Here is a 48,770-nt window from a genome sequence, read left to right as displayed (position 1 = left end):
GCTGGGTTACAAATCGCCTGATCAATACGAAAAGCAGTTCAATCGCCTAGGGTATGTGCCCTAGGTTCCTTGTCCGAGAAACCCGGGGCACTCCACGCTGACCCCAATTTTATTCAACGATCGACTCCTGCCCGTTGACAGCACACTGTCCGGTTGGCGGCGTCTGGGCCGTGACCTCCTCCCCGCGTTAGGCCCGGCCGGAACTGGAAAATTCGGCCTTGGGTTGGGGAATGAAAGTAGCCGCGAATTCTGCCGGCGGGACATCTCCGATCGACGAGTGGGTCCGGAAATGATTGTAATCGACCCTCCAGCTCTCGATCTTCTGGCGAGCGTCGCCCAACGACAGAAACCAGTGGGTGTTGAGGCACTCGTCTCTGAAGCTGCCGTTGAATGATTCGATGAACGGGTTGTCGGTGGGCTTGCCGGGACGGGAGTAGTCCATGGTCACGCCGTGGTCGTAAGCCCAGCGATCCATCACGATCGAGATGAACTCGCTGCCGTTGTCGGTCTGGATGCGCTGCGGCAGGTCACGCTGGTGGCGTAGCCGCTCCATCACTGCCACCACGTCCTCGCCCTTGAGTTGCTGGTCGACCTCGATGGCCAGACTCTCCTTCGTGAAATTGTCCACGACCGTCAGGGCCCGGAAGCGACGCCCGTCGAACAAGGCGTCAGCGACGAAGTCCATGCTCCAGACCTGGTTGGGAGCCGTCAGCACGGTGCGCTCAAGACGATGTGCCGCAGCCTTGCGGCGCCGTGGCCGCTTGCGCCGCAGGTTGAGCCCGGCCTGGCAGTACAACCGGTATACGCGCTTGTGGTTGACCTTCCAGCCTTCCCGACGCAACAGCACGAAGATCCTCCAGAAGCCATAGCGGACCCGCACAGCGGCGATCTCCTCGATCCTGCGAAGCAGCGCGTCATCGTTCTCCCGGGGCTGGTAGTACCACGCCGAACGGCTCTGCTTGACCACCGCGCAAGCTCGGCGCACGCCGATGCGGTAACGGTCGATTAAATGGCCCACGAGCGTCTTGCGCTGCGTGGGCCTTAGAGCTTTTTTGACAAGACGTCCTGCAGCATGACCTTGTCCAGGCTCAGATCCGCGACCAACTGCTTGAGCCTTCGATTCTCTTCCTCGAGCTGACGGAGGCGACGCAATTCGGCTACGCCAAGCCCGCCGAACTTCTTACGCCACGCGTAGAACGTGGCCTGGCTGATGCCCATCTTGCGGCAGATCTCTCTACGGTCGTGCCGCTCTCGGCCTGCTTCAGGGCGAACGCGATCTGCTTTTCGGTGAACTTGGACTTCTTCATGGCGACTGGCCCTCCTTAGGGCGGAGTGTCGCCGAATCCTCTACTTCTGGCTGGTCCGAATTACAGGGAGGAGGTCAAGGAGGAGGTCACCTCCAGTAGAGGCCTTCTTTTTTGCGTAACTGACCCTTCGCTTGTACTCGTAACACCTTCAGCCAGCGCCTCGCGTTCCTCTGACTGACTTTTTTGGGGTTGCGATAGGGTTGCAACGAAAAAGCGGCCTGCAGTGGAAGCTGCAAGCCGCTGATTTCAAACCTTAAATTGGTCGGGGTAGCCGGATTTGAACCGACGACCACTTGTCCCCCAGACAAGTGCGCTACCAGGCTGCGCTATACCCCGGAATCTCGAAATTATACCGTCTGGCGGACGTTTCGCCCATCTATGTTGTGCGGCGCACTCAGCGCTTCAGCAATTGCAGCACGTCCTCGAGCTCCATACGCACTTGGCGCACGATCTGATTGCTGAGCGCCGATTCCTGCTTCGCGCCTTCACCTTCCAGACGCAGACGCGCACCGCCGATGGTGTAGCCCTGTTCGTAGAGCAACCCGCGGATCTGTCGCACCATCAGCACGTCATGGCGCTGGTAGTAGCGCCGATTGCCGCGACGCTTGACCGGCTCGAGGCTCGGGAACTCGGTTTCCCAGTAACGCAGCACATGCGGCTTGACGTCGCACAGCTCGCTGACCTCACCGATGGTGAAGTAACGCTTCGCCGGAATCGGCGGCAGTTCGCGGTTGCTGCCCGGGTCAAGCATGGGCCGCGCCCACCGAGCCGGTATAGGCCTCGACACGTTCCTTGAGCTTCTGTCCCGGGCGGAAGGTCACCACGGTACGCGCGGAGATCGGGATCTCCTCGCCGGTCTTGGGATTGCGACCGGGGCGCTCGTTCTTGCGGCGCAGGTCGAAGTTGCCGAAACCCGACAGCTTGACCTGACGGCCTTGCTGCAAGGCATCGCGCAGCACGTCGAAGAAGGCATCGACGAATTCCTTCGCCTCGCGCTTGTTCAAGCCGACTTCCTCGTAGAGCTTCTCGGCCATGTCCGCCTTCGTCAGTGCCACGCAGCAATCCCCCTGTGAGGCCTCAGCCCCGGATCTTGGCGTCGTGTTCGCGCGCGAGCGCGGCCACAACATCCGCAACGACGGCATCGACATCGCGATCGGTCAGAGTGCGCGAATTTTCCTGCAGAATCAAGCCCATGGCGAGACTCCTGCACCCGGTTTCGACCCCCTGACCGGCATAACGGTCGAACAGGCGCACATCGGCCAGCAGCGGACCTGCGGCTGCCCGCACGGTGGTCTCCAGCGCGGCCCAGTCGACCGACTCCGGCGCGACGATTGCCAGATCGCGACGCACCGACGGGAACTTCGACAAGCCGGTCACGCGCGGCAGCGGACGTGCCTGCAGCGCAGCGGCGTCAAGTTCGAACGCCACCACCGGCACGTCGATGTCGAGCGTGCGCAGCAGCCGCGGATGCAGTTCGCCGATCCAGCCGACGCGCGCGCCGTCACGCAGCACATCGGCCGAGCGGCCGGGATGGCCGTGCGGCGCGGTCGAACGCGCGAACGTCAGCTGCGCGCCAGCGACTGCGGCCAGCGCTTCCAGATCACCTTTGAGATCGAAGTAATCGACCGGGCGCGTTGCATCGCCCCACTGCTCGGCGCCGGCATCGCCGGCAATCGCGGCGGCCAAGCGCAAGGTCTCGACGGGCGCGGCACCGGCGGCGTCCGCCTGCACGAACACCTTGCCGAGTTCGAACAGGCGCACGCGCTCCTGCTGGCGCGCAAGGTTGCGCGCGAGCGTGGACACCAGTCCCGGCAACAGCGCAGTGCGCATGACGCCGAGTTCGGCGCTCAGCGGATTCGCAAGCGGCACGCTACCGGCATCCGCCTGCCAGGTCGCGAGCAGCGACGCATCGATGAAGGCGAAGTTGACCGTCTCCAGGCAATCGCGCGCGACCATCTGCCGGCGCAGCTCGGACTCGGCCACACGGGTTTCACTGGGCGCGGCGATGCGCGTCGCGCCACCGGGCAGCGTGGTCGGCACGCGGTCGTATCCGTGGATGCGCACCACCTCTTCGATCAGATCTTCTTCGATCGCGAGATCGAAGCGGCGCGTCGGCGCGGTGACCTGCCAGCCTTCGCCATCGGCGGCGACCTCCAGTCCAAGCGCGCGCAGGATGCGTTCGATCTCCGCGTCCTCGACCGTCAGGCCGAGCACACGCGTCAGCCGCGCGCGACGCAGCGCGATCGTGCGCGGCTGCGCGAGATGCGCGTCCAGTTCCGCGGCAGTCACCGGACCGGCCGCGCCGCCGGCGACGTCGAGAATCAGACGCGTCGCGTATTCGATCGCGGTGCGCGGCAGCTCCGGATCCACGCCGCGCTCGAATCGGTGCGCGGCATCGGTGTGCAGGCCGAGACGGCGGCTGCGGCCGATGATCGCGTCCGGCGCGAAATGCGCGGACTCGAGGAACACGTTACGGGTGCCGTCGGTCACCCGCGTGTCGAAACCGCCCATCACGCCGGCCAGCGCGACGACGCGGTCCGCATCGGTGATCGCGAGGAACTGCTCATCCAGCGTCACGTCACGCCCGTCGAGCAGCTTGAGCGTCTCACCCTTGCGCGCACGGCGCACGCCGACCGGGCCTTTGAGTAGGTCACGGTCGAAGGCATGCATCGGCTGGCCGAGCTCGAGCATCACGTACTGGGTGACGTCGACGAGGAAGCTGAGCGGCCGGATGCCACTGCGGCGCAGGCGTTCGGCCATCCACGACGGCGTCGGACACGTCGCGTCGATACCTTCGATCACACGGCCGAGATAGCGTGGCGCATCGGCGCCCGCGTCGAGCACGACCTGCAGCGATGCCTCCGATGTCGCCGGCACCGCGGGTGCATCGAGCGAGACGACTTCGCTGCCGCAGGCCGCGGCGACGTCGAACGCGATGCCGCGGATGCCGAAGCAGTCGGCGCGGTTCGGCGTGAGCTTGAGTTCGATGGTGGCGTCGGGCAATCCGAGGTACTCGGCCAGCGGCGCACCGATCGGCGCGTCGTCGGGCAGTTCGAGCAGGCCGGAGGCGTCGGCGTCGATGCCGAGTTCCCTGGCCGAGCACAGCATGCCGTTGGAATCGACGCCGCGCAGCTGCGCGGCCTGGATCGTCAGCGTGCCGACTTTGGTGCCGATCGTCGCCAGTGGTGCGACAAGACCCGGGCGCGCATTCGGCGCACCGCAGACGATCTGCAACGTCTGGCCGCCCGCATCGACCTGGCAGACCTGCAAGCGGTCGGCTTCGGGATGCTTTTCGGCCGAGACGATGCGCGCGACGACGACGCCGTCGAGCGTCTCGCCCAGCGGCGTGATCTCTTCGACCTCGAGTCCGATCGCGGTCAGCGTCGCCGCCAGCTGGTCACGACTGGCATCGGTCTTGACGTGCTGGCGTAGCCAGTTCTCGGAAAATTTCATGGCGATCTCTTCGAATCGTCATCCCGGCGCATGGCGCCGGTCTGTCAGGAATGGGGCGGGCGCGTCGCGGATCAGGCGAACTGGCGCAGGAAGCGCACGTCGTTGTCGAAGAACGCGCGCAGGTCGTCGACGCCGTAGCGCAGCATCGCAAAGCGCTCGACGCCGAGGCCGAAGGCGAAGCCGGTATAGCGCTCGGGATCGATGCCGACGGCCTTCAGCACGTTCGGATGGACCATGCCGCAGCCCAGCACCTCAAGCCAGCGCGTGCTGCCGTCGGCCTGCTGCCAGGCGATGTCGACTTCGGCGCCGGGTTCGACGAACGGGAAATAGCTGGGGCGGAAACGCATTTCGAAATCGCGCTCGAAGAACGCACGCACGAACTCGCTCAGCGTGCCCTTGAGGTCGGCGAACGTCGCGTGCTCGTCGACCAGCAACCCTTCGACCTGGTGGAACATCGGCGAATGGGTCTGGTCGCTGTCGGAGCGGTAGACCTTGCCGGCGGCGATCATGCGCAGCGGCGGCGCGTGCTCGCCCATGTAGCGCACCTGCACACCCGAGGTGTGCGTGCGCAGCAGCCGGCCGTCGCCGAAGTAGAACGTGTCGTGCATCGCCCGCGCAGGATGGTGCGGCGGGAAGTTCAGTGCTTCGAAGTTGTGCCAGTCGTCCTCGATCTCGGGACCGTCGGCGAGCTCGTAACCCAGGCGGCCGAAGATGTCGGCGATGCGCTCGAGCGTGCGGCTGATCGGATGCACGCCGCCGCGCACACCGTCGCGGCCCGGCAGGGTCACGTCGATGGTCTGCGACGACAGCTTCGCATCGAGTGCGATGTCGTCGAGGGCGATCTTGCGTGTCGACAGCGCGGTACCGATGACATCGCGCGCGCGGTTGATCGCCTCGCCGGCGGCCTTGCGCTGGTCGCCCGGCAATGCGCCCAGCGCCTTGAGCTGCGCGGTGATGCTGCCGCTCTTGCCGAGCAGTCCGACACGCAGCGCTTCGAGCGCCTCCGGCGTGGCGGCCGCCTCGATATCGGCAAGCGCCTGGTTCGAAAGGGAGTCGATTTCGCTCATCGCACTGCTGGCCCGTCACTGATAGGGAATGTCACGCCCGGAAAGTCCGGCGCCACAAACAACAATGGGGAAGGACTTGCGCCCTTCCCCACGTGACCGCCGGACGGATCCGGCGGCAGTACCGCTTTACGGTGGAGACGACGGCCTCAGGCCGCCAGCGCGCCCTTCGCCTTCTCGGCGAGCGCAGCAAAGCCGGTTGCATCGTTGACCGCGAGGTCAGCCAGGATCTTGCGATCCAGGGTGATGCCGGCCTTGAGCAGACCGTTCATGAAGCGGCTGTAGCTGATGCCGTTCAGACGTGCGGCCGCGTTGATACGCGTGATCCACAGCGAGCGGAAATCGCGCTTCTTGAGCTTGCGACCGATGTACGCGTACTGGCCGGCCTTGATGACGGCCTGCTTGGCGACGCGGAAGACCTTGCGGCGGGCGTTGTAATAGCCCTTCGCGCGGCCGAGAACCTTCTTGTGACGGCGGCGTGCCTGCACACCACGTTTGACTCGTGCCATTGTTCAGTCCTCAGAGATACGGAAGCATGCGATCGAGACGACCGCTGTCTGACGCGCAGATGATGTTCGTCTGCCGGAGACCGCGTTTCCGCTTGGTCGTCTTCTTCGTGAGGATGTGGCTACGGTTTGCGTGGCCGGCCTTGTACTTGCCGGACGCCGTCTTCCGGAACCGCTTGGCGGCGCCCCGGTGCGTCTTGATCTTGGGCATTGCGAGAGTCCTTGTGGGATACGAGTACTGACTGGGCGGTGGCTGGCGCCACGCTTTCCGTCCTGCCCATGCCGGTTTTAAGCCTTTGATCCCACGAGGGAATCCAGGCGGGTCCTGGATGAATCTGCCACCCCAGTGGACCGGGGAGCCGCGCATTATGCCGCGCGGGGATTGCGCTTGCAAATCATCGGCTTGGCGAAGCAGCGCCGCGCCACCCATCCCCAGCCAGCGATGGAGCACTTCGAGCACCGTCCGACAGCAGAAGGCTGGATTCGCTTGCCGCCAAGACCTGAAACTGAAAGAGGCGCCTTTCGGCGCCCCTTCATCCGCCCTCCCCCATCAGGCGAGAGGAACGGTCTGCCCACGCGCAAAGCGCGTGGTTACTTCTTCTTGGGCGCGATCATCATCACCATCTGCCGGCCTTCAAGGCGCGGACGCGATTCGATGACGATGTCTTCGCCCAGGTCAGCCTCGATGCGCGATGCCATCTCGCGACCCAGCTCCTGATGGCTCATCTCGCGGCCACGGAAACGGATGTTGACCTTGATCTTGTCGCCGTCCTCGAGGAACCCGCGCATCTTGCGCAGCTTGATCTGGTAGTCGCCTTCATCGGTGACCGGCCGGAACTTGAGTTCCTTGATTTCCTGCTGCTTGGTCTTCTTCTTGGCTTCGTTCGCCTTCTTCTGCAGGTCGAACTTGAACTTGCCGAAGTCCATGATCTTGCAGACCGGCGGATCCGCGTTCGGCTGGATTTCCACCAGATCCAGAGCTTCATCCTCAGCCGCCTTCAGCGCTTCTTCGCGCGTCAGGATGCCGAGCATTTCTCCGTCCGAACCAATCACGCGCACCCGCGGTACGCGGATGTCCTGGTTGCGCCGATTCTGCTTGTTGTCAGGGGTGCTAATACTGCGATCTCCGATGTGGAACATACCGCCGGTTCGTCAACCAACGGGGCGACCGGCGTGATCCATGATGGACCCGCGCCGGTGAAGGACTCATGCTGCCGCGTGTTCGGCGCGAAGGCGTGAAACGAAGTCGTCGATCGGCATGGTACCCAGATCTTCCCCGGAGCGCGTCCGAACGGCAATGGCGCCGGTTTCCTTCTCGCGGTCCCCGACCACGATCAGATACGGCACCCGCTGCAGCGTGTGCTCGCGGATCTTATAGCCGATCTTCTCGTTCCGCAAATCGGCCTCGATGCGGACCCCTTGATTTGCAAGGGATTTCCGAACTTCCTCGACAAAATCCGCCTGGGCGTCGGTGATATTCATCACCACCGCCTGCACCGGCGACAGCCAGGCCGGGAATGCACCGGCGTGGTGTTCGATCAGGATGCCGATGAAACGCTCCATCGAACCGACGATCGCGCGGTGCAGCATCACCGGCACCTGCTTCTGGCTGTGCTCGTCCACGTACTCGGCGCCTAGGCGCCCGGGCATCATGAAATCGACCTGCATCGTGCCGAGCTGCCAGGTGCGGCCGATCGCGTCCTTGAGGTGGTACTCGATCTTCGGGCCGTAGAACGCGCCCTCGCCCGGGAGTTCTTCCCACGCGACGCCGCAGGCCGACAGCGCATTGCGCAGCGCGGCTTCGGCCTTGTCCCAGGTCGCGTCATCGCCGAGACGCGACTCGGGACGCAACGCGATCTTGATGTTGATGTCCTCGAAACCGAAGTGCGTATACACCGCCAGCGCCTGCTGATGGAACGCGGTGACTTCGGATTCGATCTGCGATTCGGTGCAGAACACATGGCCGTCGTCCTGGGTGAAGCCGCGCACGCGCAGGATGCCGTGCAGCGCGCCCGAGGGCTCGTTGCGATGGCAGCTGCCGAACTCGCCGTAGCGGATCGGCAGATCGCGGTAGCTGTGCAGGCCCTGATTGAAGATCTGCACGTGGCCCGGGCAGTTCATCGGCTTGACCGCGTACGTGCGCTTCTCCGACTCGGTGAAGAACATGTTGTCCTTGTAGTTGTCCCAGTGGCCGGACTTCTGCCACAGCGACACGTCGAGGATCTGCGGGCAACGCACTTCGCCGTAGCCGCTGTCGCGGTAGACGCCGCGCATGTGCTGCTCGACGACCTGCCACAGCGCCCAGCCCTTCGGGTGCCAGAACACCAGGCCCGGCGCTTCCTCCTGCAGGTGGAAAAGTTCCTGCTGCTTGCCGATGCGGCGGTGGTCGCGCTTCTCGGCTTCCTCGATGCGCTGGATATAGGCCTTGAGCTGCTTGGCATCCGCCCACGCGGTGCCGTAGATGCGCTGCAGCTGTTCGTTCTTGGAATCGCCGCGCCAGTACGCGCCGGAGATGCGCGTGAGCTTGAACGCCTTGAGGAAACGCGTGTTCGGCACGTGCGGGCCCCGGCACATATCGACGTATTCCTGGTGGTGGTACAAGCCCATCTGAGTGATGTCGGCGGACATGTCCTCGATCAGACGCAGCTTGTAGTCCTCGCCGCGGGCCTTGAAGGTTTCGATGACCTCGGCGCGCGGCGTCATCTTCTTGATGACGTCGTACTCGGTATCGATCAACTCGGCCATGCGCGTCTCGATCGCGGCCATGTCCTCGGGCGTGAACGGGCGCTCGCTGTAGATGTCGTAATAGAAGCCGTCGTCGATCACCGGACCGATGACCATCTTCGCGTCCGGGTACAGCTGCTTGACCGCATGGCCGACCAGGTGGGCGCAGGAGTGGCGGATGATCTCGACGCCCTCGGCGTCCTTCGGCGTGAGGATCTGCAGCGTGGCGTCATGGTCGATGACGTCGGACACGTCGACCTGGCGGCCATCGACCTTGCCGGCGACGGTGGCCTTGGCCAGGCCCGGGCCGATCGACTGGGCGACCTCAAGGACGGAAACGGGCTGTTCGAATTCGCGGCGGCTGCCGTCGGGGAGCGTGATCGTGATCATGGCGAGAACCGGGATTGGAAATGAGGGGTTCGGGATCCGGAATGGCGGCAATTCGGTACGTTCAATCCGCACCCCCACTCCAGAAATCCGCATGGCCGCTTGGCGGCCACAAAAAAAGCGCCGCGAGGGCGCCTGGTGGCACGCCTCGGAACGGTCAGCAATGGGCGGTGGTAGTGCTCATGTCGCACGCTCGGCCGGCGGGGTCGCGGGCCACCTGTTCCTGATGGAGCGGAGCGGCCGATTCTAGCCGAGAACCGCGGCCTGCGGGCCCGGCGCGCCGGAGTCGCCCGATGGACGGCCGGATTACGGATCCCGAGGTTACGCGCTGCAGCCGACAGGGGGCCAGCCGCCGCGTGGCATCATCGATCGAGTTCCCGCCGCCCCGCGCAGGCCCGATGACGATCAAAGGCAAACCGACCTCCCTGGATATCGCCCACATCGCCGGGGTGTCCCAGCCCACGGTGTCGCGGGCGCTGCGCGGGCATCCGTCGGTCAATCGCGAAACCCGCGAGCGCATTCTCGCGATCGCCAGCGAGCTCAACTACAAGGTCGACAAAAACGCCTCGAACCTGCGCCGCCAGCAATCGGGCACGCTGGCGCTGCTGCTGTTCGAGGACCCGACCAGCGACCAGTCGCACATCAATCCGTTCTTCCTGCCGATGCTCGGCTCGATCACCCGCGCCTGCGCGCGCCATGGGCAGGATCTGCTCATCTCGTTCCAGCAGCTTTCCAACGACTGGCATGCCGACTACGGCGACAGCCACAAGGCCGACGGCCTGATCCTGCTCGGCTACGGCGACTACCTCGCCTACCAGGGCAAGCTGCGCACGCTGGTCGAACAGGGCACGCAGTTCGTGCGCTGGGGCGCGGTGCTGCCCGACCAGCCCGGCATCTCGATCGGCTGCGACAACGCAGGCGGCGGCGCGCTGGTCGGCGCGCATTTGGCGGATCTGGGCCATCGCCGCATCGCATTTCTCGGCGATGCGTCCAGCCGCTATCCGGAATTTCTCGACCGCTGGCTCGGCTGCGAGTCGGCATTGCAGGCACGCGGACTGCCATTGGAACGTGCGCTGCAGGTCGATGCCGAGAGTGCCGAAGAGTCCGGCCATGCGGCGGCGACCGAACTGCTGCGGCGCGGGCAGCCGTTCGATGCGGTATTCGCGGCCAGCGACCTGATCGCGATCGGCGCGATGCGCGCATTCGCCGAGCACGGCCTGCGGATGCCGGGCGACCTCGCCATCGCCGGCTTCGACGACATCCCCGCAGCGCGCATGACGACGCCGGCGCTGACGACCGTGGTGCAGGACACGCTGACCGCCGGCGAGCTGCTGGTCGATACGTTGATGCGGCTGGTCGTCGGCGAGCCGGCGGAGAGCCTGCGGCTGCCGACGTCGCTCGTCGTGCGCGATTCCACGGGCAGACAACCCCTGTAGGAGCGCGCTCGCGCGCGAACAGGCACTACCGGGCAAGCAACATCTCGCGCGCGAGCGCGCTCCTACAGATACAAGGGCGAGCCTGTCGTTGGCTGACAGATCTTGTAGGAGCGCGCTCGCGCGCGAAGGCCTTACCGGATAGCAAAACGCTTCAGTGCACCAGCAGCACGATCACCGCGCGTCCGGACCACCATGCCGGCCGGCCATCAGCGTCTGCAACCGCGCGCGCAATGCGTCAGGCACCGCCACGTCATCGCGCAGCAGCACGCGGACCCCATGGGCAGGCACATCGATGCGCAGCCCGGCATCGACAGCGACCGGAACAGCACCGAACGCATCCCGCCAGCTCCCCGCCGAAATCTCGTCGCCGGTCAGTGTCGCCCGCCACAGTGCATCGCCCTTGTTGAGCAGCACCAGCGCGGTCTGGCGCGCGTCGCCATCGCCGAGCACGCGGTAGAACGCGGCATGTTCGCCGTTGAGCTCGAGCACCAGCTGCAGGCCGCGCTGCAGCGCGGGCGTATCGCGGCGCAGGTTCGCAATACGGGTCAGCGCAGCGTGGATCGGACTCTGCGCGCCCGCGTCGACACGGGCCTGTCCGTAGTACGCGCGATTGCCGGCGTGCTCGCCGCGACCGCGCATGAAGCCGGTTTCCGAGCCGTAGTAGACGACCGGGATGCCGCGCGCGGTGAACAGCCAGTTGTGGGCGTCGATGAAACCTGAATCGCTGGCCGCCATGCGCGGCATGTCGTGGTTGTCGTAGAACGTCGCCAGATCGTAGGGATTGGCGTAGGGCCCGCGCTCAAGGTGCAGCGCGGGCGCTAGGCGCTCGAAGCCCGCATCGCCGGCGAAGACCTCGTCCATCGCCTGCTTCATCGGGAAATCGAGCACGCTCATGCCGCCATTGCCGGCCCAGGTGTGCTCGGCGATCTTGTCGGCGTTGTAGTCGAAGGCCTCGCCGAACATGAAGAATCCGGGGTTCTGCGCGCGAATGCGGTCTGCGAAGCGCTTCCAGAACGCGTGCGGCATCCAGGCAATGGTGTCGATGCGGAACGCGTCGGCGCCCTGCCCGATCCACTGTTCATAGGCGCCGGCGAGGTAGTCGAACACGGCCGGATTGGCGGCGTCGAAATCCGACAGCTGGGCGAGATTGCCGTCGAAGATCGAACCGGTCTTGGCATCGACGACCCCGGTCGGGTTGTAGAACGCGTGCAGCGGATTGCCCTTGGGGTCGAGCTGCTGCGGCGGCAGGTTCTGGTGATCGGCGATCAGCTGTCCCTCGGCATCGAAGATCTGGCCGAAGCCGGGCTGCGCCTGCGGCATCGTCCACGACGGCGCGCCATGGTTGCCGACGATGTCGAGCACGGTCTTGAGCCCGGCGGCGCGCATGCCATCGGTAAAGCCGCGGAAATCGAGGTCGGCGCTCGGCAGGTGTTCGTCGACGCGGTAGAAGTTCGTGCCCCAGTAACCGTGGTAACCGGTCTTGCCGCGATCGGTCAGCGAGCTGCCGCACTCGACCGAATCGCCGCCGGTGAAGGCCTCGTCCGGGTTGTCGACGATCGGCGTGATCCACACCGCGCCGAAGCCCATGTCGCGGATGTAGCCGGCGTTGTCGAGCACGCCGCGGAAGTCGCCGCCGAGATACCCGATGTTGCCGTCGATGCCATCCGGGCAGCGCACCGGGATGTCGAAGGTGCGATGCGCCCCCCCCTGCTCGCGCTGGTCGTTCGATGTGTCGCCGTTGACGAAACGATCGGTCACGACGAAGTACACCGCGTGCGCGGCGAAGGGCTCGCGGGTCCCGTACACGCTGCCCTCTTCGGCTGCGTGACCCGCCCGGACACCGCCCGCGGAACTGCAGCCCGCGCACAGCAGCGCGGCAATGGCGACGGTCAAGGTTCGGGTCATGCAGAAACTCCTGTGGTGGATGTCATCGCGTGATCTGTTCCGACAGCGGCCGTGACACACGCAGTGCGAACAATCCGGCAATCGCCAGGCTCGCGCCGCCGAGCATCAGCACGCGCATCGGCGCGCCGCCGAACACGTGGCCGAGCAGGAAGCCCAGCGTGCTGACCGCGACCAGCTGCGGGATGACGATGAAGAAATTGAAGATGCCCATGTACACGCCCATCTTGTGCGCGGGCAGGCTGTCGGACAGCAGCGCGTACGGCAGCGACAGGATCGAGGCCCAGGCGAAGCCCACGCCGGCCATCGACAGCAGCAGCCACTGCGGATCGCGGATGAAGGCGATCGACACCAGGCCCGCACCGCCCAGCCACAGGTTCACCAGATGGGTCATGCGCAGACCGAGCACGCGCGCCATCCACGGAATCGCGACTGCCGCGAGTGCGGCGAAGCCGTTGTAGGCGGCGAACAGCACACCCACCCAGTTCGCACCCTCGTTGTAGGCGGCCGATTGCGGATCGGTGGTGCCGTAGTGGGTCTGCGCGACGGCGGCGGTGGTGTAGATCCACATCGCGAACAGGCCGAACCACGAGAAGAACTGCACGACCGCGAGCTGACGCATGGTGGTCGGCATCGCATGCAGGTCGCCGGCGATCGCAGCGATCATGCCGCGACCGCGCAGCGCCGCGATCTGCCGTAGCAGCCCGTAGGCCAGCGGCAATGCAGCCAGCACGTACAGCATGCGGTCCCAGCCCATCGCCCAGACCAGCGAGACGCCGGCGACGCCGACCAGCAGCCAGGGCAGTCCGCCGATCGCTGTAGGCACGGGCACATCGCCGCCCGCGACCGTGCCGGGCGGATGCGCATCATCGAACGCGGCCAGCGCCTCGGGCGGATGCTCGCGCGTGCGCAGCACCGTCCACAGCACCGCGCCCAGCAGCACCGCGCCGCCGAAGTAGAACGCGTAGCGCACGGTGTCGGGCACTTCGCCAGGGCCGGCGGTATTGGCGACGCCGAACTTCGCCAGCACGAACGGCAGCGCACTGGCGACAACTGAGCCCACACCAATGAAGAAGCTCTGCATTGCGTAACCGCTTGGCCGCTGCTTCGGTGCCAGTTGGTCGCCGACGAAGGCGCGGAACGGTTCCATCGAGACGTTGAGCGACGCGTCGAGCACCCACAGCGTGCCGGCGGCGATCCACAGTTCCGGCGAATTCGGCATCACCAGCAACGCGCCCGTGGAAAAGATCGCGCCCCACAGGAAATACGGACGACGACGACCGAGACGTGTCCACGTGCGGTCGGAGAAATAACCGATCACCGGCTGCACCAGCAGGCCGGTCAGGGGCGCGGCGATCCACAGGCCGGGCACCTGCTCCATGTCCGCGCCGAGCGTCTGAAAGATGCGACTGACATTGGCGTTCTGCAGGGCGAATCCGAACTGGATGCCCAGAAAGCCGAAACACATGTTCCAGATCTGCCAGAACGACAGCTGCGGTTTTGCGTTGCGCATGTGCTGCGACTCCCCTCCCAAGGACCGCTGCCCGCACCAACGCCGGTGCGTGCATGGCTGCATGGTAGCGAGCGTCTCGCCGCGCGCCGCGACCTGCATACGTATTCACTGCCGGCAGGGGCACCGCGTGCTTTCGCAGGCGAGGTGCGATGCACTACTTTCGCTGCGCGCCCCGTCCGGCGCGAGACGAGAGTTCCGATGAGCGAAAGTCCCTGGTGGCGCGGCGCGGTGATCTACCAGATCTACCCGCGCAGCTTCATGGACAGCGATGGCGATGGCGTGGGCGACCTGCCCGGCATCATCGCGCGGCTGGATCATGTCGCTTCGCTCGGCGTCGATGCGATCTGGGTGTCGCCGTTCTTCCGTTCGCCGATGGCGGACTTCGGCTACGACATCGCTGACCAGTGCGACGTGGATCCGATGTTCGGCACCCTGGCCGACTTCGATGCGCTGCTCGCCAAGGCGCATGCGCTCGGCCTGAAGGTGATGATCGACCAGGTCTTCAGCCACACCTCGAACGCCCACGACTGGTTCCGCGAGAGCCGCGAATCGCGCGACAACGCCAAGGCCGACTGGTACGTGTGGGCCGATGCGAAGCCCGACGGCACGCCACCCAACAACTGGCTCTCGATCTTCGGCGGTCCGGCCTGGAAGTGGGAGCCGCGACGCCGGCAGTACTACCTGCACAATTTTCTGTCGAGCCAGCCCGACCTCAACTTCCACAATCCGGAGGTGCAGCAGGCGACGCTCGATTACGTGCGCTTCTGGCTCGACCGCGGCGTCGACGGCTTTCGCCTGGATTCGATCAATTTCTGCTTCCACGACGCGCAGCTGCGCGACAACCCGGCAAAGCCCGAAGCGCTGCGCATCGGCCGTGGTTTTTCGCCCGACAATCCCTATGCGTTCCAGTACCACCACTACAACAACACGCAGCCGGAGAACATCGCATTCATCGAAGCGCTACGGGCGTTGATGGACCGCTATACCGACGTCGCCGCGCTCGGCGAAATCTCGTCGGAGGATTCGCTGGCGACGACGGCCGAATACACCCGGCCCGGTCGCCTGCACATGGGCTACAGCTTCGAGCTGCTGGTCGACGATTTCAGCGCAGGCTACATCCGCGGCACCGTGGAGACGCTGGAGGCCGCGATGGACGGCTGGCCGTGCTGGGCGATCTCCAACCACGACGTGCAGCGCGCGGTCACGCGCTGGGGTGGGCCCGAGGCCAGCGCCGATTTCGCCCGGCAGATGGTCGGCCTGGTCTGCAGCCTGCGCGGCTCGGTGTGCCTGTACCAGGGCGAAGAGCTCGGCCTGCCCGAGGCCGAGGTGCCGTTCGAACAATTGCGCGATCCCTACGGCATCACCTTCTGGCCGAACTTCAAGGGACGCGACGGCTGCCGCACGCCGATGCCCTGGACCGATGCCGACGATGCCGGCTTCAGCAGCGGCACGCCATGGCTGCCGATTCCGGATGCGCATCGCCAGCGCAGCGTGGCGGTGCAGCAGGCGGATCCGCAGTCGGTGCTCGCCAGTACGCAGCGCTTCCTGCATTGGCGACGTGGTCACGCGGCGCTGATTGCCGGCGCGCAGCGATTCATCGATGCACCCGAGCCGCTGCTGGTCTTCGAGCGCGGCGAGGCCGGTTCGCGGATGCTCGCGGTCTTCAACCTGTCTGCAACGGACGTGGCATGGCCATTGCCAAGACATCTCGGCGCGGCGCGCGCACGCGGCGGTCATGGTCTGGTGGCCGGCACCATCGAAGATGGGGTGGTGCGCCTACCTGCACATGCGGCGTTGTTCGCGGCGCTCGATTGAACGAGGCGAAAGAGAACGAAGGCCGTCGCGATAGAGCGAAGCGGGTTCAGCCGCGCGCGACATCGTCCTCGCGCAGTTGCACGCCCGTCCAGCTGCGAAGGATCGTGCTCGGCACCTGCAGGCGCCGGCATGCGCGCGGCGCGATCCCGTCCGGCAATGCGGCCCGGAACAGCGGCGCGGCGGTCCGCAGCACGCGCGCACAGGTCCGGTCACGCATGCGCTGCGCCGGCGTCGTGCCCAGCATCGCGCTCGCCCAGCCCGGCAACAGCGCAGCGCCGGCGCCGAGGAAGATCTCGCGCGATGGCGTGGCGCCGGGGACTGGAAGCCGTACACGCCGCAGCACATCGAGCACCTCGCGCGATCGTGCATCGAAGCGCAATTCGGGCCGCACGCTGTCGAAATAGGCGGACACCGCCGCAGCGCTCGCTGGCACCTCGCGTGCACCGAGCGCCTCGGCGACGCGACGCGATTCGTCGTAGTAGCGATCCTCGGCGCCCGGCGGCAAGGCCATGCCGGCATACGCGCGAAATCCCTGCATGAAGGCGTAGGCCTCGGACACATGCACCCAGGTCAGAAAATCGGGATCGTCGGCGGCATACGGCATGCCGTCGGCGGTTGCGCCGCGCACATGGGTATGGATGGCCGCGACGCGGTCGATCAACCGCTGCGCTTCCGCGGTCCCGGCATAGGTGGTGCCGGCGACAAAAGCCGTGGTGCGACGCAGCCGCCCGACCAGATCGGCGCGGAAATCCGAATGGTCCCAGACACCAGCCAGCGCGCGCGGATGCAGCGCCTGCAGCAGCAGTGCGCCCAGCCCACCCGCGAGCATGCCGGGGAAATCGGCATGTACGCGCCAGGTCACGGTCTGCGGACCGAACTGGCCCGGGTCACCGGCCGGCGTGTCGTAATCGATCATGCTCTGCCCGCGCGGGAACACGCTGAGCACCCAACGCCGGATCGCGGCCTGCATCAGCGCCGCGGGTCTGAGCTGCAATCCTGTCATGCGGAAAAGGGTACCGGGCGACCGCTGCACCCGGCGCGAACGCGCCACGGCGTCGCCTTGCACACCCCTGCGCGACAGCAGATCGACGGCGTCGCCATGAATACGTATGCAGCGCGCGCCGCGGCAGGAACCGCGTGATTACCATGGCCGCGACCCGTCCAGCCCCGCCCTTCGGCGCCGCGCCACGACGGCACAACTCGAAGACACACAGCTGTCCGCTGGACACCCTTGGGAGGGGAGATGTCGAAGCTCGATCGCAACCTGCTCAGTGCCGCACTGTCGTCGGCGCTGCTGATGCTCGCCGCCGGCGCGCACGCACAGACCACCACCAATCCGTCGAACCCACCTGCCGCGGACGAGGCCACCGAGCTCGACGCGGTCAAGGTCACCGGCATCCGCCGCGGCATCGAAAGCGCGATCTCGGTCAAGCGCGATGCGACATCGATCGTCGAGGCGATCTCGGCCGAAGACATCGGCAAGTTGCCCGACGTGAGCATCGCCGAATCGATTGCGCGCCTGCCGGGCGTCTCCGCGCAGCGCGTCGCCGGCCGCGCGCAGGTGATCAGCGTGCGCGGCCTGTCGCCGGACTTCGCCACCACGCTGCTCAACGGCCGCGAGATGGTCAGCACCGGCGACAACCGCAGCGTCGAGTTCGACCAGTACCCGTCGGAACTCGTCAGCGGCGTCACCGTCTACAAGACACCTGACGCCGGCCTGTTCGGCCAGGGCCTGTCGGGCACGCTGGACATGCAGACGGTGCGGCCACTGAACTTCAACGAGTCGGTGATCACGCTCAACGGCCGCTACCAGCGCAATTCGCTGGGCGAAGCGGCCAAGACCGATCCCTACGGCAACCGCATCAGCGGCAGCTGGATCGGCCAGTCCGCCGATCGCCGCTTCGGCTTCTCGATCGGCTACTCGCACAGCGACACGCCGATCCAGGAAAACCAGGTCGGCCTCTACGAGCCCTGGAAGACCGACGCGCGGCCCGGCCTGGCCGAAGGCACCTGGGCGACCGATGGCATGAAGGCGCTGCGCCGCACCGGCTACACCAAGCGCGACGGCGTCATGGCGACGCTGCAGTTCCGGCCCTCGAACGCGTGGACCAGCACGCTGGACCTGTTCCACTCGCGCGCCGAGCAGGAAGACACCGCGAACCAGTTCGAGGTCAACACGCAGTACAACGGGTCGTTCCCCTGCAATCCTGAGTGCGTCTACAGCAACGTGCGCACCAGCGAGAACGGCAGCTTCGCCGGCGGCACGCTGACCGGCGTCTATCCGCTGGTCCGCGGCATGTACAACTTCCGCGAAGACCGGATCTCGGCCGTGGGCTGGAGCAACGAGTTCAATTTCGAGTCCGCGCGTCTTTTCACCGACGTCAGCTGGTCGAAGGCCAGGCGCTCGGAGATCAGCCTGGAGAACAACGCCCAGCGGCTGCCGAATCCATCGCTCGATACGATCACGCTCGACATCCGCCGCAATGGTTTTACCCAGCTGGCCCCAGGCCTGGACTACTCCGATCCCAGCCAGCTGTTTCTGACCAACACGATCTACGGCTCCGGCTATGGCAAGACGCCGCAGGTCGAGGACGAGCTCAAGGCCGCGCGGATCGGCCTCACCCTGCCCGCGCCCGGCTCGATCACGTGGCTGGCGGATTTCGATTTCGGCCTGAACCACACCGACCGCGAGAAGTCGAAGCGCCAGCCCGAGGGCAATATCAACCTCGGCGCACAGGGCGACACCGCCATCGCCAGCGACCTGCAGTACGGGCTTGTCGATCTGGGCTTCGCCGGCGTCGGCTACGTCCCGGCCTGGAACGTCCCCGCGGCCGTCGCGCGCTACATGAGTTTCGAGCCGACCGAGGATCTGGATTACCTGATCCCCAAAGCCTGGACGGTCAGCGAAAAGATCACCAGTGCGTTCGCGCGCGCCAATCTCAGCACCGAGTGGGGCGCGGCCACGGTCACCGGCAATATCGGCGTGCAGATCCAGCGGGTCGACCAGTCGTCGGCGTCGCGTTATTTCGATTCGACCCAGCCGGCCGGCAGCAACGTGCGGCCGTTCGAGGCGGGCAAGACCTACACCGATGTGCTGCCCAGCATGAACCTCGCCTTCCAGCTGCCCAGCGAGCACACGGTACGCGTGGGTCTGGCCGAGCAGGTGGCGCGTCCGCGCGTCGACCAGTTGCGCTCGTCGTTGGAGTTCGGCGTCGACGAAGGCACCGGACGGCCTGGCGGCAGCGGCGGCAATCCGCTTTTGGATCCGTGGCGCGCGTACGCGTTCGACGTGTCGTGGGAGAAGTATTTCGGCAACCGCGCCTACGTGGCCGCGGCGTTCTTCTACAAGGACCTGCGCACCTACATCTATACGCAGACGGTCGACGACTACGACTTCTCCGACTTCGTCGCCAGCTACGTGCCGCGGCCGGGTACGCCGCCGGTGCAGACCATCGGCAACTTCACCGCGCCGCAGAACGGCGAAGGCGGCACGTTGCGCGGCCTGGAACTCACCGCCTCGCTGCCGTTCGACCTGTGGACCGAGTCGTTGCGCGGTTTCGGCGTCGTGGCCAGCGCCAGCTTCAACGACAGCAGCATCCAGATCTTCGATCCGGAAAGCGCGAGCAGCGTGGGCGACGGCCCGATCGATCTTCCGGGTCTGTCGAAGCGCGTGTACAACCTGACGGCGTACTACGAGCGCGACGGTTTCGAGGCGCGCGTCAGCCAGCGCCGCCGTTCCGACTTCATCGGCGAGATCGGCAACTTCGACGGTGCACGCACGCTGCGCTACGTCGTCGGCGAGAACATCACCGATGCGCAGATCAGCTACAGCTTCGGCGACGGCTCCTCGCTCGACGGCCTGACCCTGCTGCTGCAGGCCAACAACATCACCAACGAGGCCTACCGCACCTACGCCGGCACGCGCGACCGACCGCTCGAGAACCTCGAGTGGGGCCGGACGTATCTGCTGGGTCTGAACTACCGGTTCTGAGACAAGACGAAACGACACGACGAGGGCGGCCTGATGGCCGCCCTTTTTCTTCAGCGCCGCGCGGGGCGCACGCAACCCGCCGCGGCCAGCAGCGCGTCGAGTCGCGCTCGCACTGCGGCCCGTTCGCGGGTATCGCCTGCCCGGGCGAGGATCTGCGCCGACAGCGCATCGAACTGTGGCCAGAACGCGTCCGGCTCACGCAACTTCTCGCGCCAGACGGGAATCATGGCGGCCAGTGCGTCGAGCGCGCTTTCCAGTTCGATGCGCAGCGCCATCACCCGGCCCCACTGTCCGCGCGCCGCGGCCACTGCAACACCACCTCGTGTACCGCATCCGCGGTATGCAGGGCGATCTGCAGATCGGCCTGCACCACGCCGTCGAGCGTGAGCTGCGGCGCATCGGCGTCGCTGCGCGTGACTTCGATGCGATAGACCGCTGCGCCATGGCGCAGCTGCATCCGATAGCCGGGCCAGGCATCGGGGATGCAGGGCTCGATGCGCAAGGTGTCGCCGCGGCGCTGCAGGCCCAGCAGCGATTCGCTGAGCAGGCGATACATCCAGCCGGCCGACCCGGTGTACCAGGTCCAGCCGCCACGCCCGACATGCGGCGCAACGCCATAGACATCGGCCGCCATCACATAGGGCTCGACCTTGTAGACCGCGGTGCCGGCCGCGTCCTCGGCGTGGTGCACGGGATTGATCATCCGCGCGAGTTCCCAGGCGCGCTCGCCGTCATCCAGTGCGGCAAAGGCCATCGCCGTCCAGACGGCCGCGTGGGTGTACTGCCCGCCGTTCTCGCGCACGCCGGGCACGTAACCGCGGATGTAGCCGGGATCGTGCGCGGTCCTGTCGAACGGCGGATCGAGCAGCTGGATCAGCCCCGCCTCGCGCTTGACCAGATGCGTGTCCAGCGCGTCCATCGCCTGGCGCGCGCGCGCGGGTTCCGCTGCACCCGACAGCACCGACCAGCTTTGCGAGATCGAGTCGATCCGGCATTCGTCGCTGGACTGCGACCCGATCGGTGTGCCGTCGTCGAACCAGGCACGCCGGTACCAGCCGCCGTCCCAGGCTTCGGCTTCGAGGTTCGCCTGCAACCGCTCTGCAGCCGCGACACAGGTCGTCGCAAACGCGGCGTCGCCCCGCGCCGTGGCCACGGGAATGAAGCGCTGCAGCACGTCGTAGAGGAAGAAGCCCAACCACACGCTTTCGCCACGGCCAGCCTCGCCCACCCGGTTCATGCCGTCGTTCCAGTCGCCGGTGCCGATCAGCGGCAGGCCGCGTTCGCCGAGCAGCGCCATGCCGCGTTCCAGCGCGAGCACGCAGTGGTCGTAGAAGGACTGCACGCGCCCCGAGGGCACCGGGAGATCGTAATAGGACTCCTCGTCGGCATTGACCAGCCGGCCTTCGATGAAACCGACGCGCTCGTCGAGCACGCTGTCGTCGCCGGTGACCTCCAGATAGCGGCAGGCCGCGAGCGGCAGCCACAAATAGTCGTCGGAGCAGCGCGTGCGCACGCCGCGGTCGGCCGGCGGATGCCACCAGTGCATCACGTCGCCCTGCGGGAACTGGTGCTCGGCGCTGAGCAGCAGATGCGCGCGGGTCAGCGCCGGCACCGCGTGCACGGTCGCCATCGTGTCCTGCAACTGATCACGGAAGCCGAACGCGCCGCCGGACTGGTAGTAACCGCTGCGGGCCACGTACCGGCAGGCCAGCGTCTGGTACAGCAGCCAACCGTTGACCAGCAGATCGGTCGCCGGTTCCGGCGTTTCCACCCGCACGGCGCCGAGCGTCTGCAACCAATGCAGACGTACGCCGTCGAGCGCGTCGTGCGCCGGCATCGATCCACGCAGGGATTTCGCCAGCTGCAGCGCGGCATGCATGTCGTCGCCGATGCCGAGCCGGAACACGGTTTCGGTCGCCTGCTCCGGGGCCAGGTCGACCTGCACCTGGATCGCGGTGCAGGGATCGAGCCCCGCGCCGAGCCGGCCCGACAGCCGCTCGCGACGCATCGCATCGGGTGCCCGAAGGCTGCCGTTGCGGCCCAGGAACTCGGTGCGGTCGGCGGTGAACGTGCGGCGGTCGCCGTCGACATCGAAGAACGCCACCCGCCCGCCGAACTCGGTGTTGTAGGGATTGCGCGCCGTCAGCACGCCGCTGCCGGCGTCCTGCTCGATGACCACGTGCATCTGCGACTTCACCCGGATGTCGCCAAGCACCCATTCGACATAGCCGGTGGCTGACAGCTTGCGCGCCCGCCCCGACAGGTTGCGCAGCTTGAGCACCGAGAACTTCACCGCATCACGCAGACCGACGTAGATCCACAGCTCGCTGGCGATGCCGTCCTCGACATGTTCGTAGACGCTGTAGCCGAAGCCGTGGCGTGTGCGGTATGCCCCGCGTCCGCGCATCGGCAGCGGCATCGGCGACCACACGTGGCCGCTCTCCTCGTCGCGCAGGTAGAACGCCTCACCGCCGGTGTCGGACACCGGATCGTTGTGCCACGGCGTGAGCCGGAACTCGTGGGCGTTCTCGAACCAGGTGTAGCCCGCCCCGCTCTCGCTGACCACGGTGCCCAGCTGCGGGTTCGCCATCACGTTCGACCAGGGCGCGGGCGTCGTCTCGGCGTCGTCGAGCACGATCAGGTACTCGCGGCCGTCGGCGGCGAATGCCCCCAGCCCGTTGTCGAACAGCACTGCGTCGGCGACCGCTTCGAACGGCCACGGATCCTCATCGAGTGCGTCGGCCCGGGCTGGCGGCAGCAGTCCGTAGAGTCCGGCGGGCGCGGCACCCGTCACGCCGCCGTCGTCGGCCTGCGCGCGCGTGGCGCCCTCGCTCGCCACCAGCAGCGGCACGACGCGATCCGGCGTCGCGTGACGGGCGACCTGCGCGACCAGCGTGCCGTACTGGTCGCCGACGATCACACGGGCCACGGACTGGATCAGGATGCGGTCTTCCTGCGAAATCTGCTGGGCCGGGCGCACGAAGATGCCGCCGGGCCGGTCGAGGACGTTGCCCTCCGGGCCCGCCGAGACGAGACCGAGAATCTGCTCCTGCAATTCCTGCCGGTAGCCCACCTGGTCCTCATTCCAGATCACCAGATCGACCTGCAGGCCCTTGAGACGCCAGTACGCATGCGCCTGGACCATCTGCCGGACCAGTTCGATGTTCTCGGCATGGGCGATCTGCACCAGCACGATCGGCAGGTCTCCGGAGATCGAATGCCCCCACAGGCCCGACTGCCCGCGCCGGTTCTGCATCAGTACGGCGCTGTCGGCGCGCAGGAACGGGTGCGCGAACGTCAGCAGGCCGGCGATACGCTCATAGAGTTGCGCGTCGCCCTGGGTGGCATTGATCTGCCGGCGCACGACCTGGCTGTGGGTCCACGCGAGATCGAAGACGCGATCGGCAAGGCGCCGATCACGGTACTTGTCGACCAGCGAGGCACAGGCATCGCGATCGTCACCGACGCCGCTGACCAGATCGAGGATTGCGGTCTGCTCGGGGGCCAACGTCATCCGTACGCGGATCGCGACGACCGGATCGAGCACCGAACCCGCGGTATCCGACAGCGCGCCACTGTGGCGCATCGCCTGTGGCTCGCGTGGCGTCAGGCCTCGACCGATGAAGCGTGCGCGGTCGGTCTCGTAGGAAATCGCCTCGATGTCGGCCTCATGCGCGGCGACGAGATGGAACATCCATGGCGGTATCTCGTCGTGCGCGCGCGGACGCCGCGTGCACAGCAGCGCTTGCTTGTCGCGCACGATTTCCGTCTGCACGAACAGATTACTGAAGGCCGGATGCAGCTCGTCTGCGATCGCCGGTGCCAGCACCACTTCGGTATAGGTCGTGATCTCGATCGTGCGCGGACGCCGCGAGCGGTTGCTCAGGCGCAAACGGCGCAGTTCGATATCGTCTTCGGCCGAGATCGCGATTTCCAGATGCGTCTCGATGCCGCGCCGGCGGCCGCGGAACTCGGCCTTGGCATCGGAGAAGATCGCTTCGTACTGCTCGACCGGCACGCAGGTCGGCTGGTGCGCGGCCGACCAGACATCGTTGCTTTCGACATCCTGCAGATAGCAGAAGCTGCCCCAGTGATCGCGCGTGCCGTCCTCACGCCAGCGCACCACGGCCATGTCGTGCTGGCGCAGATAGCCACCGCCGGCGCTGGTGAGCAGCGCATGCATGCGTCCGTTGGACAGCATCTGCACCGCCGGCCGCGCGGTATCGGGCGTGCCGAAGACCCGCAACTCGGTTTCGTCGCCGCCACTGGTGGCGCGCACGCCCACCGACTCCACGTCGTGCGGGCGGAACACGCCGGTGCGCGGCACGCGTTCCTGCAGCAGCAGCAGGGTCGCCTGGAACTCGGCATCGGCGGTGAAGCGCTTCTGCATCGGCTGCTCATGCAACAGATGGTCGAGCGCGAGAAAGCCCATGCCCTGGTGATGCGCCATGAACGAGCGGACCACCGCATGCGTCTGCCCGCGCGGCAGACGCGAGGGGGTGTAGTCGATCGCTTCGAACAGGCCGAAGCGCCCCGAGAAACCAGCGGCGTCGAGGCGTTGCAGGTTCTGCGTCGCGGCCTCCGGCGCGACCATCAAGGCCATCATCGTGGCGTAGGGCGCGATCACCAGATCCTCGCCGAGTCCCCGCTTGAGTCCGAGGCCCGGCACGCCGAACGCGCGGTACTGGTAGTTCATCCGCGTATCGACGGTGTTGTAACCGGACTCCGAAACCCCCCAGGGCACATCGTGCTGGCGGCCATAGGCGATCTGCGCCTGTACCGCGTGACGCGCCGTCTGATCGAGCAGCGTGTCCGGATAGCTCGGCATCACCAGCTGCGGCATCAGGTACTCGAACATCGAACCGCTCCACGACAGCAGCGTCGCGTCGCCGTCCACTTCGGTCAGCAACCGGCCCAGGGCGAACCAGGTGTCCTGCGGCAATTGTCCCTGTGCGACCGCGACGAAACTGCACAGCCGCGCTTCGGACGCGAGCAGATCGTAGTGGCCCTGGTCGAGACGCCGGTTGTCGACGTCGTAGCCGATCGACAGCAGGTGCCGCGCACGGTCGTAGAGGAAGGCGTATTCCATCAGCGAGAACTGGCCGGCGACGTGGGCCAGCCGTTCCAGCTCATGCACCTGCGCGCAGGCCCGGGCGCGCACGTCAGCCGCAATGCCGGGCGCGCACAGTGCGCGCAGCGTGGGCACGCCATCCTCGGCGCTCCGGCCGCCGACCGTGGCCGTCGATACAGGCGGGCACGCGGCCAGGGCCTGGCGCGCCTGTTCGCAGGCATCGATCACGCGCGCGGCCCAGTGCGCCGGCGCATCTTCCAGCGGATCGTAGGTATCGACCGGGGGCGACAGCGCGGCGAGCGGCAATGCGAGCGCCGCCAGGGCCTCGACCGTGGCCAGCGCGTCGCCTAGCGTGGCCGGCGGCGTGGCGATTGCGGTCGCGAGACGCGACGCGAATGCCTCGATCGCCGCAGTCCAGGCCGCATCCGCCGGGGGGTGCTGCGCATGCAGCTCACGGAGCACACCCAGGGTGTGGGCCAGCCCCGTGAAGGTCTGCGGTGCCAGCACCGGGGCGTCGATCAGGCCGAGCAGGCCCTGCCGCAACGTCAGCAGATGACCGGCGAGATTGCCGCTGTCGACGGTGGAGACATAGCGCGGCGGCAGCGGTGCCAGAGTCTCGGTGTCGTACCAGTTGTAGAAATGCCCGCGGTGCCGCTCCATGCGGTCGAGCGTGGCGAACACGCGCTGGGTCCGCTGCATCACCGTGCCGGTCTGCAGATATCCGAAATCCCAGGCGCCCAGATTCGCCAGCAGCGACAGGCCAATATTGGTTGGCGACGTGCGACGCGCGACCACGAGCGTCGGGTGCTCCTGGATATTGTCCGGCGGCAACCAGTGGTCCTCTTCGCGGATGTTGACCTCGAAGAACGCCCAGGTCCGCCGCGCCAGCCGACCGAGGAAATCGGTCTGCACCGTCGACAGCTGCGCGCTGCGCTGCGGCGGTGCGCGTCCCAGCCACGCCATCAACAGCGGCGAGGTCGCCCACAGTGCCAGCACGGGCGCGGCCACCCACAGCGCGGCCGGGTTTGTCCGCCACACCAGCAGGCCGACCAGCACAGCCAATACGGGTGCGCTCCACATCGCACGCAGTTCCGCGGCCACGCCACTGCCGAGCGTGCGCTCGACTTCGCTCGACGGGTTCCATTGCAGCAGATGCCGGCGGCTTACGAGCGTGCGCCACAGCGTGAGAGCGATCGCCGACAGGCTGAACATCGCTTCGTAGGGCAGACAGGCGAAGTTGACCACCGCACGCACCACGCCACGGCCGGTCGCATCGCCGACCTGCAGCAGATGCGTGTCCAGGCGCATGTCGGCCGGCTTCGACAGCAGATCACGCAACGCCGGAATCAGCACCGGGGCAAAGAACACCGTGAGCAGCCAGAACGTCCACGCGGCCGGTGCGGCGAGCGCCACCCAGCCGAACACCAGCAGCGCCAGCACCGATGCGGGCACCAGACTGCGACGCAGGTTGTCGATCAGCTTGCCGCGCGACAACCATGACAGCGGATTGCGCACCCGGCCTTCGCGTGCGGTCGGCACCCACGGCAGCAACCACGGCAACAGTTGCCAATCGCCGCGGATCCAGCGGTGGCGCCGTTTGACGTCGGCGGCGTAGCGCGCGGGGTAGTCCTCGTACAGGCGGACATCGCTGACCAGACCCGCGCGCGCATAGCAGCCCTCGAGCAGGTCATGGCTGAGGATGCGGTTGTCGGGGAACTTGCCATGCAGCGCCTGCTCGAACGCATCGACATCGTAGATGCCTTTGCCGACGAAGGAGCCTTCGCCGAACAGATCCTGGTACACATCCGACACGGTGCGGGTATACGGATCGATGCCCGGCTCGCTGCCGTACATGCGCGCGTAACGACTGATGCGGCGGCCACTGAAACTGCTGCCGACGCTGGGCTGCAGGATGCCGTAGCCACGGGTCACGCGATCGCGCCTGGGATCGAACACCGCGCGGTTGAGCGGATGCGCCAGTGTGCCGACGAATGCGCGCGCGGCGTCACGCGGCAGGCGCGTGTCGGTGTCGAGGGTGATCACATACCGCACGTTGGCCAGCACCTCGGTGCGGCCGACGATCTGCTGGAACGCACCCGTGCCGGCACCGCGCAGGAAGCCGTTCAATGCAGCCAGCTTGCCGCGCTTGCGCTCCTCGCCGATCCAGCGCCCCTCGCCCGCATTCCAGGTGCGCGGGCGATGGAACAGGAAGAAGCGGTCGCCGCCCGGCGCCGGGCTGTCGGCGAGATAGCGCTGATTGAGGCCTGCGATCAACGCCGACGCATGCGCCAGCACGGCCGCATCGCCAGGCAGCGTCTGCTGGTCGGCATCGAGATCGTCGCTGAGCAGGGCGAAGTGCAGATGCGGATCGCGGTTGGCGAGGAAACGCACCTCGAGGCCTTCGACCAGAGCATCGACCGTGGCGATGTCGCCGAACATGCAGGGCACGACGACCAGCGTCCGTTCGGCGGCGGGCAGACCGTGCGAGAAATCCAGCCGCGGCAGCGGCTTGGGCGCCACGATCACCGTGGCCAGCCAGTTGGTCAGCGCGATGCCGAGCTCGCTGAAGACCAACAGGCCGAGCAGAACCACCGCCCACGCCGGCGCCCAGGGCACGAGATGCGCACCCGACTGCCCCAACAGTCCCGTTGTTGCGAGCGCAACGACAACCGCGATCATCGCCAGATAGACCGGCAGCGGCACGGTGCGCGGCGCCATGCGCGCCTTGCGGCGGCCATGCGCCGCTGCGAGCGCGGAGAGCGTGTGGTCGATGCCGTCGTCGACAAGGTAATAACCGACATGCCCCTCGATGCTGTCGGCCGGCTGCGCCTGCGCGAGCTGCACCGTCGTTTGTGCGACCTGCACTTCGCTGACACCGGCCCGCCTGGCGATCGTCTCCACCGCGTGCCGGTAATGGTCGCGCGTGGCGAAATCCATCAGACCGTAGGTCGAGCCGGGATCCTCGCGGAGCGTCGCATCGACGAGGCTCATCGTCTCCACGTACTCGCGCCAGTCCATGTTGGCGAGAAATCGCAGGCTGCCGATGCTGTTGCCGATCGACACCTGGTCGGCGGCCTGCTGCTGGCTTTCGGCGTGCACCAGTGCCTCGATGCGCAAGCCCGCGTCGGTCAGCCACTGCTCGATCCAGGTCAGCGGCAATGACAGCAGCGCGCCCCGGCCGTGCAGGCCACGGGTGAGCTCGGCGACGAACGCGCCGGTGGCCGGCGGGCGGCTGCGCGCCATGTCGGCGACGACCAGCACCACATCCTTCGGTGCCGATGTGGCGGTGGCATTGAGTTGCTCGGCCCATCGCCGCGCCCGACGATGATCGCGCCCGTCGCGGATCACGCCGGCGGCCATGCGCCGCAGGTTCTCCAGCACCGCGAGGCGCAGCATGATCGGAATCGCCCACAACTCGCCGAGCGTCAACGGCGTCACCGCCTGGTAGGCCGCGACGAAACGGCTGAGCGTCACCGCATCCACCTGCCCGTCGCCATGCGCGACCGCCTCCATCGCCAGGTCGTAGACCCGTGGCAGCCCCGCTGACGCGCCATGCGACAGCGCCGGCAGCTCGCGGCTGTAGCCCTTGGGCAGATGCCGACGCGCGAGGCGCACCTGTTCTTCGATCAGGTGATAGTTGTCGAGCAGCCACTCGCCGGCCGGGGTGATGCGGATCTCGTCGCGCACCATCAGCGTCAGGAACGTGCGCGCATCCTCGAGCAACGCTGCGTTCTCGCTCAGCCGCGCGAGCAGCCGGTCGGGCACGCGGCCGGCGTGGATGCGATGGGTCAGCGCGAGCGCCTTGCCGTGCAGTTCCATCTGCTCGGCGCTGAAAAGCTGCGCGCGCAGCGGGGCCTCGGACTCGAGGTCGACGGAAACAACCGGGGGGGACAATTGGCCGGACCTGGCGCGCAAGCGCGACCAGCGGCGGAACATCCTCGAAGCAGCGTGCATGGAGGATCCTGTCAGACCGACGGCCTGCTTGCCGCCACGGTGCGCCATCACCACCCGCGCGAGCGTGACGACCGCGCGCCAGTCCATGCCGACGCGCTCGCACACGTGTTGGACCATTTCAGACAACAGCTGAAACCCGCCGTGCCGATCACCGGACACGCGAACGCGACCAATGGCGGCCGTCAGGATTTCAATCAAGAGACAAAACGCGCGCTGTCCAGCGCCTGCGTCACATCGGCACGGGGCGAATTCCACCCGTGCCGGACCTTCGTGACCACCCCGCCCTGCTGCATCCAGGTGCCGAGGTGGTGGGCGGTACAGGGTTCGAACCTGTGACCCCTACCATGTCAAGGTAGTGCTCTACCGCTGAGCTAACCGCCCGAAGGGTGCGAATCATACACCGGATTCGCGCGTTGTCGAATACCCGCGCGCAAATTTCTACCGGACCAGGCTGGCGTCCTTGATCTGGCGGATCTGGTCGCGGATCCGGCCCGCGGCTTCGAACTCCAGATCGCGGGCGTGCTGGTACATCTGCTGCTCCAGCGTCTTCAGCCGCGATGCGAGCTTCTCCGACGACAGCGCCGCGTAATCCTCGGCCGGCTCGGCGACCTTGCGACTCTTGCCGCGACCCTTCTTCTCGAGCTCAGGCTCGGCGCGCGCGCCTTCCATGATGTCGACGATCGCGCGCGCCACCGACTTGGGCGTAATGCCGTGTTCGGTGTTGTATTCGACCTGCTTGGCCCGGCGACGATCGGTCTCGTCGAGTGCCATCTGCATGGAGTTAGTCACGCGGTCCGCGTAGAGGATCGCCTTGCCACGCAGGTTGCGCGCCGCCCGGCCAATCGTCTGGATCAGCGAACCGCCCGAGCGCAGGAAGCCTTCCTTGTCGGCGTCGAGGATCGCCACCAGCGACACCTCGGGCATGTCCAGGCCTTCGCGCAGCAGGTTGATGCCCACCAGCACGTCGAACTTGCCCAGGCGCAGGTCGCGGATGATCTCGACGCGCTCGACAGTGTCGATATCCGAATGCAGATAGCGCACTTTGACGTCGTGCTCGCCGAGATATTCGGTCAGGTTCTCGGCCATGCGCTTGGTCAGCACGGTGATCAGCACGCGATCACCCATCGCCACCCGCTCGCGGATTTCCCCGAGCACATCGTCGACCTGGCTCGCGACCGGGCGGATCTCGACCTGCGGATCGATCAGGCCGGTCGGGCGCACCACCAGCTCGGTGATCTGCCCTTCGGATTTCTCCAGTTCGTACTTGCCGGGCGTCGCCGACACGAAGATCGCGCGCGGCGCGCGGCCTTCCCACTCTTCGAACTTCAGCGGCCGGTTGTCCATCGCCGACGGCAGGCGGAAACCGAAGTTCACCAGCGTTTCCTTGCGCGCGCGGTCGCCCTTGTACATCGCACCGATCTGCGGAACGGTCACGTGCGACTCGTCGACGACCAGCAGCGCGTCCGGCGGCAGGTAGTCGAACAGGCACGGCGGCGCCTCGCCGGGCATGCGCCCGGTCAGATGCCGCGAATAGTTCTCCACGCCGTTGCAGTAACCCACCTCGGCCATCATTTCGAGATCGAACTGGGTGCGCTGCTGCAGCCGCTGGGCTTCGAGCAACTTGCCCTCGGCATAGAACTGCTCCAGCCGCGGGGGCAGCTCGGCCTTGATCGCGTTGATCGCCTCGTTGGTGGTGCGGCGCGTGGTGACGTAGTGCGACTTCGGATAGATGGTGTAGCGCGGCAGGGTGCGCTTGGTTTCGCCGGTGAGCGGATCGAACTGGGTGATGCGCTCGATCTCGCTGTCGAACAACTCGATGCGCAGTGCATCCATCTCCGATTCCGCCGGGTGGATGTCGATGACCTCGCCGCGGACGCGATACGTACCGCGGCGCAGTTCGGTGTCGTTGCGGCTGTACTGCATCTCGGTCAAACGGCGGATCAGCTCGCGCTGGTCGATGCGCTCGCCGCGCACCATGTGCAGCACCATCCGGAAATACTCGTTCGGATCGCCCAGGCCGTAGATTGCCGACACAGAGCACACCACGATCGCATCACGCCGCTCGAGCAGCGCCTTGGTCGCCGACAGCCGCATCTGCTCGATGTGCTCGTTCACCGAGCTGTCCTTCTCGATGTAGGTATCCGACGACGGCACGTAGGCCTCGGGCTGGTAGTAGTCGTAGTAGCTGACGAAGTACTCGACCGCGTTGTGCGGAAAGAACGACTTGAACTCGCCGTAGAGCTGCGCCGCCAGCGTCTTGTTCGGGGCCATCACCAGCGTCGGCTTCTGCACCCGCTGGATCACGTTGGCGATCGTATAGGTCTTGCCCGAACCCGTAACGCCGAGCAGCGTCTGGTGCGCCAGGCCGGCGTCGAAGCCGTTGACCAGCTTTTCGATCGCCTGCGGCTGGTCGCCCGCTGGCTTGTAGGGCGAGACGAGCTGGAACGCGGCGGGGTGGATGACGTCGTTCATGGCAAGAGGCGATCCGGGGAAGCAAGACAGATGGGGACTGCATGGCAGCACGGCAACTGCCGGACAGGCGTGTCAAACGCCCTGCGGTCATCGACCGGACATCCACACGGCACAGCCGCCCACGACCGCGCCGGGCGTTTTCCGACCGGCACTGCGGGATTCCACCGGCTGTCGAGAGGCATGAGCAAAGAGGACGCTGGACGCCCTGCAGGATCGCAGGGCGCAGGTGCAGGAGACGAGACGGCGGTCGCGAGCATCGGCACAGAGCCCGCTCGCAATCGCACGTCCCGCCGCCTGCCGTGACAGGACAAGGACGTCCTTCCATGCTTCAGTGCCACCTCCATCCGGTTGAGCGGCAGTTCGCGCGGGCGCGCAGGTTCAACGGCGCCACGCTGATAGAACTCACGGTGATGCTTGCGATCGTGGTGACGCTCGCCGCCGTCACCTTCCCCCCACTCTCGGAACTGGCGCACCAGCGTCGGGCCGACGCGACGGTGAGTGCGCTCAGGGCGGACATCACGCTGGCCAGAACGGCGGCCGTGATGCTAGGCCGATCCACGACCGTGTGCGGACGGGCGCCCGACAACACCTGCACCTCCGGCGTGGACTGGAGCCGGGGTTGGCTGGTCGTTTCAGGCCCGCCTGCGAAGGCGGGGCCGGATGACATCCTTCGCATCGGAGAGCTGTCGGGCAGCGGCGTGCTACTGCGATCGAATCGCAAGGCCTTGCGCTATCGAAGCGACGGCACCAGCGCCGGCAGCAACCAGACGATCAGGATCTGTGTCTCGGAGCGCCAGCGGGCCACGCTGGTCATCAGCAACGCCGGTCGACCCCGAAGCACGCGTACCGTTCCCCACATCGCCTGTTGAAGCCCACCGTCTCACTGCCCGCAAGGAGTGCTTGACGTAGACCCCGCAGCCATTAGAATGGCGCCCTCGCCCGAATAGCTCAGCTGGTTAGAGCACTTGACTGTTAATCAGGGGGTCGTTGGTTCGAGTCCAACTTCGGGCGCCAAGTACAAGAAAAGGCCGCGACGCAAGTCGCGGCTTTTTTCTTTTGATCTGCGCATGGCAGGCACCCTTGACAGGCCTACCAGCAGCCGGCCGTCGTTGGCGTTTTGGCGCCCTGATGGTTGATTGTCAACGCGCCGCAGGAATCATTGGCCTGTGCGCCTTGAGGCGCTGCCCGGAGTGTGTAGGTTCTAGCAGTAACCACTGTCCGGGTCACTGTGTAGTGCGGCGTAGTTGAACTGTCGCACGCGAACGCAGCTGGAGAGCCGACATAGGTGAGCCGAGTCGTGTAGAAGCGCTCCATCTGCTGCGCCGCCTGCATCAGGCAGGCCGTGCCGCCCGCCCGGCGCCCCTTGCGCACATGCTCCTGGTAACTCGGAAACGCGATCGCCGCGATGATGCCGATGATGGCCACGACCACCATCAGCTCAATCAGGGAAAAGCCGGCCTGTCCGCGCGTACTACGAGGCAGAAACGTCGAGCCTGTGTCCATTCTGTTGATCATCCTCAATCCCTCCGGACTTCACGCCAGGAGACTCGCTCCCACCGCGGACTGACCGTTCCCACCGAACCGAGGTTCGAACCAGCGCTGCCGCCGGCCGCCAACAGGCCTCGCAACAGATTCGGTAGTGTCGGCATGCCAACGCCCAGATTCACCGATCCGACCGGCAAGCCATTGTTCGCCGGATTGTCCGGGTCGACGATGGGACCAAGATTGAAATACGACCCCGAGCCGCTGGTCCCGGTAAACGCGCTGAGCGCGTTGATGTAACCCGTGCCACCTGCATCGCAGGCGTTGCCGCTGGGCAGCATGCTCGCGGTGACCAGCACACTCGACACCACCTGGGCATCCTGCACGATGCGCTCGCCCTGCGGCAGGTTGATGAACCAGCCTTTCTTGTCGGCGGGAATCGGGGCACTGACCTCGAACGCACGGGATGGATACCCGTCCACGGTGGCGCTGGTCACAGCGATCGTGCGCTGAACCAGATCCGCGCTGGTCAACGTGGCCGCTTCCTCGGCGAAACCATACATGCCCTGGGTCGCCTGGCTGCCGACACTGTCGGGATCCGCGTCAGACACGGTGAGGTAACGCCCCGTGCCGAAGAACACCCAGCGCTTGCGCGTCGTGGGATCAACGGCGATCGCAACCCGCCCGCTGATTGGACGGCTCGTGCCGGCCGCGAACAGCTTGCTCACCGTCCATCCGGTCGGAGATGCGTTGCTGAGGTCGAACTTCCACACATTGCCGAGCATGTCGCCTGCATAGACGTAGGACAATGTCCTGCCGTCAGCACCGAAGACGCCAGTTGGCGCGGAGAGGCCGTTCGGTTGTGCAGCCGAGCCTGCGCCGGTATCGATCTCTCGGATGACGGCGCCGGTTTCCGCGTTCAGCACGATCAAGGCAGCCCGGTTGTTGGCACTGTTCACGCCGTTTGAGACCACAACGGCTGGCTTCACGGTGGTCGCCGAATCCCGTACTCGCGCGATGATGGGCTGCGACATCACCAGCCCCATGTTTGCGGAATTGCGTTCCCACAGCACATTGCTGGATGAAAACGAAGCCGGCTCGGTGACGTCGAGCGCATACATGCCACGGCCACCCTTGCCCAGGCTGCCGAACAAGAGGTTCTTGCCGGGCGTGATCTGACGGTTGCTGACGGTCACTGGACCGTCCACCAGAAACTTGTGCACGTAGTCACCGCGACTCAGCGTGGCCATGTTGCCGATGTTGACGATACCCGGCACGAAAGCGAACAGTTCCCGCCCGTTCGCAGCGTTGAAGGCATGCAACATGCCATCGTTCGCGGCCACATACAGTGTGTCGGTATCGCGCACATAAGCCGGCGAGGAGCCGACGATGTCGCCCAGCAAGCCTTCGCGCACCCGCAATTGTCCGACGTTCGGCCCTTCCCTGCTTCTGTCGCCTTTCAGATAACTGGCGTTGTCTGCTCCCGACACGGGGTAATTGGCGATGCCACCAGTCCGCTCCAGTGCCGTTTCCTGGGCAGAGGTGGGGAAGGTCGCGCCTTGCGTGCCGTCGAAAGTGAAGACTTTGCGCTGCGCCAATGCGGGGATAGATGACGTCCAGATGGTATCGGTGGACACTCCAGTGCTGGTCACCGCTTTGGCAGTGACCTGGCCGGTCCATACGCCCGACACATAGCTGGCATTGAACACCCGTGTACCTGCTTCGAGGGAAACCGAATTGGCTGCGACATTGCTGAAGGAACTGCTGCGCTCGGAGATGGCCGCAAGCGTCGAGCGCAGGCCTGCTGTGAACTGCTCGGGATTGGAAGCAGAGACGAAGCCGCCGCGGCCGTTGACCGCCGCATGCAGCAGATCGTCGATCTTCGCAGCATCACTCGCGCCCGGGTCGGGCCACACGGCATCCGCAGGCACATCGGACACCGCCGACCAGCCGGTACTGCCCGACAGCCCGATCGAAATGCCGAATGTCACCATGTGTTGCCAGAACGCCGGATTCGCCGAGGTCGTCGCGACATTGTTGACCATCCAGGTTTCCGGTCGCAGGTCGCGCTTCCAGTAATACATGGCCACGTCAGCCAAGGTATTGGAGTGGTCATCGCTGTATGGCGAGACGGCTGCATAGCGATAACTCTGACCGTTCGGACCAGTGATCGTGGTGCCCGCAGTGCCGTCCGCGTTGGAACGGGATGGGCTCGGTCGCGTGGTCCAGTAACCATCGGTCGTCAGGATCGCGAAGTTCTGGCGACAAGTGAATTGTTCTGCGCCACTTTCCGGGCCATACGGACCACCGCTGCCGGTTTGGCTGAAATACTCACCGGCCGTGTTCAGCGCAGTGCCTAGCGGGGTGCCGCTAGTGCGGGCGGTCGCATCGTGGAGACGCTGAAACCAGGTAGTGCGGGAAGTGGTCGCTGGACTGACGTTGTCCACAAAACGGCCGTCGTTGCCGTCGCCCACGGGAATATTGAAGTTGCTGAGACCGTTGATCGAGTGATAGCCGACACGCACGCGGCTATCGAGGGTGGTAAACGCATCGCTTGCGCCAGCCTTCGCCGCCTTTGCGCGGGTGCGGTGATAGGAATACCAAGTGGCGAAGTTTCTCAACTCCTCCGCTTGGCTCCGCCCAGTTGGAGTGGCCACTGTCACTGCGGAAGAATAGGTAATCACGGTCATCGAGGCGTTCGGAACATTGCTCGACCCTTCATTGCTAAGACGGAACCGCCAAGCGCCAGTTGACGGGTTATTAATAGTGATAGTTTCCGTACTCCCCTGCCCGATGCTTCGCTCCGTGTAGTTCTCGTAGTCCACTACGTTGTTGTTACCTTGCCGGGCATAGACATCCAGATTTCCTCCGGCTACTGGCTGGCCCGACACATGCACCTCAAGGCGCACTGTTCCCGCGGGGACAGTGAAGTCACGTCTCGTCCCCCAGCTGCCAGCATTCACCGTTTGGCTCCAACTGTTCCCGCCGTTCACCTCACTGGTCACGACCTGCGTGGTGCCGGAATTCGTCCGAATCCAGTATCGGTTGAAATTCGCGAATGCGGTCGTGGTCGCAGCGCCAGCCTTGGGCACGTAGAACACCGACTCCTCGTTGTTGCGCAAATCACGCGTGCCGCGGTCATCATTGGCGAACTCCCAGTCGAACCACGCTGCGCTGGGATCCTGCCCGCCGGTCATGCGCGCGCCGTTGGCCTGCATCCACGGCTCGTAGGTCACGTTCGGGTTGTAGTAGATGGTGTTGTGGCGGAACGAGCGATCCGCCGGCCGGTCCAGCATCTTGGTGGTATCGCAACCCGTGGTGCCATCATTGTTGTTGCCGGCAACGAAGGCACGATCGCTCGCGCATGCCGGCATGATCGTCGAGGCCATCGAGCCGGACGTATCGAGAATGAAAAGAATATTCGGCGCAACCCGGGCTTCGGTGGTCAGGGGGGCGTCTGGAATGGGAAACGCGGCATTGACGGGCTGAGCCAGCAGCACCACGAGGCATGCCACCGGCGCGGCCCACCAGGACCGGTGCGGAACTGACCCCAAGTCACGCCCGCGCAAAGACGTCATCGTGTTCTTCATAGTCTTAGATTCCCAAGTCCGGGATACGGCTCATGACGCTGGCCTGGATGACGACATCCGCGCGGCCTTCAGAACGGCTGCGTGCAGTGATGCGATAGATCGGATTGACGCAGTTGATGTTCCGCACCTCGTCCGGCCCCACAACATCGCAGCCGCCGGGTATGGACGGTCCGGTGCCGATGTACTCGATCCAGTATTCGGGCGCGGATTCCAGCCCTGCGTCCGAGAAGTTGTACGACCCGACAGGAACTTGCCTCCACACCGCAGCAGCACCGGTGGGACACACGCCGCTCGCGGTACACGTGGCCCCTGCTGCAGGCGGGGTGATATCCCAAGTAGCTGCGTCCAGCACATCCTCCTGCGCGTAACGCAGCGCCGCCTCCGCTGCCTGGAAGGCAAGGCTGCGGTCGCGGACATTGGCACTCATGCGTTCCTGCATCATTGCGCTACGCAGGATGGCGATGCCAAGCAAGGCTGTGATGACGAGCAGGATCATCACAACCACTAGGGAGATACCGCGCTGTCGTCGAGTAGGCGCAGCGTGAGATTCGGAGGCGTTAGTCATAGCGTCCTCGCACGTACGTTGACAGCACTGGAAGCGGTGCGGGACACAGCCTGTCCATCTACAGGCGCTCCGGCCAGGGTGAGCTGCACGTGCACCGCATCGATATTCCCCGCCGCCGGTGTCGCTGCGTAGACACCGCCCACGGAGCGGTACTGGAAGGCAATTGAGTTGACGCCATCGACCACTCTCTCGCTGCTGCCGCCCTCGCGGGACACCCACAGAGAGTTGTCTGCAACAAACCATCGGGCATTCCGGAACCGCGCCACCGCGACCGTCGCAAGGCCCGCGAACTCGTCGGCGCCGATGTCGTAGCCCTCTGGCAACGCATCGTGGGTAATGACAAGACCACTGACCGCGGTCGCATCGACGATGAAACTCTTGCGGGCATTGCACAGCAGCAATGTGTCGCCGACGGCGAAAGCATTGGTGGCGTCATCGCCATCGACCTGTCCCGCCTCGAGCGTGAGGGATGTGGCCGAGGCGCTGGCAATTCGGTAGGCGCTGTCCTCTGCGGACGTTACGTTGAGCGAGACCGCGTCGCCGGCCACTGGCGTGTCGCGAAACGCCTGCGCGTCGCTACCTGCACCGGTCAATTCCGACGCATTAGAGCAGGCACTGCCGCCAGCAGCACGGATGTCGCGAGCGATGAGCTCCAGTCCGACGCGCGCGCCTTCCTGTATGCGGTTGAGTCCTTCGTTCGCGGTGTAGCTCTGCTGATTGGAGAGGAACACCGCAAAGGCAGCGCCCACCACGATCAGCCCAAGCACCATTGCGATCATGACTTCGACCAGCGACATGCCGCGCTGCAGCTCGGCACGCGGCAGGACCATACGCCTACCAACCTTCATATCCGCGTCCTCGTCACAACAGATCGACTTTCAGGTCCACCGGCACGCTGGTCGTCCCACTCCACTGTGATCGTGCAATCAAGCGGACAATTGTCGATCGTCCCGCAGGTTGTCGTGTCTGCCGCCGGGCCGCCGCCGATCGAGGTCTTGAGGTCAGTCATCCACTGGCCGATATCGCGTTCTGCGCGCGTTCCTGTAGCGGCCGGCACGGCGCAAAGCCGACCCACGTTGTAGCTCTCGGCTTCGCCCGCGTTCGCCCGGATGGATTCCAGAATCGAATTCGTCTGCGCGACCGCCATGCTGCTTTCAAAGGAGCTCTGTCCGCCGCGAAGTGCCGTGGCCTGCAGCGCGGCGGTTCCAAGCAGACCGACGCCAAGCACGACAACCGCCACCAGCACTTCGATGAGGCTTACACCCCGTTGCCGCCGCGCGGCATCGAGATGCTTGCCCCGCCGTGAGTTGTTTCGCATCGCACCCTCCTTCATGGACACGTCCCCGCGCCATTGGCTCGCGTCGTGACCGGACTCCCGCTTAAACCGACTGTGACAATCCGCCGGTTGTTTTCCGGATTGGTGGTCGGCACGCACGCTGTGAGCTGGGCTTGGCTGACCACCAGCCCAGAGGGCCTGAACACGATCCTGCCTGCCGGTCCGCTGACCTGGGCGTTGCCGGGCGCAACGCCATCGAGCACGACATCCGTACCGCCCGACGTGTTGTCAGGTGCCAACACGATCCATCGCGACCAGTCTGCAGCGTTCGAACAGGCTAAGCCGTCCGCGCTGGCGCACAGCGTCACACGCGCATTCCGACGTACCGCCTCGCTGCGGGCGAACTGGACGGCCGAGACGACTTCGCCGCTCAGGCCCGAAAGTCTCGAATTGTTGATCAGGCCGGTCATCGCAGGCACCGCAACGACGGCAAGGATCCCGATGATCGCCACCGTGACCATGAGCTCGACCATAGTGAACCCCGCCGCGGCGCCGCAGCCACCCGGCTCGCGCACGTTCCCCTTCATGCACCCCATATCACCACCCCGGATTTGCAGATCGCACCATAGACATCGGCGGAACGGGAGCCAAGCCCGCCCCGACCGGCGGCATGGCGGAGCGGACCAGCGGTGGGCGCGGTATCGAGGCCGACTGGTGCACGATAGCGACCTGTCTCATTGGAGCCGCACATGTCCGCAACCGCCCAGCGCGAGCACCCCGTCGAGGCATTGCTCCGCCCCAAGGCGCTCGTGGTGACCGTGCTGGCAAGCGAGGCACTCGCCGTGGTCCTGAGCCTGACCCACCCGCTGGATGCGGACTGGCCCGTCCGCCTCGGACTGTTGTCGCTGTCCCTGCTGTGGATCACCATCACCGCGCTCTGCGGGCTGGCGCTGTGTCGCCCGCTGCTGCGTCGCCTGCCGACGACTGCATTCCCATGGCTTGCGCTCACCCTGCTCGTGCTCGCCACCGGCGCAGTCGCCCATACGGGATGGACGCTCACGCGGAGCGCTTCGGTATCGGGCGATGGCTACAGCATGTTCATGCTGCGCGCCATCGCCACCGCGCTCGTGGTGGGCATGTTGGCGCTGCTGATTTACCAGAACTACCTACAGGGTCGCGAGGCCGCGATCGGCCACAAGGAGGCAGAACTTGCCGTCCTGCGGGCTCGCGTCCAGCCCCACTTCCTGTTCAACACGCTCAACACTGGCATCGCGTTGCTGCACAGCCAGCCCGAACGTGCGGAACGGCTACTGCTGGATCTCTCGGACCTGTTCCGGGCCGCTTTCAGTGGGCCGGCAGTCGGACCCTTGCGCGCGGAGATCGCATTGGCACAACAGTATCTGGCGATTGAATCGCTGCGCTTCGCCGAGCGGCTGGACGTGCAGTGGGTGCTACCCGACGAGGACAGCCCATTGCTGGACACACAACTGCCCGCGCTGTCGCTCCAGCCGCTGGTCGAGAACGCGATCAAGCACGGCATCGAACCCAGTCTGCTCGGTGGGCGTCTCGAGATCTCCATCGAGCCGCAGGGCGCCCAGGTCCTCGTACGTGTACGCAACACGATGCCCAGCCCGCCCTCAGCGTCGTCGCGCGGACACGGCATCGGGCTGGATGCCGTGCGTGCACGGACCGAATCGTTCGGCGATGGCAGTGGCCGGCTGCAGGCCGGGCCCGACGCCGACGGCAACTTCGTCGCCGTCCTCACGCTGCCGCGCTGAACGCCGCCGCAGACCGATCAAAAGACCACGCGTCGAACTCTGCGACTCAGGCCACCACTTCGTAACAAGGCCTGTAATCCCCCGCGATCTTCATCCGCCGCTGCTGGACGAACGCGCGCAGCAGGGCGTCGAGCGACTGCATGATGTCGCGGTCGCCGTTGATGCGGAACGGCCCGAACTCTTCGACGCGGCGCAAGCCATCTTCCTTGACGTTGCCGGCAACGATACCGGAGAACGCGCGGCGCAGGTCGGCGGCAAGTTCGTGCGGGCGGCGACCGTGGTGCAGGTCGAGTGCGGCCATGGCTTCGTGCGTCGGCACGAACGGCAGTTGGAGATCGAGCGGGATCGACAGCGACCAGTTGAAATAGAACGAATCCTTGTGCCCGACCCGGTACTCCTTGACCTTGCGGATGCCCGCGGCCATACGGCGCGCCACTTGCTCGGGATCGGCGACGATGATCTCGTAGCGCGACGCGGCCTCGTCGCCAAGCGTCAGACGGATGAACTGGTCGATCTGCTCGAAGTACGGCGCGGATGCAGTCGGGCCGGTCAGGATGAAGGGGAACGGGATGTCGCGGTTCTCCTCCTGCAGCAGCAGGCCCAGCAGATAGAGGATTTCCTCCGCCGTGCCCACGCCGCCCGGGAACACGATGATGCCGTGGCCGAGGCGCACGAACGATTCGAGACGCTTCTCGATGTCCGGCATGATCACCAGCTGGTTGACGATCGGGTTCGGCGATTCGGCCGCGATGATGCCCGGCTCGGTGATGCCGATGTAGCGCGCCGGGTACTGGCGCTGCTTGGCGTGGGCGACGTTGGCACCCTTCATCGGCCCCTTCATCGCGCCCGGTCCGCAGCCGGTGCAGATGTCCATGCCGCGCAGGCCCAATTCGTAACCGACCAGCTTGGTGTAGTCGTACTCGACACGGTTGATCGAGTGACCGCCCCAGCAGACCACCATGTTCGGGTCGCCCGGCTGCAGCAGGCGCGCATTGCGCAGCAGGCCGAACACCGCATTGGTGATGCCGGCCGAGGATTCGAGGTCCGTCGCGTATTCGGGACCCAACTCGATCGCGGTGTACGCGAGATCGCGCACGACTGCGAACAGCAGTTCGGCGACGCCGCGGATGATCTGGCCGTCGACGAAGGCCATCGCCGGCGCGTTGACCAGCTCGATACGGATGCCGCGGTCCTGCTGCAGCACCTGGATGTCGAAATCCGGATACAGCTCCTGCGCCGCGCGCGGATCGTCGGACGCGCTACCACTGGTCAGCACTGCGAGCGCGCAGCGACGCAGCAGGTCGTGCATGCCGCCGAGCGACGCGTCCTTCAGACGGGCGACTTCGTCGCGAGACAGCACATCCAGGCCACCACGCGGATAGACGTAGGCATTCACTGTGGGCAGCGCCGTCGCCGTCCCGATCTCGTTGCTCATTCTTTTTCGCTTTTCGTATGGGTGCGGCACTGTAGCGCAGGACCCCGCACATAAGAAAACGGCCGGGTTTCCCCGGCCGTTTTCGACTTCATGACAGCTGATCGCGATCAGAAGTCGTAACGCAGACCCACTTGGACCGACCACTGCGAAATGCCGTTGGTGTTGCTGTCGGCGTCGGTCGGCACGGCCAGGTTGCCCGGCTGGCCGAACGACGTGCCGCTGCGGTAGCCGTACACATACTTGCCGGTGGCGCGGTCGATACCGACCAGCGTGGCGGCCGCCTGGTTGGCGTTGAAGCCCCAGTCGAGGATGTGGCCCCAGTCGTTGTTGATCAGGTTGCCGACGTTCTGCACGTCGATCCAGACCTTCGACTTGTGACCCTTCATGAAGCCCGGCAGTTCCTGGCTGATGCGCACGTCGAAGGTGTTGACCCAGCCGGCACGGAAGCCGTTCTCCGGCGCGTACGTGCCCTTGTACTTGGACAGGTCTTCCTGCGTGGCAAGCCAGTCGAAGAACGCACGCTCCATCGCCGGGTTGGCGGTGAACACGCCCGCGTTGTTGACCGTACCGAACAGCACGTCACCCGGGCCCGACGGCACGTAGAACAGGTCGTTGAAGGTACGACCGTCGCCGTTGGCGTCGCCGGAGAAGATGTAGCTGTACGGACGGCCGCTGCGGCCTTCGTAGAACAGGCCGATCTGGGTCTTGTAGCCGCCGAAGAACGCGTGTTCCCAGTTGATCGCACCGGAGAACCGGTCGCGGATCTCGTAACGCGCGCGGTGCAGCGCTTCTTCGTTGGTGGTGAAGTTGTACTGGCTGCCGAAGCCCGAACCGGCGGTCGAGCTGGTCAGCGCGCCCACTTCCTTGGTGTCGGTGTAGGTGTAGCCCAGGCTCCAGGACCAGTCGCTGTCCGGCATCCACGGCTTGGCCAGCGACAGGGTCATCTGGCGGCTGCGGCCCTTGTCGGTGTTGCGCAGCAGGAAGACGTCACCGAAGTAGGCGTTGCGACCGAAGCGGGCATTGGCCGTGCTGCTGAAGTTGTAGACGCTCGGGTTCCAGAACAGCTGACGGCCGTCGTAGCCCTCGAAACCCGGACCGATGTTGAGACTGTTGTAGAACAGGCCGTTGCGGGTCTCGGTGACCAGCAGCTCCGCCGACGCGACGACGCCCCACCACGGCGTTTCCTTGTCGAACGCCACGTTCGCCTTCCACACCGACGGGAGCTCGAAGTCCTTGTCGATGACGTTGACGTTGCGCACCGCGGCGCCCGGCGCATTGGGCACGTTCTGGTTGAAGCCGTCCGGGCTGTAGGGCACGCCCTGCCAGTCGGTGATGTCGCGGTAGGAGGTGTAGTTCAGACCGGTGCTCTGGTAGGCGTTGCTCACCCAGACGGTCGGCGCATCACCCTGGAACATGCCCACGCCACCGCGCAGCTGCGTCTGCAGGTCGGTGTCGAAGGTGTAGTTGAAGCCGAAGCGCGGCTGGATAACGAACTTGTTCGAGAACGTGTAGGAGTTGTCCAGACCGAAGCCGCCGGTGTGGCCGGCGCCGCACTGGGCGACGTTGGGCGCATTCGCGGCCGCCGCGAAGCACGCGTTGAACTCCGGGTCGTTGCCGGTGCTCGGGCGATCACCGCGCACGCCGAGCGTCAGCGTCAGGTTCGGCGTCGCGTACCAGGTGTCCTGGACAAAGAAGCCCAGGTTCTTGTTGCTGAAGATCGCCGGGATGGCGTTCGGGTTGGCGACGTTCGTATTGAGGTCGTAGTCGAAGTACTGGCGACGCTCGAGATTGCCAAAGTCGTTGACGCCGTTCACGCGCGGCACGTAGAAGCTGTAATTGCCCCACGCGTCCTGCAGGAACTGGTTGTAAATGTCGTTGTCCGAATACTCGAAGCCGAACTTGATGTCGTGGTCGCCGACGGTCCAGGTGGCCGAACCGAAGTAGTTCCAGGTCTCGGTCGTCAGCACGTTGCCCATCGAGCTGCGCTCGGTGCCGAAGCGGATGTAGTCGCCCGAGGTGAGCTGGTTGCCGGCGATGCCATCATCGAAGTAGACGGTAACCAGCGGCGCGTTGGTCGGGGTCTGCCGGATCGACGAATAGTCGCGGTACGACACCTTGAACTCGGTCGAGAAATTATCGGACCAGTCACTGAAGACCTGACCGACATAGCTTTCGACCGTCTTGGCGTGGTTGAACCACGACGAACTCAGCACAAGCGCTGACGCGCTGTTGCCATCGGCGCGCAGGCGGTTCTGCTCCAGCTTGCTGTAACGCACGTTGGCGCGGTGGTTGTCGTTGATGTTCCAGTCGATCTTGACCGCGTATTCCTCGAGGTCCGTATTGCCCGTCGCACCCTCATACCAGCCCGGATCGAAACCGAGATTGCTGCGAGCGAGATCGACGACGCGGCGCACATCAGCTTCATTGAAGTCGGCACCGGCGTTGAACAGCGGTGTGCTGCTCAGGTCCGGACCCGGCTTGGAGCGCTCGAATTTCTCATAGTTGGCGAAGAAGAACAGGCGGTCCTTGATGATCGGGCCACCCACCGTGAAGCCGTAGGTCTCTTCCTTGTCGTACTCGGAGAACGGGGCGCGGGTCAGCGGGTGCGAACCGAACCAGTCGCCGTCACGCATGTAGCCGTAGACCGATCCGTGGACTTCGTTGGTACCCGATTTGGTGACCGCGTTGATGTTCGCACCGGCGGCACCGGCGATGGTCACGTCGTAGCTGGACAGGTCGATGTCGAGCGCTTCGATGGCCTCCATCGAGACCGGCTGGCGCTGGGTCGGCATGTTGTTGCCTTCCAGACCGAAGGTGTCGCTGGCCGACACACCGTCAATGGTGATCTTGTTGAATCGCGGATTCTGGCCGCCGGCGCTGATGCTGCCCGAGGCGCGATCGGTGAAGGCCACGCGCGGATCGAGGCGCATGTAGTCTTGGATGTTGCCGCCCATCGACGGCAACGATTCGATCGTTCGCTGATTGACTGCGGTGCCCGAACCCATCTTGGTCGTGCTGAAGACCTCGGAGCCGCCGCCGATCGCCGTCGCGGTAACCGTGGCCAAGGTCGTCATGTCGCCGGTCAGCGCCGCATTGACCGTGCTGATCTGATTCAGGGTCAGATAGACATTGTCCTCCGTGCGCGTGCCCTCGCCCGGCTTGGTCACCGTGATCGTGTACGGACCACCCACGCGCAGACCGCGTGCGTTATAGCGTCCGCTCGCATCCGTCGTGGCGCGGCTGACGGTGCCGGACTCGGTGTGCACGATGGTCACTTCCGCGCCGGTCACCGGGGCGCCGCCTGCGCCTGTCACCTGGCCGCCGACGCCGGCGGAGGTGCTCTGCGCGAATGCGGGAGCGGCTGCAAGGGCAACGATCAGGCCGAGCGACAGCTTGGAGAGTCGGGCGCGATGCGAGTGGTTCATGGGTTTTATAGCCTCGATACGTAGAGTGCGGCGCGCGCCGGATGGCGGGCGACGATCAGGTCTTGGAACAAGAGTGGGGGCCCCACCACGGCGTGTGGGCGAAGCGCCGTGGTTAACAACAGGTTAACACGGTAACCAAGGCGCATGACAGTGCCATGACAGTTCCCGCGTCATGCAACTCACTGACCACATTGATATTTATGACCAGCGCGAGCAATCGGACGTAAGTCCTTGTCGCGCCGTGGTCACGCCGCACTCACATCGGCGCGAGGCCTGCTCTGAGGTAGCTGACAAGACCGTCGAGCAGCATCTGCACCGAGATCGCGACGAGCAACATGCCCATCAGGCGCTCGATGGCGGTCAGGGCACGCGCACCGAGCAGCTTGTAGAGATAGGTGGCCGAGAACAGGATCGCGGCCGTCGCGCCCCAGGCGATCAGCAGCGCCAGGCTCCACTCGCCGAGCCGGTCGGGCTCGTTGCTGCCCATCAGCATCACCGCGGCCATGCCGGATGGGCCAGCGACCAGCGGGATCGCCATCGGCACGATGAAGGGCTCGCCGTCCGGAATCTCGCCCATCAGGCCTTCCGGCGGCGGGAAGATCATGCGGATGCCGATCAGGAACAGCACGATGCCGCCGGCGATCGCCACCGACTCCTGGCGCAGGTGCATGACTTCGAGCGCGTACTTGCCGGCCCATAGGAACAGCATCAGCACGACCAGCGCGATCAGCAGTTCACGGGCCAGCACGATGCGCTGCCGCTGCGGGGTGAGCCGCCGCAGCATGCTCAGAAACACCGGGATGTTGCCCAGCGGATCCAGGATCAGGAACAGCAGCAGTGCGGCCGAGGCGATGGTCATGCGGGCAGCACCTCGCCAGGCGACCAGAGCTGGCCGCGATGCGGCGCGCCGGCGGGCGACAACAAGGCAACGCAATGGGCCGCGACCTCGAGCGGCGACCGAGCGACGTGGTCTTCGGCCTCGACGTGTGCCTTGGCCCGGAGCGGCGTCCGCATCGGCGGCGGCAGCAGCCCACTGACGCGGACCGGCGCATCGCCGAGTTCGGCCTGCAGCATGCCGACCAGAGCCGACAAGCCGGCCTGGGCCAACCCGTAGCCGCCCCAATAGGCACCGGTCGTGCGGGCGGGATCGTCGATCGCGAACACGACCGAACCGTCGCCCGAGCGACGCAACAAGGGCAGGCAGGCCTGGGTCAGCCACCAGCGCGCAGTGAGATTGACGTGCAGCGCGCGGGCGAAGGTGGCCGGGTCGGTCAGCTCGAGCGGGGTGAGTCCCTCGAAGGCGGCCGCCACATGCAGGATGCCGTCGAGCCGGCCCAATTCCGCCTCGATGCGCGCCGCGAGTTCCGCATGGTCATCCGGCGTCGCGCCTTCGAGATCCAGCGGATACAGCGCGGGCGCCGCGCCCGCCTTCTGCAACCGATCGTGCAAGCGGTTGAGCTTCGGCACGCGGCGACCGAGCAGCACCAGCGATGCCCCGGCAGCCGCGCAGGCCAGCGAGGCCGCTTCACCCAGGCCACCCGCGGCGCCCACGACCAGTACGACGCGCCCGCCCAGACAGCCCGGCGCGACTGCGGAAGCAGCCGTTTTCACGCCTCCAGCACCTCGGCCACCATGCGCGCCAGTTCACCGGATTCGTGCAGTTCGAGGGTGATGTCGCAACCGCCGATCAGTTCGCCATGGATAAACAGCTGCGGGAACGTAGGCCAGTTCGAGAACCGCGGCAGGTTGGCGCGGATCTCCGGCATCTCGAGCACATTGATCGTCCGGTAGTCGCTGGCGCCGGCGTCGCGAAGCGCGGCGACCGTGCGGCTGGAGAATCCGCACATCGGAAACTGCGGCGTGCCCTTCATGAACAACACGATGGCATGGCCGTCGATTTCGGCCTGGATGTGTTCGAGGATCGACACGCTGACGCTCCATGTGACCACGCCGCGGCTCTGGGGCCGTCGGGGATCGGGTTTCGGAATTGGTGCATTCTATCGCGTCGCTGCCACCGACCACCGGACCATCGTCCATGCCACTCGAACTCGCCGCCCTGCCCTACGACCGCACCGCGCTGGAGCCGCATCTGTCGGGCGACACGCTCGACCAGCACCACGGTCATCTGCAGCGTGGCCACATCGAGCGGCTCAATGCCCTGCTGGCAGGCAGCGACCTGGCCGACGCGCCGCTGGAAACCATCGTCCGTACCGCGCAGGGCGCGACGTTCGATCATGCCGCGCAAGCCTGGAACAACACCTTCTACTGGCATTCACTCAAACCGGCCGCGGCCGGAGGTGGCGGCGAGCCGAAGGGCCGCCTGGCCGAGGCCATCGCGCGCCAGTTCGGCGATTTCGCCGCTTTCCGCACGCGCTTCGATGCTCTGGCGCTGTCGACATTCGGCGCAGGCTGGGTCTGGCTGCTACAGCGACCGGACGGACGTCTCGCCCTGGCGGCTACGGCGAACGCGGCCACACCGATCACCGGTCAGGACATCCCGTTGCTGGCGATCTCACTATGGGAACACGCCTGGTATCTCGACTACCGAGACAACCGGCAGAAGTATCTGGACGCGTTCTGGCATCTGGTGAACTGGGACGCGGTGACCGCGCGCCTGCGCTAGTCAGCCGGTCAATCCGCCAGCACGCCTGACCCCGTCCTCTACCCGTGCCGACGAATGGGGCCACCCTGCGCGAAGGTCTCGCGGGCGATGTCCTCGGCAGCCGCCGGATGGCGGATCAGCTCGCTCTGCAGGCAAGTGCACTGCACATCGCGCAGCAGTAGCGCGTGGGTGCGTCCTCGATGCCTTGGGCAGTGACTGCGAGATCGAGGGCCGGCACCGATTCGAGGATGTTGGCCACCCTCCGCCGCGTCCGCGCATCGCCCGCTACGTCGCACACGGAGGCAGCACACGAAACTGCAGTCGAGCCCGATCGCGTTGATCGGCAAGGCGCCGCACACCGGCAGCAACGAGTCGCCGGCACCGAAGTCGTGGTGTGCAATGCCGTTGCCGGCGCGCAGCCGGCCCAGCAGGTGCCACAAAGAACGAACCCGGGGATGCGTGCGTCCGGGGGAAACCGAAGGCCGGCGCATCACCGGACACCCGCCACAGGCGCAGCGGGCCGGGCGCCCGGTCGACAAAGCCCGGCCGTGGCAGGCGCCGACCGCCAGATCAAGACGCGCATCGCCTGGCGAAGCTGTCACAGGCCGCCAGCGCGTCACGCGCGTGACGGGCGCGCACTCGCCATTCCTTGAAGGGAGAACCCCCTATGATCGAAGGCCGACCCGATGCAGGAATGTCCGCCATGTCGTCCCGTCGTCGCTTCCTCAGCGCAGCCTCGCTCGCCGCCGCCGGGCTCGCGCTCGCACCGCTTGCCGCCTGCAGTCGCGATGCGCCTGCGCCCCAGGCGTCGACGCCCGCGTCCACGGCGCCCCGACCCACGACAGCAGCGGGCGGCCTGACGACACGCGCCATTCCAGCCACCGGGGAGACCGTGCCGGTGATCGGCGCGGGCACGTCCGGCAGCTACGAGATCGCGCTGGATTCCCCGGACTTCGCACGCCTGCAGGACACCATCCGGGTGTTCTTCGAGGGCGGCGCGACCCTCTTCGACACCTCGCCCA

33 protein-coding genes, 3 tRNA genes and 1 pseudogene (1 of these 37 cut by a window edge) are annotated in these 48,770 nt (G+C 65.9%); 9 read left to right on the top strand and 28 right to left on the bottom strand.

Going from position 1 to position 48,770, the window contains the following annotated elements; genetic code table 11:
* Nucleotides 1-187 precede the first annotated feature (187 nt).
* From J2X52_RS14530 to thrS, 10 genes and pseudogenes are all read right to left on the bottom strand, one after another.
* A pseudogene (locus J2X52_RS14530) lies at nucleotides 188-1,307 on the bottom strand (IS3 family transposase).
* 259 nt (nucleotides 1,308-1,566) lie between these two features.
* Nucleotides 1,567-1,643, bottom strand: a tRNA-Pro gene (locus tag J2X52_RS14525).
* A 58-nt stretch (nucleotides 1,644-1,701) separates the two neighbouring features.
* Complete coding sequence (locus J2X52_RS14520) at nucleotides 1,702-2,058, bottom strand: MerR family transcriptional regulator (RefSeq protein ID WP_096209477.1); 357 nt, start codon at nucleotides 2,056-2,058, stop codon at nucleotides 1,702-1,704.
* Nucleotides 2,051-2,362: an integration host factor subunit alpha gene (locus J2X52_RS14515; protein WP_232114670.1), complete on the bottom strand. Its 312-nt coding sequence runs from the start codon at nucleotides 2,360-2,362 to the stop codon at nucleotides 2,051-2,053. The genes J2X52_RS14520 and J2X52_RS14515 overlap by 8 nt, the downstream gene beginning before the upstream one ends.
* Before the next feature lie 22 nt (nucleotides 2,363-2,384).
* Nucleotides 2,385-4,760, bottom strand: coding sequence for a phenylalanine--tRNA ligase subunit beta (gene pheT, locus J2X52_RS14510; RefSeq protein ID WP_310154811.1), 2,376 nt, complete (start codon nucleotides 4,758-4,760; stop codon nucleotides 2,385-2,387).
* Nucleotides 4,761-4,831: 71 nt separating this feature from the next.
* Nucleotides 4,832-5,827, bottom strand: coding sequence for a phenylalanine--tRNA ligase subunit alpha (gene pheS / locus J2X52_RS14505; protein WP_310154809.1), 996 nt, complete (start codon nucleotides 5,825-5,827; stop codon nucleotides 4,832-4,834).
* Between the two features lie 146 nt (nucleotides 5,828-5,973).
* On the bottom strand, nucleotides 5,974-6,333 hold the full coding sequence (gene rplT, locus J2X52_RS14500) for a 50S ribosomal protein L20 (RefSeq protein WP_159678264.1): 360 nt from the start codon (nucleotides 6,331-6,333) through the stop codon (nucleotides 5,974-5,976).
* 10 nt (nucleotides 6,334-6,343) lie between these two features.
* Nucleotides 6,344-6,541, bottom strand: a complete 198-nt coding sequence (gene rpmI, locus J2X52_RS14495; RefSeq protein WP_310154803.1) for a 50S ribosomal protein L35 — start codon at nucleotides 6,539-6,541, stop codon at nucleotides 6,344-6,346.
* A 380-nt stretch (nucleotides 6,542-6,921) separates the two neighbouring features.
* Nucleotides 6,922-7,470: a translation initiation factor IF-3 gene (gene infC / locus J2X52_RS14490; RefSeq protein WP_310154800.1), complete on the bottom strand. Its 549-nt coding sequence runs from the start codon at nucleotides 7,468-7,470 to the stop codon at nucleotides 6,922-6,924.
* Nucleotides 7,471-7,536: 66 nt separating this feature from the next.
* Complete coding sequence (thrS, locus tag J2X52_RS14485) at nucleotides 7,537-9,444, bottom strand: threonine--tRNA ligase (RefSeq protein ID WP_310154796.1); 1,908 nt, start codon at nucleotides 9,442-9,444, stop codon at nucleotides 7,537-7,539.
* A 395-nt stretch (nucleotides 9,445-9,839) separates the two neighbouring features.
* Between thrS and J2X52_RS14480 the strand changes: the two genes are divergently transcribed.
* Nucleotides 9,840-10,877 carry a LacI family DNA-binding transcriptional regulator gene (locus J2X52_RS14480; protein ID WP_310154793.1) on the top strand — a complete coding sequence of 346 codons (1,038 nt, stop codon included), beginning with the start codon at nucleotides 9,840-9,842 and terminating at the stop codon, nucleotides 10,875-10,877.
* 171 nt (nucleotides 10,878-11,048) lie between these two features.
* On the opposite strand, the gene J2X52_RS14475 is transcribed toward J2X52_RS14480, so the two are convergent.
* Together J2X52_RS14475 and J2X52_RS14470 are read right to left on the bottom strand one after the other, a co-directional pair.
* Nucleotides 11,049-12,782 (bottom strand): alpha-amylase family glycosyl hydrolase, encoded by a 1,734-nt coding sequence (locus J2X52_RS14475; RefSeq protein ID WP_310154791.1) that lies wholly within the window; start codon nucleotides 12,780-12,782, stop codon nucleotides 11,049-11,051.
* 22 nt (nucleotides 12,783-12,804) lie between these two features.
* Entirely contained in the window at nucleotides 12,805-14,292 is a 1,488-nt protein-coding gene (locus J2X52_RS14470; protein WP_310154788.1) for an MFS transporter, read from the bottom strand.
* A gap of 198 nt (nucleotides 14,293-14,490) precedes the next feature.
* On the opposite strand from J2X52_RS14470, the gene J2X52_RS14465 reads away from it, so the two are divergent.
* Nucleotides 14,491-16,107, top strand: a complete 1,617-nt coding sequence (locus tag J2X52_RS14465; protein ID WP_310154785.1) for an alpha-amylase family glycosyl hydrolase — start codon at nucleotides 14,491-14,493, stop codon at nucleotides 16,105-16,107.
* A 46-nt stretch (nucleotides 16,108-16,153) separates the two neighbouring features.
* Here J2X52_RS14465 and J2X52_RS14460 read toward each other — a convergent pair whose 3' ends face one another.
* A complete protein-coding gene (locus J2X52_RS14460) occupies nucleotides 16,154-17,110 on the bottom strand; it encodes an oxygenase MpaB family protein (RefSeq protein WP_310154782.1) in 957 nt (318 codons plus the stop codon).
* Nucleotides 17,111-17,350: 240 nt separating this feature from the next.
* Between J2X52_RS14460 and J2X52_RS14455 the strand changes: the two genes are divergently transcribed.
* Nucleotides 17,351-20,098, top strand: a complete 2,748-nt coding sequence (locus J2X52_RS14455) for a TonB-dependent receptor (RefSeq protein WP_310154779.1) — start codon at nucleotides 17,351-17,353, stop codon at nucleotides 20,096-20,098.
* Between the two features lie 50 nt (nucleotides 20,099-20,148).
* Here J2X52_RS14455 and J2X52_RS14450 read toward each other — a convergent pair whose 3' ends face one another.
* Nucleotides 20,149-20,373, bottom strand: coding sequence for a hypothetical protein (locus tag J2X52_RS14450; RefSeq protein ID WP_310154776.1), 225 nt, complete (start codon nucleotides 20,371-20,373; stop codon nucleotides 20,149-20,151).
* A complete protein-coding gene (locus tag J2X52_RS14445) occupies nucleotides 20,373-28,988 on the bottom strand; it encodes a glucoamylase family protein (protein ID WP_310154774.1) in 8,616 nt (2,871 codons plus the stop codon). The genes J2X52_RS14450 and J2X52_RS14445 overlap by 1 nt, the downstream gene beginning before the upstream one ends.
* Here J2X52_RS14445 and J2X52_RS14440 point away from each other — a divergent pair.
* On the top strand, nucleotides 28,977-29,459 hold the full coding sequence (locus J2X52_RS14440; RefSeq protein WP_310154771.1) for a hypothetical protein: 483 nt from the start codon (nucleotides 28,977-28,979) through the stop codon (nucleotides 29,457-29,459). The genes J2X52_RS14445 and J2X52_RS14440 overlap by 12 nt on opposite strands.
* Here the strand turns inward: J2X52_RS14440 and J2X52_RS14435 are convergent.
* Nucleotides 29,430-29,504 (bottom strand) — tRNA-Val (locus J2X52_RS14435). The two genes, J2X52_RS14440 and J2X52_RS14435, sit on opposite strands and share 30 nt — an antisense overlap.
* 57 nt (nucleotides 29,505-29,561) lie before the next feature.
* Nucleotides 29,562-31,595, bottom strand: coding sequence for an excinuclease ABC subunit UvrB (gene uvrB / locus J2X52_RS14430; RefSeq protein WP_310154768.1), 2,034 nt, complete (start codon nucleotides 31,593-31,595; stop codon nucleotides 29,562-29,564).
* A 323-nt stretch (nucleotides 31,596-31,918) separates the two neighbouring features.
* Here uvrB and J2X52_RS14425 point away from each other — a divergent pair, with 323 nt between their 5' ends.
* Both J2X52_RS14425 and J2X52_RS14420 read left to right on the top strand, forming a co-directional pair.
* Complete coding sequence (locus J2X52_RS14425) at nucleotides 31,919-32,464, top strand: GspH/FimT family pseudopilin (protein ID WP_310154767.1); 546 nt, start codon at nucleotides 31,919-31,921, stop codon at nucleotides 32,462-32,464.
* 68 nt (nucleotides 32,465-32,532) lie between these two features.
* Nucleotides 32,533-32,609: transfer RNA gene (locus tag J2X52_RS14420), tRNA-Asn, on the top strand.
* Between the two features lie 75 nt (nucleotides 32,610-32,684).
* Here the strand turns inward: J2X52_RS14420 and J2X52_RS14415 are convergent.
* Genes J2X52_RS14415 through J2X52_RS14390 form a run of 6 tightly spaced genes read right to left on the bottom strand, consistent with a single transcriptional unit; the run spans nucleotide 32,685 to nucleotide 39,095 of the window.
* Nucleotides 32,685-33,110: a type IV pilin protein gene (locus tag J2X52_RS14415; RefSeq protein WP_310154764.1), complete on the bottom strand. Its 426-nt coding sequence runs from the start codon at nucleotides 33,108-33,110 to the stop codon at nucleotides 32,685-32,687.
* A 2-nt stretch (nucleotides 33,111-33,112) separates the two neighbouring features.
* Complete coding sequence (locus J2X52_RS14410; RefSeq protein WP_310154760.1) at nucleotides 33,113-36,667, bottom strand: PilC/PilY family type IV pilus protein; 3,555 nt, start codon at nucleotides 36,665-36,667, stop codon at nucleotides 33,113-33,115.
* A gap of 4 nt (nucleotides 36,668-36,671) precedes the next feature.
* Entirely contained in the window at nucleotides 36,672-37,232 is a 561-nt protein-coding gene (locus J2X52_RS14405) for a PilX N-terminal domain-containing pilus assembly protein (protein ID WP_310154757.1), read from the bottom strand.
* A complete protein-coding gene (locus tag J2X52_RS14400) occupies nucleotides 37,229-38,062 on the bottom strand; it encodes a prepilin-type N-terminal cleavage/methylation domain-containing protein (protein ID WP_310154754.1) in 834 nt (277 codons plus the stop codon). The genes J2X52_RS14405 and J2X52_RS14400 overlap by 4 nt, the downstream gene beginning before the upstream one ends.
* A 14-nt stretch (nucleotides 38,063-38,076) precedes the next feature.
* On the bottom strand, nucleotides 38,077-38,565 hold the full coding sequence (pilV, locus tag J2X52_RS14395; protein WP_310154751.1) for a type IV pilus modification protein PilV: 489 nt from the start codon (nucleotides 38,563-38,565) through the stop codon (nucleotides 38,077-38,079).
* Complete coding sequence (locus tag J2X52_RS14390) at nucleotides 38,562-39,095, bottom strand: GspH/FimT family pseudopilin (RefSeq protein WP_310154748.1); 534 nt, start codon at nucleotides 39,093-39,095, stop codon at nucleotides 38,562-38,564. Before J2X52_RS14390 ends, pilV begins: the two co-directional genes overlap by 4 nt.
* A gap of 162 nt (nucleotides 39,096-39,257) precedes the next feature.
* Between J2X52_RS14390 and J2X52_RS14385 the strand changes: the two genes are divergently transcribed.
* The gene (locus J2X52_RS14385) at nucleotides 39,258-40,286 is read left to right on the top strand and encodes a histidine kinase (protein WP_310154745.1); all 1,029 of its coding nucleotides are present in this window, start codon (nucleotides 39,258-39,260) and stop codon (nucleotides 40,284-40,286) included.
* Between the two features lie 46 nt (nucleotides 40,287-40,332).
* On the opposite strand, the gene ppnN is transcribed toward J2X52_RS14385, so the two are convergent.
* From ppnN to grxD, 5 genes are all read right to left on the bottom strand, one after another.
* Nucleotides 40,333-41,721 (bottom strand): nucleotide 5'-monophosphate nucleosidase PpnN, encoded by a 1,389-nt coding sequence (gene ppnN, locus J2X52_RS14380; RefSeq protein ID WP_310154742.1) that lies wholly within the window; start codon nucleotides 41,719-41,721, stop codon nucleotides 40,333-40,335.
* A 107-nt stretch (nucleotides 41,722-41,828) separates the two neighbouring features.
* Nucleotides 41,829-45,146: a carboxypeptidase regulatory-like domain-containing protein gene (locus J2X52_RS14375; protein ID WP_310154738.1), complete on the bottom strand. Its 3,318-nt coding sequence runs from the start codon at nucleotides 45,144-45,146 to the stop codon at nucleotides 41,829-41,831.
* Nucleotides 45,147-45,402: 256 nt separating this feature from the next.
* The gene (locus J2X52_RS14370; protein ID WP_232114615.1) at nucleotides 45,403-46,005 is read right to left on the bottom strand and encodes a YhgN family NAAT transporter; all 603 of its coding nucleotides are present in this window, start codon (nucleotides 46,003-46,005) and stop codon (nucleotides 45,403-45,405) included.
* Nucleotides 46,002-46,757 (bottom strand): SDR family NAD(P)-dependent oxidoreductase, encoded by a 756-nt coding sequence (locus J2X52_RS14365; RefSeq protein ID WP_310154734.1) that lies wholly within the window; start codon nucleotides 46,755-46,757, stop codon nucleotides 46,002-46,004. Before J2X52_RS14365 ends, J2X52_RS14370 begins: the two co-directional genes overlap by 4 nt.
* Nucleotides 46,754-47,074, bottom strand: coding sequence for a Grx4 family monothiol glutaredoxin (grxD, locus tag J2X52_RS14360; RefSeq protein ID WP_310154731.1), 321 nt, complete (start codon nucleotides 47,072-47,074; stop codon nucleotides 46,754-46,756). The genes J2X52_RS14365 and grxD overlap by 4 nt, the downstream gene beginning before the upstream one ends.
* 107 nt (nucleotides 47,075-47,181) lie before the next feature.
* On the opposite strand from grxD, the gene J2X52_RS14355 reads away from it, so the two are divergent.
* Nucleotides 47,182-47,769 carry a Fe-Mn family superoxide dismutase gene (locus tag J2X52_RS14355; protein ID WP_310154728.1) on the top strand — a complete coding sequence of 196 codons (588 nt, stop codon included), beginning with the start codon at nucleotides 47,182-47,184 and terminating at the stop codon, nucleotides 47,767-47,769.
* Nucleotides 47,770-48,451: 682 nt separating this feature from the next.
* Nucleotides 48,452-48,770: the start of an aldo/keto reductase gene (locus tag J2X52_RS14350; RefSeq protein ID WP_310154725.1), read on the top strand. 653 nt of this gene lie beyond the right edge of the window; the window shows 319 of its 972 coding nt (coding positions 1-319); the start codon lies at nucleotides 48,452-48,454; its stop codon lies off the right edge, out of view.

This window comes from Luteimonas sp. 3794 (assembly GCF_031456825.1).
Lineage (GTDB): Bacteria > Pseudomonadota > Gammaproteobacteria > Xanthomonadales > Xanthomonadaceae > Luteimonas.
This window is presented reverse-complemented; position numbering and strand designations above follow the sequence as displayed.

What these genes read in the sequence shown, in the direction of transcription:
- J2X52_RS14520 (WP_096209477.1), bottom strand. Translation starts at nt 2,058, where the DNA reads ATGCTTGACCCGGGCAGCAACCGCGAACTGCCGCCGATTCCGGCGAAG.
- pheT (WP_310154811.1), bottom strand. Translation starts at nt 4,760, where the DNA reads ATGAAATTTTCCGAGAACTGGCTACGCCAGCACGTCAAGACCGATGCC.
- pheS (WP_310154809.1), bottom strand. Translation starts at nt 5,827, where the DNA reads ATGAGCGAAATCGACTCCCTTTCGAACCAGGCGCTTGCCGATATCGAG.
- rplT (WP_159678264.1), bottom strand. Translation starts at nt 6,333, where the DNA reads ATGGCACGAGTCAAACGTGGTGTGCAGGCACGCCGCCGTCACAAGAAG.
- rpmI (WP_310154803.1), bottom strand. Translation starts at nt 6,541, where the DNA reads ATGCCCAAGATCAAGACGCACCGGGGCGCCGCCAAGCGGTTCCGGAAG.
- infC (WP_310154800.1), bottom strand. Translation starts at nt 7,470, where the DNA reads ATGTTCCACATCGGAGATCGCAGTATTAGCACCCCTGACAACAAGCAG.
- thrS (WP_310154796.1), bottom strand. Translation starts at nt 9,444, where the DNA reads ATGATCACGATCACGCTCCCCGACGGCAGCCGCCGCGAATTCGAACAG.
- J2X52_RS14480 (WP_310154793.1), top strand. Translation starts at nt 9,840, where the DNA reads ATGACGATCAAAGGCAAACCGACCTCCCTGGATATCGCCCACATCGCC.
- J2X52_RS14475 (WP_310154791.1), bottom strand. Translation starts at nt 12,782, where the DNA reads ATGACCCGAACCTTGACCGTCGCCATTGCCGCGCTGCTGTGCGCGGGC.
- J2X52_RS14470 (WP_310154788.1), bottom strand. Translation starts at nt 14,292, where the DNA reads ATGCGCAACGCAAAACCGCAGCTGTCGTTCTGGCAGATCTGGAACATG.
- J2X52_RS14465 (WP_310154785.1), top strand. Translation starts at nt 14,491, where the DNA reads ATGAGCGAAAGTCCCTGGTGGCGCGGCGCGGTGATCTACCAGATCTAC.
- J2X52_RS14460 (WP_310154782.1), bottom strand. Translation starts at nt 17,110, where the DNA reads ATGACAGGATTGCAGCTCAGACCCGCGGCGCTGATGCAGGCCGCGATC.
- J2X52_RS14455 (WP_310154779.1), top strand. Translation starts at nt 17,351, where the DNA reads ATGTCGAAGCTCGATCGCAACCTGCTCAGTGCCGCACTGTCGTCGGCG.
- J2X52_RS14450 (WP_310154776.1), bottom strand. Translation starts at nt 20,373, where the DNA reads ATGGCGCTGCGCATCGAACTGGAAAGCGCGCTCGACGCACTGGCCGCC.
- J2X52_RS14445 (WP_310154774.1), bottom strand. Translation starts at nt 28,988, where the DNA reads ATGGAACTGCACGGCAAGGCGCTCGCGCTGACCCATCGCATCCACGCC.
- uvrB (WP_310154768.1), bottom strand. Translation starts at nt 31,595, where the DNA reads ATGAACGACGTCATCCACCCCGCCGCGTTCCAGCTCGTCTCGCCCTAC.
- J2X52_RS14425 (WP_310154767.1), top strand. Translation starts at nt 31,919, where the DNA reads ATGCTTCAGTGCCACCTCCATCCGGTTGAGCGGCAGTTCGCGCGGGCG.
- J2X52_RS14415 (WP_310154764.1), bottom strand. Translation starts at nt 33,110, where the DNA reads ATGATCAACAGAATGGACACAGGCTCGACGTTTCTGCCTCGTAGTACG.
- J2X52_RS14410 (WP_310154760.1), bottom strand. Translation starts at nt 36,667, where the DNA reads ATGAAGAACACGATGACGTCTTTGCGCGGGCGTGACTTGGGGTCAGTT.
- J2X52_RS14405 (WP_310154757.1), bottom strand. Translation starts at nt 37,232, where the DNA reads ATGACTAACGCCTCCGAATCTCACGCTGCGCCTACTCGACGACAGCGC.
- J2X52_RS14400 (WP_310154754.1), bottom strand. Translation starts at nt 38,062, where the DNA reads ATGGTCCTGCCGCGTGCCGAGCTGCAGCGCGGCATGTCGCTGGTCGAA.
- pilV (WP_310154751.1), bottom strand. Translation starts at nt 38,565, where the DNA reads ATGAAGGAGGGTGCGATGCGAAACAACTCACGGCGGGGCAAGCATCTC.
- J2X52_RS14390 (WP_310154748.1), bottom strand. Translation starts at nt 39,095, where the DNA reads ATGAAGGGGAACGTGCGCGAGCCGGGTGGCTGCGGCGCCGCGGCGGGG.
- J2X52_RS14385 (WP_310154745.1), top strand. Translation starts at nt 39,258, where the DNA reads ATGTCCGCAACCGCCCAGCGCGAGCACCCCGTCGAGGCATTGCTCCGC.
- ppnN (WP_310154742.1), bottom strand. Translation starts at nt 41,721, where the DNA reads ATGAGCAACGAGATCGGGACGGCGACGGCGCTGCCCACAGTGAATGCC.
- J2X52_RS14375 (WP_310154738.1), bottom strand. Translation starts at nt 45,146, where the DNA reads ATGAACCACTCGCATCGCGCCCGACTCTCCAAGCTGTCGCTCGGCCTG.
- J2X52_RS14370 (WP_232114615.1), bottom strand. Translation starts at nt 46,005, where the DNA reads ATGACCATCGCCTCGGCCGCACTGCTGCTGTTCCTGATCCTGGATCCG.
- J2X52_RS14355 (WP_310154728.1), top strand. Translation starts at nt 47,182, where the DNA reads ATGCCACTCGAACTCGCCGCCCTGCCCTACGACCGCACCGCGCTGGAG.